Below are 47902 nucleotides of genomic sequence, written 5' to 3' on the forward strand. Positions count from 1 at the left end.
CACGGCCAGTGCCGGACCGTCGATGGCTGGCAGCGCGACGCCGTCCGGATGATCGTCGGCAGTCGCGAACAGCACCGCGTTGCCGGACGGCGGCAGGCTGCCGGTCCGCGCCGGGAACAGCGCACCGCGGTAGGCAGCCAGCGCGCCGAACCACGACGCGGCGATGCCCGCCGCCTCGAGCGTCTCGCGCGGCGGCCGGCCCGCGAACACGAACGGCAGCTCGAGCCGCCGCGCGTCCCGTCGATCGAAGAATGGCGCGGGCAGCGCGCCGAGATCCGGCCGGGTTTGCAGCGACGCATAGGTGAGATCGATCCGGCTCGCATTGCTCACGGTCGCCCACAGCGACGAGTTGGCCGGATCCTCGCAGCGGCGCGTGTAATGACCGATCAGCTGAAGGTTCAGATGGTTGTATTCGGTGATGAAGCGCGGATCGATCGGCACGTCGCGCGACAAGGTCATCCCTGCTTGCACTTGCGGCAACGGTAGCGTCGCGGCCACCTCGCCGTTGACGAGCACCTTGAGCTGCGACAGATCCGGCAACAGCGCGGGCGAATAGCTGTAGACGAGATGCAACACCGCGCCCGTAACGACCTCGTCGTCGCGGACCGAGAATGCGACGCCGTTCTGGCCGTCCGTGCCGCGCAGCTGGAGCGGATCGCGCGCGCCGAGATCGGCGAGCGTCAGCGCCTGGCGACGGCCGCCGGGCATCAGCGTGCCGGGGTTGGCCGTGGTCGGCGTGCTCACCGCAAGCAGGCGTTGCCCGCCGGCGGCCGGCGCCTTTTCCGCGAGCAGCGGCAGCCGCTCCGCAGCCGGGCCGAAGCCCATGGCCGGCGACGGCGGCGGCACGTCGCCCGACGACGTCGCACCATCCGCCGAGCGCACGACGCCCGGTGAAGCCGCTTCGGTTCCGCTTGCCCGCGCGATCTCGGCTACGCCGACCTGCACGGTCGTCCACAGTGCAAATGACAGCAGCATGCGCGGCAACCGCCCCCGCCACGCCGCACGGCGGGCGAGTGCGATCCCCGCAGGTTGCGATGCGCACGCGTCATCCTGCGCGCTGCCGCCCCGTCGCGGCATCCACGTTGTTCTATTGGCCATCATTTATTTTTCTGTCGTTACGCTGGCTGTATCGCCATTGCCGCGGCTCGTGCGCCGCTTGCCCCGTGTGCGCAAGTCGGCCCACAGGCGCGAGACGAGTCCCACGAAGCCTTGCACGCCGACCTGCAGCACATGCAGGAACGCACGCGTCGGCGAATCGGGGCGGCGCCCGGCCGCCCAGTCGGTCCATGCGTCCGCGCGCGCAAAGGTGGAACTGATTAGGTCGAACTCCTGCCGCTGCGACAGGTTCGCGAACTGCATGCCGACGCGCCCCGGCTCCGCATACTCGATCGTTCCCGGAAACGCGTATTCGTCGTCGCCGCGGAACAGCGACACGGTCACCTGTGCGCCGATCGGCACGTTGATGTCGGCCGGCACCGCCACGCCGATGCCGCCCTCCGAGTAGTCGCGCGTTTCACATGACAGCGTGCGGCCGTTCGCGAAACGAAGCATCACCGGAATCGTCATCGCGACGCGATGCGCGACACGCACCTGCCGGCGCTCGTTCGCCGCCGAAACGGCCACGCCGAGAATCAGCACGTTGTAGACCGTCCACGCGAGGTTGAACACGGTCGTCTGCACGACGCTGCGCACATGCCAGCTGAACCCGATGTGCGCGATGCCCGCGACAAGCCCGATCACGTTCAGGATCAGCAGGATCAGGTAGGGCTTCGAGATCGCCCAGTCGAAATAGCCCTCGTCGATTCGCCCGCCCTTTGCCGTGACGTTGAACTTGCCGAGCTTCGGATTGATCAGCGCGAGCAGCGTCGGCAGCATGATGTACGACGCGAGCACCGACTCGTACACCTCTGCCCAGAACGAATGCCTGAACCGGCTCTGCATCCGCGAGTTCGTGACGTTCGCGTGCAGCACGTGCGGCAGCGCGAACAGCGAGATCGACAACGCGGACGCCTGGATCACGTGTGCACCGAAGAACAGGAACGACAGCGGTGCCGTCAGGAACACGAGCCGCGGGATGCCGTAGAAGAAGTGCATCATCGCGTTCAGGTAGCACAGCCGCTGGCCGAAGGTCAGGCCGCGGCCGAGCAGCGGATTGTCGATCCGGAAGATCTGTGTCATCCCGCGCGCCCAGCGGATCCGCTGTCCGATGTGTCCCGTCAGGTTCTCGGTGGCGAGCCCGGCCGCTTGCGGAATCGCCAGATAGGCCGTCGTATAGCCGCGGCGATGCAGCTTCAGCGCGGTATGCGCGTCTTCCGTCACCGTCTCGACCGCGATCCCGCCGATCTCCTCGACCATCGAGCGCCGCAGCAGCGCACATGAGCCGCAGAAGAACGTCGCGTTCCACAGATCGTTGCCGTCCTGGACCAGCCCGTAGAACAGCTCGCCTTCGTTCGGCACCTTCCGGAACGTGCCGAGGTTGCGCTCGAACGGGTCCGGCGAGAAGAAGTGGTGTGGCGTCTGCAGCATCGACAGCTTCGGATCGCGAAGAAACCAGCCGAGGCCGATCTGCAAGAACGAGCGCGTCGGAATATGGTCGCAATCGAAGATCGCGAAATATTCGCCGTCGGTATGCTTCAGCGCCGCGTTGAGATTGCCGGCTTTCGCATGGTGATTGTGTGCGCGAGTCGTCCAGTACACGCCGACCGATTCGCAGAACGCCTCGAATTCGGGGCGACGTCCGTCGTCGAGCACGTGGATCGACAGCTTGTCGGCCGGATAGTCGAGCGCGAGCGCCGCATAGATGGTCGGCTTCACCACCGACAGCGGCTCGTTGTAGGTCGGGATGAACACGTCGACGGTCGGCCAGTCTGCCCGCGACGCAGGCATCGGGAGCGGCTTGCGCCCGAGCGGCCACGCGGTCTGGAAATAGCCGAGCACCAGCACCAGCGCCGAATACACCTCGGCCAGCACGAGCAGCGCACCCCACGCCGCATCGAGCGGATGCGACCACACGATCGTCTCGGTCAGGCGCCAGTATATGTAGCGCCCGGTCGCCGCAATCGACAGCACGATCATCACGAGGGTCGCGTAGTGTCCTTCGAAGCGCCGGATCATCAGCGCGAACGCGAAGCAACAGGCCGCGAACACGAGTTGCTGGACATTGTCGAGCGGCACCGTGCAGACGAAGAACAGCGACACGAGTGCGAACGGTACAAGCAGCAGCGCAACCGGCAGGCCGTGCCGCAGGTGCGTGTCGATGAACCGGTCGACGCGTGACGGTCGCATGGCATCCGCCCGCGCCGTCATGCAACACTCCGCATCGTGCCGGGTACGCCGATCGCACGAGTAAGCCACGCCCCGCACGCATTCAGGTCGGCAGCGGCCTGCGAGCGTGGATCGTAGCGATTCACGGTGGTCTGGTGCGCGAGCGATTCGGCCACCCCTTCGTCCGCGTGGATCACCCCGCCGAAGCGCTCCGCACCGAGGCGATCGCGCAGCACGCGGAGCACGTCCCGGCCCAGGTCGCGCGACTGATCGACCTGATTGATCACATAACCCTCGCCGGTGAAATCCGGACGGGGCGTCGCATACTCGTCGATCATCCGTCGCATCTGCGGAATCGCCGCATACGAAGCCGCATCGGCAAGGACGACCATCACCGCGAAATGCGCGGCCGTCAGCGCGGCGCGCATGTAGACCGAGGTGCCGGGCGGCGTGTCGACGATCACGATCGCGTCGTCATCGAGCCCAAGCGCCGCGAGCCCCTGCGTGAACCACGACGGGTTCCAGTCGAGCAGGCGCTCGAAGCGGCGCTGGTCCGCCTCGCTCACGACGCCGAACGGCAGCACGGTGATCCCGTCGACGATCTCGGCCGGCCAGCGCTGCTCGTCGAGCGCGGCGCACGCAAGCCCGTCGCTCGCATCGAGCGGCACGCCGAAATGCAGCCGCAGCCCGTTCTGCGGATCGAGGTCCACAACTGCGACACGCCGCCGTCCCGCCGCGGCAATCACCGAGGCCAGGTTCGCGGCCAGCATCGTCTTGCCGACACCGCCCTTTGCGGAAACGATCGTGACGACTTTCATGAACGGCCTGCCCGCCCCGAAAACCACGAGGTCGTATCCGACGAGCCGCCGCTCGTCGCGTCGCCGCGCAGCCGACTGAACAGCCGGTCGAGCGACTCCGACGGATCCGGCGCACATGCCGCTTCCGGCGCCGCCGGTTGGCCAAACATTTTTTTCAGCATGCCGAACGGTTCATCCGACGCGTCGGCACGGGAACCCGCGACTTGCGTCCCGGCGGCGACAGGCATCCGTTCGGACAGAATCGGCCGGGCAGGCGCGCGATCAGGCGCTTCGGCCTTGTCGCGCATCCGGTCGTCTTCGACCGTGAGCAGCCGGTACCTCGACGGTCCCGGAAACGTCTCCGCGGACGCAGCGGCGTCGCGATCGCGTTCTGCAGACGGGTGCGTCATGCGTATGGTCCCCATGACGGCGTTGCGCCGGCCCGGTCCGTCGCCCGGCGCGGCGTAACCCGGCTGCTCGTCACGCGCGTTCTCGCCCGGATCGACGAGGCCGAGCAACGGCCAGCGCGCACGTGCCCGTTCGGCATCCGCCTCGGCGCGGACTTCCTGATAATGTTCCGCGTTCCCGCCAAAACGCCTGAACAGCGATTCGATATCCCGTGAGGTCGACATAGCGTGCCTTTTAGTTATTGGGCGAATTTCCGCCAATCAAACGCGCTCAGTCCTTCGCACGTGACTTCTCGTGTGCCCTCTCGCGTACCTTCTCACGTGCAATGCGCAACTCGATCCTGGAATCGTCTTCGGGCGAAGCCTCCTGGGCCACACGCAGGCCGGCCGCGCCCAGCGAATCGAACCAGGTCTGGTAGGCCCCTTGCAGGAACGCAGGGGACCATGCCAGCGCGCCATCGCCGAACGCGCGCAACGGAGCCGCGTAGTGCGTGATGCGCAGAAAATCGCGCTCGTCAGCAAGCTCGACATAACCCCATTGCACTTCGCGCCACTGCGCGTTCAACGCGCTCGCGAGATCATTCGTCGATTCGCAATGGGGCAGTGGATGCGCTGCCGCGAATCGCGCACCGACGCGCGCCATCAACTGTCGCAACTCGTCATGATCGAGCTGATCGGCAAATTCGTTTGCCAGTGCTTCCAGGAATCCACGCCATTGCGGCGACACTCGATGCTCGAGAAGATGCTCCAAAATACCTTGCATGACAGGCGTACTCTCCCGGTGAGCGCCGAACGACACGGTAAGACAATCAAGCTGACGATGATCGGAGTGGACCGCATTGCGCTGCGGCGGGCGAGGCACTGTTAGCGTTTTCCCGAATCTTATCGAATCGGAATTTCCGAATGTCACCCGATATCTAGTCGAAAACCGCCAAACTGATTGACGCGAGTCAAACAGTTGTCATTGATCAGGCGCGGATGGGAAAATTCGCCTAACGCAATCTGGCTGATTGCGAAGGCGATCGTGAGCATCAGGGCACCCTTCTATGCGGCAGACGCGAGACGTTCCCGCCAAAAATCGCCGTCAGCCCCGAATACCTTGCTTTGCCACTTGGTGCCGTCCCAGTAGACCGGGAACCAGCATGGGTTACCGGGCCATCGGCCTTCACACCACATCGGTTCCGCAGGCGGATTGGTGCACGGGAGCCACGTTCCTTCCCGGATCGGACGCTGTTGCAGATTGGCTATGTTCATGGTCTCGGCTCGCTCTAATTATGTTGTCACATGAACACTATCCTACCGTTATTTTTCAATTCCATTTCAAATAAGAAATAATATAGATATCGTTGTTTTTGTCTGACAAGCGTGCATCCCTGCTTGCATCCCGATCCGGTTGTAGCGGATTTCCGGCCACGCGCGTTGCATTGGCATCGCATTGGCAGTTTCGTACAAGTGTTTGGCGGCAGCCGCAGTTCGGTGTGCCATAGAATCCACTCGACACCGCCATGCCCCAGGAACTATCCCAGATCCGGGGGCACCCCGATACGGCGGCTCTTGGCCCGGCACGAATGTGTGCCGGGCTTTCTTTTTTGACAAGCAGGCATACCGAACGATGTATCGTGCACACCGGGCGCCACTTCTGGCCGGCGCAGCTACATCGCAGTCCTATATAAGTAAATGCTACGTGCCGCCTGGCAATGCAGGCTGAAACCCGCTGCGGCCGGCAGTCTCTGTAGTAGGCCGAGCGGGCCGTATCGGATTCAGGCGCGCCCGGGAACGGCCTCGGCGCGCAGCTCACATACCACCTCGCTGCTGCTGGCCAGTTCTTCGATCTGGGCCGGCGTCAATGCGGCGATCCACGACGCGGTCTTATTGGAGATGCCCAACTGACGCATGGTCTCGTCGCGATCGATACGCAGCATCTTCTGCACGAGCCCAAGGTACGACAGATTGAATGCTTCAATCGCGTCGGATATATCGTCCTGTTCGGCCATGATCGTTCCTGATCGGACAGCGGTTGTGTTCGCCTCATCATGCACGAGGGCGCGTGTCCGCCGCGTGTCCGGAATTCGCAGTCGGCTTTTCGTTATTGGACTGTACTTCATACGAATGCACGCCCACCGACAAAACCTAGACGATATCCGCCACGTCACGCTGCATCCGCGGCACGCTTGATCGGGCTGGCTCGCAAACGATTCAACCCCCGTGCCGACCATCCATTCCGATGACCCGACGTTACGCGCCACCGATGCCGCTCGACCGGCGCGGATACGAACGGGCTGGCGGATTTGCACTAGATTCAGTCGCTGTCCGAATTTCGAACGCCCCTAGGATTTCCCGAATTGCAGTCGGGCCGACTGTGTAACTGCTCTCGTGCCGCGCCGAACGATTCGACGCACACGGACAGCCGCGCCGGATATCGACGTTGTCCGCCTTTCATTTCGAACAGATGGAACCCACCACTATGTTGAAAGTGACGAAAGCTGTATTTCCGGTAGCCGGCCTCGGCACCCGCTTCCTGCCGGCCACCAAGGCAAGCCCGAAGGAGATGCTGCCCGTCGTGGACAAGCCGTTGATCCAGTATGCGGTCGAGGAAGCGATCGAAGCGGGCATCACCGAGATGATCTTCGTGACCGGCCGCAGCAAGCGCGCGATCGAGGATCACTTCGACAAGTCGTACGAGATCGAGGCAGAACTCGAGGCACGCGGCAAGGAGAAACTGCTGTCGCTCGTGCGCAGCATCAAGCCGAGCCACGTCGATTGCTTCTACGTGCGCCAGGCCGAAGCGCTGGGGCTCGGTCACGCGGTGATGTGCGCCGAAAAGCTGGTCGGCGACCACCCGTTCGCGGTGATCCTCGCCGACGACCTGCTCGATGGCCCGACGCCCGTGCTGCGCCAGATGATCAACGTGTTCAACCACTATCACGCGTCGGTGATCGGCGTCGAGGAAATCGCGCCGGAAGCTTCGAAATCGTATGGCGTGATCGACGGCAAGCGCTGGGAGGACAACCTCTTCAAGCTGTCGGGGATCGTCGAGAAGCCCGAGCCGGCGAAGGCGCCGTCGAATTTCGGCGTGGTCGGCCGCTACGTGCTGAAGCCGAAGATCTTCGAGCATCTGCGCGGACTGAAGCCCGGCGCCGGTGGTGAATTGCAGCTGACCGACGCGATCCAGTCGCTGCTCTCCGACGAACAGGTGCTCGCGTACCGCTACGACGGCACGCGATACGACTGCGGCAGCAAGCTCGGGTACCTGAAGGCGACGGTCGAGTTCGCGCTGCGGCATCCGGAAGTCGCGGCGGACTTCGAGCAGTATCTGGTCACGCGCATGTCGGAGCTGCTCATCGCCTGACGCCGGGCGTGCATCCCGCCCCTGCACGAAGCGCGCGCGTTGCCGTATTTGCGCGCCGCGTGAATTTGACACGACCGTTTCGACCAGCGGGGATCCGGGATGTGGCTCGCCATCGGCAACCTGGGTGATGCGGCGCTGACGCTGCCGCTCGCTGCCGTCTGCTTCGCGTGGCTCACGCGCTCGCTGTATGGCTGGCGAATCGCGCTGTCGTGGCTCATGTTGCTTGCCGCAGGCATGCTGATCGTCGGACTGACGAAGATTCTTTATGCAGGCTGCGGGCTGGAGATTCGTTCGATCAACTTCCGCGTGATCAGCGGTCACACGATGCTTGCCGCCACCGTCTGGCCGATGGCGTGCCTGCTGATGCTGCACGACGGATGGAGCGTTCGCACCGGCCCTGCGTTGCTGCCGGGGCTTGCGCTCGCGGCAACGATCGGCATCGCGCGCGTATTCGATGACGCACATACGGTGTCCGAAGTGATTGCAGGCTGGATGCTCGGCGTGGCTGTGACGGTGCTGTTGCTGAAGCGGTGGAAGGACGCGCCGATTCTGCCGCCATGGCTGCGGCCGCTTGCGGCCGGCTCCGTGCTGGTGGTATCCGGTATCGCTTACGGACACCACACGCCGATTCAGGAAGCTATCGAGATGTATTCGCCGTTTCTTTGCGCGCGGTTTTTCTGAGCGGGTGTGCGTAGCGTGTGCATTCGGTCCGCATTCCGTAATGCGGCGAGCACCGCGTGATCTCGCTCAAATGCGCGCATTTGCAAAATGATGGTTGGCGGTACCGATCAATATTCTGTCGGCATCGTGCGATTTCCATTGCCCAAAATGCGCGTGTCATGCACCGCAACATTTTTTCAAATCTCGCTGGGAGCCGATGAAGATCCTCGTCTACGGCATCAACTATGCACCCGAGCTGACCGGCATCGGCAAGTACACCGCGGAGATGGCGGAAACGCTTGCTCAGAAGGGTCACTCGGTGCGCGTCGTCTGTGCACCGCCGTACTACCCTGAATGGCGCATCACCGGCGGATATTCGGCCCTGCGTTACTCGACCGAATACCGAAACAGCGTCGCGCTTTGGCGCGCACCGCTTTGGGTCCCGTCGCGGCCGAGCGGTGTGCGGCGCATTGCGCATCTCGCGAGCTTCGCGCTATCCAGCCTCCCCGTCATGTTGCGGCATGCGCTGTGGCGGCCGGACATCGTCATCTGCATCGCACCGAGCCTGCTGAATGCGCCCGCCGGATGGCTCGTCGCACGACTGACCGGCGCCCACGCGTGGATCCACATCCAGGACTACGAGGTCGATGCCGCGTTCAGCCTCGGCATGCTCAAGGGTTCGCTGCTGAAGCGCACCGTGCTTGCAATCGAGCGCACGCTGCTGAAGCGCTTCGACACCGTGTCGACGATCTCCGGAAAGATGATCGAGCATGCGATGCGCAAGGGCATTCACCCAAACAAGCTCGTGCATTTCGCGAACTGGGCCGACACCCACTCGATCTACCCGCTCAAGCGGCCGAGCGAGTTGCGAACCACGCTGTTCATCTCGCCGAGCGCAACCGTGGTGCTCTATTCCGGCAACATGGGCGCGAAGCAAGGCCTGGAGATATTGGCCGACGCCGCACAACGGCTCGAATCGCGCGACAACCTCGTGTTCGTGTTCTGCGGCAACGGGCCCGCACGCGACGATCTCATCGCGCGATGCGGCGGCCTCAGGAACTGCCGGTTCATGGACCTGCAGCCCGTCAGCCTCCTCAACGAGTTGCTGAATCTGGCCGATATTCACGTCCTCCCGCAACGCGCTGATGCTGCCGATCTCGTGATGCCGTCGAAGCTGACCGGCATGTTCGCGAGCGGGCGCGCGGTAATTGCGATGGCGAGCCCGGGGACGGAGCTGCATGACGTGGTGTCGCAGCGTGGGGTTGTGGTGCCGCCGGGTGATCCGGATGCGCTTGCTTCAGCGATCGATGCGCTGGCCGCCAACACGGGGGAGCGCATCCGTCTCGGACTGGCCGGGCGCAAATTCGCCGAGGCCGTGTTGTCGCGCGAGGCGGTGCTGAGCGAGTTCGACACCCGGCTGCGCGCGCTGCGCACCGCGCGATCCAGCACCAACGCGTCCGGTGCGCAGCATCCGGATTTCTGAAACTGCAATCGATCACTCTACACACGGCAACATGAAGATCACCATCATCGGTACCGGCTACGTAGGCCTCGTCACTGGCGCATGCCTTGCCGAGATCGGCAACGACGTGTTTTGCGTCGACGTCGATCAACGCAAGATCGACATCCTGAACGACGGCGGCGTGCCGATTCACGAGCCCGGCCTGAAGGAGCTGATCGACCGCAATCGCGCCAGCCGGCGGCTGCAGTTCTCGACCGACATCGAGGCCAGCGTCGCGCACGGCGACATCCAGTTCATCGCGGTCGGCACGCCGCCCGACGAGGACGGTTCCGCCGACCTGCAGTACGTGCTCGCTGCCGCGCGCAATATCGGGCTGTACATGGACAGCCCGAAGGTTGTCGTCGACAAATCCACTGTGCCGGTCGGCACCGCGCTGCACGTGCGCGATGCGATCGCCACGGAGCTGACGCGCCGCGGCCTGCGTCACGAGTTTTCGGTCGTGTCGAACCCCGAGTTCCTGAAGGAAGGCGCAGCCGTCGACGATTTCATGCGGCCGGACCGCATCGTGATCGGCACGGACGACGACGAGGCCGGCGAGCGCGCGCGCGAGCAGATGAAGCGCCTGTATGCGCCGTTCAACCGCAATCATGAACGCACGCGCTACATGGACGTGCGCTCGGCGGAGTTCACCAAGTATGCGGCGAACGCGATGCTGGCGACGCGGATCTCGTTCATGAACGAGCTCGCGAATCTCGCCGATCGCGTCGGGGCTGATATCGAGGCCGTGCGCCGTGGTATCGGTTCGGATCCGCGCATCGGTTATGACTTCCTGTATGCGGGTGTGGGTTACGGTGGATCGTGTTTCCCGAAGGATGTGCGCGCACTCGTGCAGACCGCTGCCGAGTATGGGCGGTCGCTGCGGATTCTGGAAGCGGTGGAAGAAGTCAACGACGCGCAGAAGAAGGTGCTGCTCGAGAAGATCACCGAGCGCTTTGGGGACGATCTGTCGGGGCTCACGTTCGGGTTGTGGGGGCTGGCGTTCAAGCCGAATACCGATGACATGCGTGAGGCGCCGAGCCGTGAGCTGGTGGCCGGGCTTTTGAAGCGCGGCGCGAGTGTGCGTGCTTATGATCCGGTTGCGACGGATGAAGCGCGGCGCGTGCTTGCGCACGACCTGGGCGACGATCCGGAAGCGCATTCGCGACTTGAGTTCGTGACGACATCGGAGGAAGCCGCAGCCGGCGCAGATGCGCTCGTGATCGTCACCGAATGGAAGGTGTTCAAGAGCCCGAATTTCGCGGCGCTGGTTGAGCTGCTGAGCGAGCCGGTGATCTTCGATGGGCGAAATCTGTATGAGCCGCAGACGATGGCTGAGCTGGGGATCGAGTATTACAGTATTGGGCGGCCGTTTGTGGCGGGGGCACAATCGGTGGAAAAGACATTGCGGGTCGTACAACGGTGAGGAATAGCAGTAGTTTGAAAACTATGGATAACGAAAGCGTCGTGGGCTCGATGACTTGAAGCGACAACCACCCCGAGCAGGCTACGCTTTCGCGCCCATTTAGCCAATTAACAGGTATTCGGGACACACGATCGGTGCGCACAAGCAGCCCTACTTCGCAGTCGGCTCGGCCTTCGTCTCCGAAGGCGGATACAGGCGCAGCATCGCACCGGGCGCGTCAATTTCTTCTTCGCGATGATGGGACGGCTGACTACCTAGTCGGCTACGCCGCGCTGGCGAACTGGACCTGGACATTGGCAATCCCATCCAGCTCCCGCTAGGTAGTAGCGCTAACCGACTCGACGCCGATGATACGCGAGGCGGCTCAAGATGCGTGGCGCGCCGGAAGTTACCGAATGACGGCATGGCGTCGCGCTCGCGGTTGCCCACATACTTGTACAGAATGTTGGCAATATTTGCCGGGCGCATTGTCCGATCGAGACTAGATTGCCAACGTACTATTCGAGAATTGTAGAACCGGCGGCCGACGTACTATGTACAAATCTCTTCAGGCGGCCCGCGCAGCGGCTGCGGTGCTTGTCGTATTATTCCATCTCGGTGCCCAGTTTGCCCTTGACAAGATTTTCGGTGTTAAGTGGATTGGACATATATTCGAATTCGGAAAAGCTGGCGTCGAATTTTTTTTCGTGCTGAGCGGATTCATTATCATCACCGCGCACCGCCATGACCTCTTCAATCCACGCCGGTTTGCGTCATACATCCGCAAACGGGTGATACGGATTTATCCGACATATTGGATCGTGTTCGCGGCAGTCAGTCTTACACTTGCCGCATCCCCTGTGCTCCGCGAAGCAATACCAGATGGTGACACGCTAGTCCGATCGATACTCCTGATCCCTCAAGATCCCGCTGTCGTCGGCGGCACTGGCGCTCCGGTTTTAATCGTCGCGTGGAGCTTACAATGGGAGATCGTCTTCTATGCACTGATCGGCTGCTTCATTCTTGGTCGGATATTTGCGTCCATTGCCATTGCATTTTTGCTCATGAGTGTTGCGACGTGTTTCAACTACGAGTGTGGTTTCCCCGCCTCGTTTTTCAGCAAGCACTATATTGTATTGTTCGCTCTCGGAGCGGGAACTGCGCTTCTGTGCAGATCGAAAATTAGGACGAGATACCCCGCATTAATTTTAGCATTCGGTGTTATTACATTCCTTGCTATGGGGGTAGCTAACGATTTCCATGTATTCGTTTATGGTCCGACTAGCTCAATCGGGTACGGATTGGCGAGCAGCGCGATTATCTATGGCCTGGTCAAGCTCGAAGACACCGGAATACCATTGGGCGTACATCGCTGGATTCAAACGCTTGGAGACGCGTCGTATGCTCTGTACCTTCTACACTTTCCGATAATTAGTGTGATGTGCAAGATTGCGATCAAGATTGGGTTGACCGGGACAGCTGGCGCGGTGATCTCATATCTCCCTATTCTGGCAAGCTGCATTGCTGCTTCCGTGGTATTTCATCTATGGATTGAGAAGCCGGTGATGCGATATCTGTCCGCTGCCCCCAAGGCAGCACTTTTCAATCGGGGTTAGGTATCGGTGCGCCGCCGATCTCTCCAATCAGAGGCACCCTGTGGAGTCGAGGCAAACTCATCATCGCCGGTGGTGCGGTCAACTCCGCCCACAGTCACCAACGGCTGATCAGCCGCGAACGGCGATGCGCACCTGTTGCCAAGTGCCTTGCCGTGCGACACGACCCTTCTGTGCTGAAGGTTGGATGTGCGCCCGGCCTCCCCGACAGGTAATAAACGGTTAGCGCACGGCACCAAGACCCACAAAGAAGTCAGCCACCTTCCGCACTTCGACTGCAATGCCGGATTTGATCAGCGAGTCCAGGCGATCTTCATCGGCTACGCGAATCTGCTCGTCAAAAAAGAGCTTGGCCACGTCTTTCGGCGCTTCGCACGAGATCATCCCCAGCTGGTAGCGGGTATAGAAGACCTTCCGATGCATATTGGACGGACGCTGGCCGAATTTGCAGAGAAAGTATTCTGCATCCGGAAGGTCGTAGTGCAGTACTTGACCTCCAACCACAGTCTTTGGCCGACGATCGATTTTGATCCATTTATGAATATTGAAATTGAAGGATCTTGCGCGACTCGCGCGCATGAACGCCTTGTGGTTGTTATATCCCAGATATAAACCTCTATACACTTTCTCACCAGTTATCGGATTGACCGGTGTCGATGGGAAGCGCCCAAACAAGGCGGCTTTATAGAAGTAGTGCTCCACCAGCGATAATTTTTTCGGGTCAACTCGCAACTTTACCAACAACGCGTTCACGACACGCCAAAAATTCTGCAATCGATCTTTTCGCTGAATAAAAACGGTCTGCGATTTGAAGATATTCTCTCCCGTCGAAGGCGTTGGCAATAATTCCAAATTTGGCATCAATATCTGATCAACATCAGCTCCGACTGACGCCAATAATTCCGAAATACTCGAGAATCCGCCACCTGGAACGATCATTTCATCGGCGTCGATGCTGCACACCCACTCGATTCCATCGTCATTGGCCAACGATGCGGCGTAAAGCATATTTATACGTTTGCGAAAATCCATCTGTTCCGTCTCGTGAAGTTCGACTTGCTTGATCCACGCCGGAGGATTCTCGATAGCTGACGCCCGAACAGTTGTCTGCGCCGTCACCTTTTCATACTTTGTTAATTCTGATATGGCCTCGTCAGTCGTGCCATCGAAGAACACATATATCTTCGCGGCCCCAGCCGCAAGCAGGTACGGGATCGAATATTTGAGCAAACGCCATTCGTTCTTTACCGTATAAACCACAGCGAAGCTGCTCGGAATAGGTTTTTTCATGCTCGATCGATGCAATTGTGGTCGGCGACATTGTCCAACTACTTGCGCGCGGACTTCTCCCGGCTTAGCTCACCGCGCACGGCTACGACTGGAGAGTATGCTCGCGTCGCTTTGGCGAAATCGGCCAAAAGATTGGAGGGAAGCGACGAGACCTGCGGTCGTTGTGGCCAAGCATTCAGTAACGGCAGCCGTAAGGACGCGGCGCCGTTTCTCTCTACAAACAACGTCAGGTACACGAGTCACGCATGTGGCCGTGGTTTGATGAGTCATTCGAGCAGAATGCCAAGGTGTTTCAGGCAGCTGACTCGGGACGGTGACGAATACGTCGACCAACGCGCAAGCCCTGGATCGCCGGCCCATGGCACCAAGACCACAATATCGAAAACGGTCGACACTCACTATAGGATTGCCAGGCGCCGGCGGATACTCGACATCCTCACCACGGCGCCGTCTAGCGCGGCAATTGTGACAATGCCCCCACTTCGACTAATCGATTTGATGCCGAGCGCTGGACGTTATTTAGGCGCCTCAGCGAGCCAAACCGCGAATAAGCAGCGATCAATATTCCCAACGCGACTCCATAAATCAAACCGCTATAGCGCGGACCCAAGGGATTTCCGCCGATGGTTGTCGCGGCCATTCCAGCGGTAATCATCAAGTATTTTCCAATGTCTCGAAAGTGCGGCGACTGCTTTTCGTCCAGTTTTGCGCGTCGATACATAGTGGCGCATCGATACAATGCATATAAAAGTGAAGCGGGTAGCGCAATCCCAAAAAATATTCCACCAGCAAAGAACTGGTAAACCCAAAAGTTGTGCCCTGCCGACCAGCCCTCCTGCGACTCAAGGGCATCGCGTGGCGCGAAAGCGAGCAACTGCTGGATATATTTTTCGGCATAGTGGAATTTGTGGCCGTACCCTTTTCCAAAGAGCAAGGATGGCACGTCGGATGTCACTTGATCATATTGATTTTGAAGTTCAGCAAGTCTTGATAACGTTGTAGGGTCTTTCCCGTTCCCGGCAGTCTGAGCGTAGAAGATACGCTGGGACCAATGGTCGAGAACAGATGGGAATAGCGATGCCGAAACACCGCCGATTAATACGGCCGACGCGATAGCGACAGCCGACGTGCGAATAGTCGACGAAACGAACCTTGCAGCATCCGACGCTGAAATCCACGCTGCAAGAAAGAATAGAAGGATCGTGCCAATAAGTAAGCTACGTGTGACACTGAATAGCTCAATACCAAGCGTTAAAGCGAAAAACGCAAGAATCAAGGGGGTGCGATGACGCAGCACAACTATCATGTAGAGCAGATATCCCTGAAATCCAAGCAGAGTTGGGGATACGATATGATATCTCACATCGTCAATCGGACCGCCGGTCGCCAAACCGGAGATGAAGCTTCCAATGCTCGAAAGTGCCATGCTATAAAATAACCACTTCTCGAATGCACGTGCTCTTTTCTCGCTCCACGGATGGCATCCGGCAGCGTATCCAATCGCAAACAACAGAGAAGGGAATACTGCGCGCAAGTACTTGTCAGCTTCATTTCCCTGGATAATGTACGGCACAATGCTTCCTACTATCGTTAACATTATCGATAGAGACACAATTTGCCTGAGTTTTGAACGGAACCTGAATCGCGGCCCGATAAGCGCCAATAAAATACCGCTTAGGAGAGCCGGCGCGACAAGTGCATACTGGACCGCATGGCTCTGACTGTCCACGTCAGCTTTGTAGTCGAATGCCATTGGCACGACAAGAAGTACTATCAGAAGCGATATATATCTCGCTTGCATCTTTTCCTCGGCGATATTGCAATTCGATCGTATAAATTAATCCATCGCTTCAACTTTTTGTGCTACGGGAGCGGCTCGTATGCCGTCATTATCCAGCTGGTCGCTGGTGTCGATGCCCTACGCCAAGAAAATCGGATCGCCACCTTGTCAGTCTTTGCTACGAACTTCGTCATTCCGGCACACTGGATCGTGAGCGTATTCTCCCCATTCACCGCACCATAAAGACGTATTTCATAATAGAGACCACTAAACATGGCATTATTGTCCGCTGGCAAATCGAGAACGCGAGGCTTCGAAAATTTACTTTCAAACGACACGATATTTGGCGCCCCCAATTGAACTATGTAATTTGCATCACCAACATTATTTGAAACGCGATCATTCTTATATTGATCGATGACAAGAGTATCGCCGGTCGCTGTTGAGCCGTTATCGCATATTTGCCAAGGATTTTTGTCGAAAACAAGGTTGCGTATTCTCAATGCTCCTCGCAAGCCGCTTATTACAAACACATTCCCGCCGAACTCGGTTGCGCTCGCAACAAGCGTATCGATCCCAAAAGAACCGGTTGGGCCACCTACGCTTGTCGCAAAGAGCGTTAGAGCGCCCGTGGTCGGGTGGAGCACCATCGCGTTTCCACTGATGCTGAATTGCGATATTTGAACGTGCGCTCCTGGCCCAATGCTTACTAGCTTGGTCGGATTTCGGTATATGCCATTTTCGAGTTTTATAGCGCCTATTGTGCACACGCTACCAGGATCTATTGAAATCAGGGTGGCACCTTGTTGCGCAGCAATGAATTCGATTGTGTCTATTACCCAGTTGTAACCCCGGATATTCATGAATATCGGGCCAACCATATTCTTACAATCAACAAAAAAACGGCCCCATTTGTTGTTTGGAACGCCATTTAAACAGCCTGCCCACTTCATCGCGCCGCCAGTTAATCCACTTCCGAAAACGAGTTCATCCCACACGCCTCCCCAGGGGCCGCCGACACGAGGCTTTACCTTGATTGCATATGAGCCTTTGATAAAACGCAGGCGCGTTAGCGAGAACTCGAAAACCATCTGAGAAAATACAATTGGATTTGCATTTTCATTCGATGCGGGCTGGATGTTCGCGTAATCGAACTCGATGTCCGAAATTCGCCAGCTGTGTATAAGGGGCGTGCTTCCGGTTGATCCGATGTTCAATATCGGTACGTTGTCAGCGATTTGAACGATGCGGGTGCTACCAGCGTTGTCCCCAATGATTGCCCATTGATAGCCCGAGGGCACGTTTAGCGGACCTGATATCAGATACGTACCCGCGACAAGCGTGCCACGCTTTTGGTTCTCAACGAGAAAGTTGATCCAATTCTGAAGGGCGACGGTATCGTCAGTGCTACCATCACCTCGCGCGCCGAAACTCTTTGCATTGAAGTGATCGGCTGCGAGCAATTCGATGTCAGGATGACCACTTGTGCTTTGGGGCGTCGCCAATGCGGTGGGAATGCGATTCAGATACGTCAATCCGACCGAGCTTGCGATCATCTTGGCGAGTGCTGTACGACGCTCCTGATCCACTGATATGCCTCCTGCAGTTCTCGATAGCTCTTGCATGACGCTTGGAGCGGCAATTATGGAGCCGGGTTGAGTATCGCGCACATCAGCATGCTCGAATTTGTAAATATCCGCCAAATCATCGTCCTAATCCGCCGCCCCCCCCCCCAACTGGGGCAACTCACGGATGCAACCGACGCGACAGATATACGCCCATCGCGGTCCATCACAGATAGCCAACAGCGATGGCGTGCAGCATGTCGGAGGCCCGACATTCGAAATACATTGGCCGCCGTCGCGTTAGGCCAGAATCTCGGAGATCCGCCTCATCGCGACAGCCTCCTCTCGTAAAGCGCGCGTTTCTCTGCACGCCTTGTCACCAGGCCGGGCAGTACGCGGCCACCGGCTGTCACCCATTGCGGCCGGCCGCTGTCCGAATCGTTGATCGACCGACACGCGCTGCGCCATTCGCCGGCATTGAACCGGCGCGCGGTCGTGCTCGCACAATGCGCGCCAGGCCCGATGTAATGGGTGAAGCGCACTGCCACCGCGAGTATGTGCCCCCCCTGCATTGCCGGCTCTGCGTGCCCGATCATCTGCTGCTTGAGCGGCGCACGGCTCGGAGTACTTATGCCCGACGGCGACGTCCGTCGAGTCGACCATGCATTTCGTCGGGATACCGATCGGGGCGCGATACCCGACGTACTGGATCCCCTGGAATTGCGGGACGACAGAAAGGAGTTGGGCCGCTTTCGCGGCCCCCACTACTCCCACCGGAGTCTTCTTCAGCGCAGTAGTCATCTGCCCCGCGCTGGCGATGAAGGAAATGTAAGCAAAGCCCGTGCTCCCTCCCGGCCGTGCATTGACAATCTGGCTGGCAACTCCCTTCCCGTCTCGATCGGCCCCCGACGGAAGCCGCCTGTCTACTTTTCACCAAGGGGATCGATAGACCTGCCCCGCTGAATCCAGACTTCCTGGTCCATTAGACGATTTATAAAGCGGTGAAGCCGAGGATTCCGTGCGCGTCGACAGTACTCCCAAGCTGCCGGAACCACGGCCTGGCGTGGATTGCTTCCTGGCCAATGACTTAGTGCTTGTCCCTCTTGAAACACTCGTCCCCGGTGATGCGTTATCTGCGCGGCTACCGTTTCCGGGCAATACGAGCCGCTCTTCCGGCGTGAACTCGTAGCTTTCACCCGCTCCCCCACCACTTTCGAGACTCGCTTGATAGCTATCTTCGTACGTATTCGGCCCACCGAGCAGGCGGCCCAAAATTGCGTCTTGCGAACGCCCTACGCTCCGCCCTTGACTACCATTCGCCAATGCTCCCGAACCATCCGAAGCCACAGCACCGGCAGATATACCCAAGTCCTGTGAATTTTCCAACATCCGGCGCGAAAACGACCGTGAATTCGATTGCGACGAATGCCATTGACCGGCAGCGGGCTGAGCGTTACCCGATGCGCCTGCTGCGTTGGCCGAGACGCTGACGAAGACGGCAACTACCGGCGCTATCAATACGAGAGAGGAATTTGTCTTCACGCGCGGAGCATCCATAAGACGATCGGACATCAAAAGCTACCAATATATCTATCGGCAATAGTTAAATCATGCGGACCAACGTCCCACAGGAAATCAAATTTTTGCCATTACCTACGGCACAAATCCGCCATTGGCAAGATCCCACCGCAGAGAATGGATCACCCCTACGCATACATCATGAGTGAATTAACCCCCATCGATCCGCCACGATATCGGCCATATCCGCCAACCGTCGCGTTACACCATGTATGGCGACGACCATCGCCCACCACCCCGCAATAGATTGGAAAGCAGTCAACCGAATGCAGTCAACGTCACGCGACGCACAGATTCGGCGTATCGGTGGCGATACAGGTTAGACGCGGGTCTTACTCGCGACGAACCGGATCAGCAAGTGATACCGGAACTAATCGGCGACTGACGCCTGGAACGCAGGCTCGCGTCCGCGCGGACCTCGAGTGCGCTCGCGCTTGTGATCGGATCTCCACCTTTCAGTGCTCGGTCGTCCGAGCCGCCCGAATTCTATCTCAGCCGTTTCCGACTCTATTTTTCCCATCTTGCTTACCCAACTGATCCGTTTTCAACGCAATAAAATATTCATATATTGACTGGAGAGTTGCATATGTAAACCCCGCCCTTCCATCCAAAAACCCTCGCTTTCCAAAATAAAGAATAATGAATTTAACAAGCGGCCGCATCGGCAACCTATAAAATATTTCCTTCTGATGGAAGCGACGTTCATGGAAATCGCTCGCCGAAATGGCCTTGATAACGCTAAATTCGGCATAACCCCGTCGATTCTCGACAATCTGCTCTGCCTCTAGGTCGCTGTAATTATTGTGCCTCGCGACCCAATGATGCAAGCCTTTCGAGAATGGAAAATGGTCGAGATAACCTTGGATACGCGCAGTCGGCCCATCCGGAATCGAAACAGGGTTCACCAACCTCTCGTAACGCATCTTTTCCGGCCGAAACAGCCTCAAATAGTAAGGCGAGGTCTGCACATGTTTCAGCCATGTATCCATAAAAAAATCCCGCCGCTGAACGCTGTACGCGACCTCGTCCGTTGCTGCCTCGACTGCTCGCGACGCACTCTCGATCAATGAAGGCGTCATTCGCTCGTCAGCATCTATATAAAAGACCCACCGGTGCTTGAACGGAATGTTGGCCAGTCCCCAGTTCTGGTGACTGGCCCAGTTATCAAAGGGACGCTGAATCACCTTGGCGCCAAACGCTTTCGCAATCTCTACAGTCGCGTCCGTACTCATCGAGTCGTAGACGTGAATATCGTCCGACCACGCAACGCTTTCCAAGCAACCGGGCAGATCCTGCTCCTCGTTCTTGGTAAGAATGAGTATAGAAATACCCACTGAACTATTATTCATGTTTGGTCCGTTCACCGATTTTTCTGGCCGGCATGCCGGCATAGACTGCCCACGTATCCGGAAGACTCCGCGTCACTACCGAGCGCGCGCCGATCACGGCACCTCGTGGAATCGTCACACCGGGCGCTATAAAGGCTTCCGCACACACCCAGACGCGGGGCTGCAGGACAATCGGCGCGGCTACAAGCTGAAAGTTCGCCGAGTTGTAGTCGTGGGAGCCTCCACAGAGGTGCGCACCCTGCGAAACCACGCAAAAGTCACCTATTCGGATCGCGTCCATGTTGTATATCGTGACCCCGTCGGCAATTCCTACGTGACTACCAATCTCCAGATTCCATGGCGCCCAGATACGCGCATTCGGATAGACATGCACGTGCTGCCCCAGTTTTGCGCCGAACATTCTTAATAAAAATGCTCGCCAGCCGTGGCAGGGTCGAGGGCTCAATCTAAACAAGATCGCGTATGTGATATTCCAGATTTGACGCCGCAATCTGTTCCCGAAACTGAAGGAAGGCTCGGTAAATGGATCAGTACCGTTAATAATCATAGATGCACTCCCCGACGCGCTAATATTACTTCTCTTCGTGTAAATAAATGGGTACTCGCGGATGTCTGCGCGAATCGTCCTGTAGAAAGAGATGCGCGACGCATCTATGCACCACGCACGGCCTGGCGCGTACCCGATTACTTCTGCCCGCGGCGCATCAATATGAACTGTCCCATCGCCCCCCCCAAAAAACCTATTCCATTACCCTTCCTGCAACACGGCCACCAGATCGTTCACCATCGCTTGTACCGCGAATCGCTTCCTGAACGTCTCGGCAGCTTGCCTTCGTATTTTTTCGCGTGACGATGGATCTAGATCGAGCCAAATGCGGAGCATTTGCTCAGTTCCCGCAATCGTGTCGCTTCCGACCAACCCGGCTCCGTCGTTGTGGACCTCGCGCCAGATATTGACCTTGTCGGTAATCAATACCGGAAGGCCACAACCGAGCGCCTCGGCAACAGCGATGCCGAAATTCTCCTGGTGAGAAGGCAAAATGAACGCATCACTGGCATAAAATGCACCCCATTTCAAATTCCCGTTCAGCATTCCGGGCCAAGTGATCCGACTACCGACTTTCAACTCATCAGCGAGCTGTTTTAGTGCAGCCATCCATCCGCTGGAATCGGGACCGGCGACGACCACATGAGCATTCGCATCGACGCCTGCAACTTTTGCGAAGGCATTGATGAGCAAGTCACATCCCTTTTTCGTGTGGATGCGTCCAAGAAACAAGATGATTCGTTTGTCCTGAAGCTCCGGGTACGCCTGCAAAAAAGCTTCCCGCAGACCTGTCTCATCTGTCGGAGGCGCACTGGTTCCAAACGACACAACCCGTTCATTGGCGCGATACAGCCAGAACGACTCGCGCGCGAGACGCCGCTCCTCCTCCGCGGTGAACAATACGGCCCGCGCGTCGCGTAGTACGCGGTATTCAGCCCCCGCCCAATACAGCCATTTTTTCAGATGCTTGAGCGGATAGGTACGCTTGAACCATGGATCGAGCATCCCGTGAGGAAAAACGTAATACGGTACTTTGAGTTCACGCAACACCTTCCACGCGCCCAAGCCGTGGTACTGCCATAACCCGTTAATAAAGACCGCATCGAACTGTTGCGCATGCTTTCTTAGCCATGGGACAAAGCGTGGAGTGTAGGAGAATGTGTGGCGCGCCGGACCCAGCGCATGCGTAGGCAACGGAAATGCCGAAAGAAATGGCGCATCGGGCGCATCGAAACACACGACCTCGACTTGATGGCCGCGGGACACCATTTCAATACCGCTCTGACGCACACTTTCAATTGGCCCGCCCGATTTCGGGTCAACAGTCGTGAGAATATGCAGGATTTTCATGAGTGTGCGCGATCTGCAGTAAAAATAGGTGACAAATATGGATTTCGATGCGGATCAAAAATACCACACCGCCAAAATGAGTTCCGAGTTTTATCGACGAGCCACCTGATCAACGATATGCGCCAAACGCCTTCCCAGAGACGGTGCATTCAGATGCTGGTATTTTATAAATGCACGCGATGCGATTTCACGCAACTCCTCCGGCGACAAGCTCCAGATATATTTCAGTGTGGCGGACAACGCGTCGGCACCACCACTCTGTGAGTAGAGAAAGCCTGTCTTGAGGTGCTCGACATATTCGGGCTCAGGTCCCATATGCTTCGAAAGCTGATCATGTACAAGCGGAGGCAAACTCAACCCGAACATATGTACGACGCTCAATCCCGCAGCACCGGGATAACAACCGATTCGGCATTTCCTGCTAACCATCGCGATATCTTCATCATCGAAAATCGGGCCGTGCCATATGATGTGAGATCTTGTTGCATAAGCCTGCTTCAGTCTTTCGAGGTGTTCGCCACCGCCCACAACATGTAGCGTAATCGCATCGCCCTCGCGCCTCACTGCCTCGACAGCTTCTATCAAGCTTTCGATATTGGAACCGTCGCGAAGTCGTCCGATGAATAATACGCCGCTCTCCGTACCGGTTTTCATTTCCGGACGTATTACTTTCGCAATCGAAAGAGAGTTGGAAGCAACCGCTAATTTTGATGGCGCGCAACCAATTTTCTCGAGCGAACGTTTCGAAGCTTCCGTATAGCAGATATATTTCGCGGACAAGGCCGTTGCGACCCGGTAGCACAGCGCCCGAGCCAAGCCGGGCTTTTGGTAGCGATAAAGCCCCTGGCCATGGATCAAGATCGGCACGCGAAGTATGCGTCCGGCGAGCAATGTGAGCCACAACGAGAAATAAGTCACGTCTGCAAACATGAGGACTGCTGCAGGACGCTCGCGTATGATTCTCCCGCAGACCTTCTCTTGCATACTGACCCGGTTTCCGAAAATCCGCGAAATCGGCGTTTCGATAAATTCGCTGCAAGCCGGACGCTCCCGCGAAAACCCAAGCGACTCGATGCCACGCGTATTGGCAAAAATTTTCACGTCGAAAATCTCACCAAGCGAAGAAACCACTTCCAGCCGATATCGCGCGATTAGTGGCTGTACGTAGAAGACGGAAGCCTTTGATTTAAATGCACTAGCCGCCTGCCCGTTTGCACCGCTCGGCGTGGACTTGTCGCGGTTACTCATCGAATCACCCAAATATCAAAACAACCCAAGAGGCACCTACTTGCGCTTAAGCACGGCATCCGTTCCTTGCGGCGACGATTGCATCGACAACGTTCCGTCCGAATGCTTGTGGCGTGTGCTGCTCCGCAAATCCGCGTAGCCGAGCTGTACCGCTTATCGTGCTGACCGATTCGAGCAGGTAGGTCCAGTTGAAGCGCATACTGTCACCGCTCGCATCGACGAAATCTCGCCAACGTATACCAAGCACATGCTTCTCCCGATATCGTTCGATCAAGCCGTTGCCGGCCGTAACGACTGGCACACCAGCCTGTGCAGACTGAATGAGGACGCCGCTCATGCCGCTAAAGTTTTCGTAGCAAAGCCAGACAATGTCCGCACATGCGAACGACTGCCCTTCCTCCAGGTCTGTCACGAAGCGATCGACGATATGCAATTGCTTTCGCCGTTCCGGATGCTGCACAAGAAACGCTTCTATCATTCGCTTAGCCGCCTCTTCTTGCGAGCCGACCAATAACAAGCGAAAGTTCGCTGGCAAATCCGTAGCCGAAAACAGGCTCAGGATTTTCCCGAGCCCCTTACGTGGAGCGATCGACCCGTATAACAAAACGACAAAATCGGAAGCTAAAAAACCATAGGCCGAACGCGCGCTGCTTCGTTCGGCCGGTTGGCGGATGGTCGACACGTCCGGCACATAGCACACCTTTTCGACATGTCGCTTCATCGAATTGTTGACGAAGTCGGTCAGTGGCTCATCAATTGAAGTAAGCAGCGCGAGATTGCGGACCCGCAGCGCGAGGCGGAAAAACAACTCGTTGATCGTGTCCTGCTTCCCCCTCACACCGACAATCCCGCATCGGGCGTGATGAAACTTCGCGGCCACCACCATGCCGCCAAATGGAACGCCATCGAAGGGCGATCCGTAGCAGCCGATAACCTTGTCTATGTAGTTGAAGTACGGGATGTAAACGAAATCGATTCGTTCGTGCCGCGACACCGCGCGAAAGCCCGCCTGAAACGCGCGAATCCAACGATATTGCGAACGGAACAACTCGAAGCGGCTCCTTCCGCTGTGCGGTAGATCCGGCATCGTCGCGACCTTCAAGCGGTCGCCGAACTCGGCCAGCACCGACTTGCATGCGTCATGACTAGTAGCTTCGGCGGTGGTCAGCAATATAACCTTCAGCCCACGACTGAGCGCCTCAGCAACGATCAAACGCACGTACAGCACCATGCGATGACCGGTAGCTACCGGTTCGACGATCATCAACGTCGTCATTCCGTTCCCCTACGTGCGTTCCGTCTTGAGGCTGTCACGCACCAAGATTTGCTTGAAAAGATTGAGATACCGTTCGGCCACACGTTTGACGGAAAAGGCGCTCAGGTCCCGCGTGCACCGAATCCGCTGTGTAACGAACATTTCGATCGCCGCAGCATAGCGAGCACTTTGCGACACGGGAACGCACACGACGCCTTCAAATCCGCTCACCTTTGCAAACACATCGATATCCGACGCCACGACTGGCACGCTGCTTGCAAGCGCCTCGATCATCGCGACACTATGCGCTTCGCGCAGCGATGGCATCAGATAGACGTCCGCCGCCGACAGAAGCGACGGAACGTCGGACCTGCCGCCCAACCACACGACATGCCGTTCGAGATTCAATTCGGAAATCTTGTCGACTACGTCTTGGCGATACTGCTCGCTCTCCGTCAGGCCTGCGAACCACAGCTTGACGTCGTGGCCAGCGTCGACGAGCAACTTCAGCGCCAGCACGCTCGACAGTTGCCCCTTTGCCGGCACAATGCGGCCGACCTGGAGCAAGATGGTCTGTGTTTCGCGCACGCCAAACGTCTGACGCAGTCGGTCCCGCTCGATCGGATCGAAACAAAAGCGATCGATCTGCGTTCCGTTCGGAATGGTTTCGAGCCTGCGCACGCTGCCGAAGTGCTTCCTGTAATTGTCTCGGGCTATCTCGGTCACGGTCACGACTGCGGACGCGGAAAAACGTAACAGATACTCTGCCGCACGAAACACGCCGGCCCCATAGTCGTCGTTGTTCGCGGAATGCAGCACGCTGACGACAGGCACGGAAACGCCCAGCAATTTCGCCACCACGCGTGCATACGCAGCCGGGATGACTGAGTGGGCTACAACGATATCCGGCGCGAACTCCCTGTACGCACGGCGAATCAAGCGCAGTCGCTCAATGCGACCGGTCAGCCGCTCAGGGCTCGAGATCCAGACGCCTTGATTCGAAAGAAGCCAAATTATGTGCTCGAACTCCTGATCGCAAGGATTCAACGCGGCAATGCCGGTGACCTCCCCCGTCCCGGCATGCGCCTCGGCGAGGCTGCACGCAAGCACTTCCGCTCCGGAATGTCGTGGCGTCAGGACGATATGAAGAATGCGCATGACCATTCCCTCAAGCCGGTAGCGAAAAGCCGGCGCGCAGCTTTTTCAGGGGCAGGATAATGGCGACGGCGCTCAACACGCCAAGCAGGACAGCGTGGTACGGGATCTCCGAAAGCAGATGCCCGATTATCACGATCAACGCGGACACCGGAACACCGACGGTGGCGAGCGGCATCAACTGCCCCCACTCGCCCCTCGCGTCGGAAAGCACCGCGCTAAGCATGGTTGCGCCGCAAACAAACACCCCCGTTGCCGAAGCTACAGCCACACCAAGCGCACCGAAAAGCGGTGCGGCAATCGCCGATAACGCAATCAACACCACCAGCTGGACCGACGTGGCGAATGTCACGCGGCTCGGCCTGCCGGTTCCGCGCAGATATGCGGTAAGCAATCCAACCAACACGCCCGCCGCCATTAAGTAAACGAAAACACGGAAAAACGGCACAGCACCGCTCCACTTGCTGCCAAGCGCTATGTCAATAATTTCCGGTGCTGCCATACAGAGAAATGTCGCGAGCACGAGCGCGATCGTCCCGAGGTGACTGAACAGTGCCATTGCATATCGGACGGCGTGAGCCTTATCCTTCCGCGCGAGTTCAGCGAAGTTCGGAAACAGATATTGACTGAGTGCCATGCCGAAATCGGCCACACCAAACTGCGCCAGCCGGCTCGCGGTCTGGTATAGGCCCAGGGTCTGCACGCCGAATACCTTTACAGTGATCAGTCGGTCGAGTTGATTGACGATCATGGACAACAAGCTGCTCGCCCAGACCCAGCGGCCGAATCCCATAACCTCGCGGAGCGGTTCTGTGTCGAAGTTCAGTCGCGGTCGGGTAGAAAACACGATATGCGACGCTATCGCCTTGAGCATCTCGGCAAGCGGTAACGCGGCGAGCACCCAAAACACGTCGTGGTAAACGAATGCCGATACACAGGACATCACAAAGTCGACGCCGACGAAGGTCGTCGTCAACAGTGCAACCGTGCGAAACCTTCTCTCACGTTGGGCGATCGCGACACGCATGCTCGCCATGCACCTCGCGAAAGGCACCAGTGCAACGAGTTGCAACAGCGTCGTGCTCTCCGGGATGCTCATCAATCGCGCAGTCGGTTCCGAAGTCACGAACAATACAACCGAAAGGATCGTGCCTCGCACTGCGTTTGCAGTCCACAGCGCGTCAAGGCCGCGCTGATCCAGTAACTCACGTTGCTGGATCAGCGCATGGCTCAACCCCATTTCAGTCAGCGATTCCGCAATCGACAGGGCCATCAGGGCCGCAGCGATCAGCCCGATCGACTCCGGTCCCAACAGTCGTGCCAGCAGGAAGAACTTGAACGCCACAAGCAGGCGCGACACCCCTTGTTGCGCGAACACCCAGGTCGCGCTGCTCTCGTCAAATCGCATCATTGTGGTTTGCCGTCACTACCCACTTAAGCCCGTTCCGTCATCTGCTCTTCATGACGCTGCAAAAAATCCCGGTAGGTCGAAGCCAACCCTTCGTCCAGACCGATCTTCGAGGTCCATCCCAGCTCGGCGAGCTTGCTGACGTCGAGCAGCTTCTGTGGCGTGCCATCCGGCTTCGTCGAATCGAACTCGATGCGGCCGTCGAAGCCCACCGCGCGCATCGCGGCGCCCGCCAGTTCTTCGATCGTGACGTCAGATCCACATCCGACGTTGTACACGCCCGAATCGATGCCCTTCTCGAGAACAAAGACGGTCGCGTCAGCCATGTCGTCGACGTGCAGAAACTCACGGCGCACGCGGCCGGTTCCCCAAACCTGGAGGCTAGCCTTACCATCCAGCTTCGCCTCGTGAGCCTTGCGCAGCAGCGCCGGCAGCACGTGGCTGGTCTGAAGGTCGTAGTTGTCGTTCGGACCGTAAAGGTTCGTCGGCATCAGCGACACGTACTTCGTCCCGTACTGCCGGTTGTACGATTCGCATAGCTTGATGCCCGCGATCTTCGCGATCGCGTACGGCTCGTTCGTCTTCTCGAGTGGACCGGTCAGCAGATACTCTTCCTTGATCGGTTGCGGGCATTCACGGGGATAGATGCACGACGAACCGAGGAATACCATCCGCTCGACACCTGCCCGATAGGCAGCATCGATCACGTTCGCCTCGATCATCACGTTCAGGTAAAGAAAGTCGGCCGGATATGTGTCGTTGGCCAGAATACCGCCCACCTTGGCGGCAGCAAGCACGACGACGTCGATCGCGTTGTCGCGGAAAAACGCTTCCACGGCGGCCTGATCGGTCAGATCGAGCTCGGAGCGGCCACGTGTCACTACGTTGCGATAGCCCTTCGCTTCGAGGCTGCGCACAACAGCCGAGCCGACCATGCCCCGATGTCCAGCCACAAAAATTCGAGTTTCCCTATTCATGGCGTTCACTCGTTGTATTCGAACGTCTTGAAACCCGCGAGCGTTACCAGCGCATCGCGCTTCGCGACCTGATAGTCCGATCGCACCATCTCAGTGACAAGCGACTCGAATGACGTGGTCGGCTTCCAGCCCAATTTCTCGTGCGCTTTGGTCGGATCACCCAGCAACGTTTCGACTTCAGTCGGACGGAAGTAACGCGGATCGACGCGCACGATCACAGTGCCAGGCGCCACTTTCGCTTCCGAACCCTCGACCTTTTCGACGATACCGATCTCGTCGACACCTTCACCCTCGAATCGCACGGTAATGCCGAGCTCCGCAGCAGCCTGCTGTACGAAATCTCGCACGCTGTACTGCACGCCCGTCGCGATCACGAAGTCTTCCGGTTGCTCCTGTTGCAGCATCAGCCACTGCATTTCGACGTAGTCGCGTGCGTGACCCCAGTCACGCAGCGCGGATAGGTTGCCGAGGTACAGGCAATCCTGCAGACCGGTTGCGATACGCGCGATCGCGCGCGTGATCTTGCGCGTTACGAAGGTCTCACCGCGCACCGGCGATTCGTGGTTGAACAGGATGCCGTTGCACGCATAGATACCGTACGCCTCGCGGTAGTTGACGGTGATCCAGTATGCGTACATCTTGGCGACTGCATAGGGGCTGCGCGGATAGAACGGCGTCGTCTCCTTCTGCGGAATTTCCTGCACGAGACCGTAGAGTTCCGACGTCGACGCCTGGTAGAAACGAGTCTTCTTCTCGAGCCCGAGGATCCGGATCGCTTCGAGAATCCGCAGCGCGCCAATACCATCAGCGTTCGCCGTATATTCCGGTTCCTCGAACGAAACCGCAACGTGGCTCTGGGCGGCGAGGTTGTAGATCTCGTCAGGCTGCACGCGCTGGATGATGCGCACGAGGCTCGTTGAATCCGTCAAATCACCATGATGCAGCACGAAGCGCCGGTCGGAAACATGCGGGTCCTGATAGAGATGGTCGATCCGGTCGGTGTTGAACAGCGAAGCGCGGCGCTTGATACCGTGCACTTCGTAACCCTTGTTCAGAAGCAGCTCTGCGAGATACGAGCCGTCCTGCCCCGTGACGCCGGTAATCAAAGCAACTTTACGATTCATTATTCGATACTCCAAATTGGACGTGCCGCATGTGTCGATGTTTCACACACAATCCGCGATGTTGTTCACTCTGAAACGCTTTCGTATCCGTAGTAACCGGAGTAGTAACTGCCGTAGCCGAAGCGATGCCGTGGCACGTCGGTCAACAGCGCCCCCTTCAGCGCCACGCCACCACCGCGCAGGCGGTTCGAGCATTCGATGAGTTCCGCGCGCGGGTGCTGGCCATGGCGCACCACGAGCAGCGTGGCGCCGGCATACCGGCCGATCACCGTCGAGTCGGTCACCGCTAGCACCGGCGGGGTATCGACGATGACAAGGTCGTAGCGTCGCGATACTTCGTCGATGAGTGCCTTGAACCGGTCGCTCAACAACAGTTCGGCCGGATTGGGCGGCAACGATCCTTTCGGAAGCAGATCCACGCCCGTCACGACGTCCCGCTGAAGTGCCTCGTCGAGGTTGAAGCCCGTGATGACGTCCGATAAACCAGGCTGCTTGGATACCCCGAGATACGAGTGAATGTTGCCGCGCCGCATGTCCGCATCGATCAGCAGCACGCGCGTGCCGCCGCTCGCGAGCACGGCTGACAAGTTCACCGAGACGAACGATTTACCAACGTCCGGACGGGGGCCAGTAATCACGATCACGTTATTGGACGCATCGAGCAATCCGAACTGCAATGCTGTGCGCAGACTGCGGATGCCTTCGATTGCCAAATCTTCGTTCTCGAGCGATGCCAGCACGTGTGGCCCAGGCAGACCGCGATCCATTTCCTGCTGCAGGTTGATCTGTGCCTGGCTGTGCGGGATCGTCGCGTAGACTGGCAAGTCGATTGCTTTTTCAATTTCGTCGCTATGCTTCACACCACCGAACAGCGCATGCTTCGTGAACGCCGTTACGGTGCCGAAAACGAGCCCGAGCAACGCGGCCAGAGTGATGATGAGCGGCCGCTTCGGTTTCACCGGGTCTTCGGTCACCACGGCATAGTCGACGACGCGAACGTTACCGACCTGACCAGCCTTGACGATTCGCAATTGCTGCGCACTGTTCAGCAAGTTCGTGTAAAGCTCGGTGTTCACGCGCACGTCGCGCAACAACCGCAATGCCGACTGTTCGGTGTCCGGCAGGGTCAGCACACGCTTATTCAGTTGTTCCTGCTGCGCGTTGAGGGCTGCGATCTGTGCCGTCAGCGCAGCGAGGGCGGGGTGCTCGCCCGTGAAGCGCTGCGACATTTCAACGCGTTGTTGCTCCAAATCGAGGAGTTTTGTCTTGCCATCGACGATTTGCTGCAGAAGCAGTCTGCTCTCTTCGGTCAGATCAACGGTGCCCTTCTGGTTGCGAAACGCGTTGTATCTGTCCTCGGACTGATCGAGCTGCTTGCGCAATTGCGGCAGTTGTTGATCGAGGAACGCAAGCGTGTGCTCTGCTTCGGCCGATTTCCGGTCGATGTTCTGTTGCACGTACGCGGATGCGAGCGTATTGAGAATTTCGGCAGTTCGCGCACTATCGGCACCATCCAGCGACGCGCCGATCACACCGGATTGCTTGGTCTTCTCGGCAATGACGAGAGCATCCTGCAGCCCCTTTATCGTTGCCTGTGTCGATACGCGAACGAGGACAAATTCAGTATCCGGTCGGGCACGGAGACGCGCGACCGTCAGTTCTACTGGGCCGAACTGGTCCATACCTCGTGCGGTCTTACCGACCACCCCCTTCAGGATGACATCACCCTCCGGGCTAACCAATTCATAGTTGCTTCCGTCTCGGGCGACTAGCTCGAACTTCGCGTCGTGACGTTCCTTCGGCACCTTGAACCGCGTGACTTCGATCTTCTCGCCACCCCATGCGAAGCGCGTCATCCCGAACCAGGGTGAAGCCAGTTTCTTGTTTCCGGCCATGCGCGCCAGCATGGAGCCGACCGCGGGGAAATAGCGTGGCTGCGCTGAAATATCGAGATGCAACGCATCGACCGTGTGACCGACCACGAGTCGCGAGCGAATCAGTTCGATTTCTGCATCGGCGGTCTGCTTCGTATCGAAGATCGACGCCAGCTCGCCCAGTGCATTCTGCGTCGAATTAGAACTGTCTTCGACCTGAATCATCACGTCCGCACGATAGGCCGGTCTCGCGACGAACGCATAAGTCGTTCCGAGCAGTAAGACGAGCGCGGCAATCGCAACAATGAGTTTCCAGCTTTCGGCAACCACAGCGATATAGTCTGACAGGTGAATCTCGTCACCGTCATGCATATCGATGATTTTGGATTTATTTACGGATTCCATAGTCAATTCTTGATCCGATTCATTTTGTCGACCCATCGCTCCATACCTTGGTCGATCTGAGACAGTGCCAATTCGAATATCGACCGCCCTTGCCGATACGGATCGATAACGTCGATCTTTTCGAACTCACCAATACGGAATACCCGGCCTTTCGAAAACGGATAACCAGCTTCGATTCTTTTTCGCTGGCTCTGCGTCATCGTGAGAATCAGGTCCGCTGAACGCATGTGCTGCAGGTTCAGGTCGACAGCGATGTGTTCTCCAAGGTCAATGCCGCGCTCGGCCATCAATTCGACGGCCAGCGGATCCGCACCGTGCCCGGCGAGCGCCGAACATCCCGCCGATCTCACGTTCGCCAACGGCAGCGCCCGTGCAAGCAGCGCCTGTGCCATCGGGCTCCGACAGATGTTTCCTTCACACACGACGAGGATGTTGTCGATCATTTCGCCAACACTGCGCCGGTCAGACCTGCGTTGATCGCGGGCAGCAGCAGGCTCAGCACGCGACTGATACGCACCAACCCATTGCCGTCGACATACACAACATCCTTCGGCTGCAGCACGAACTGGTTCGCGAGCACCATAGACACCGGCGAACGCGCGTTGAGATGGAATACCTGGGGTTTCGCCTCAGATGCGCCGCGAATCACATACATCTGGGCAGCATCCGCACTAGCGCTATTCACGCTGCCGGCCTGGGAAAGCGCATCGCTCAGCGTGAGTCGCCCGTTTCTCAATGGCAACGCCGTGATCGGCTTGTTGACTTCGCCCATGACGTAGACGCCGTTGTCCTCACGCGACACGATGCGAAGCAGATCGCCGTTCCTCAGCAATATTTCCGAAGGATTCACGTTTCGGCCGAGCATCTCCGTGAGGTCCAGCCTATACGACGTCCCGTTCCTCACGACGACCATCCGACTCTGGTCAGCCGTTGGGCTGAATCCGCCTGCACGGTTGACCGCCTCATTCAGCGTCATCGGTACGTCATTGATCGGTACGATGCCGGGTGTGTGCACTTCCCCGTCCACGTAAACTTGCTTCGCGCGGAACGAAGTGACCCGCACAGTGACCTGCGGCTTCACGAACACGCGCTGCAACGAGGCCTGGACAGCACGCTGGACCTGGTCGATGCGCATGCCGGCGACATGAACGTTGCCGGCATACGGCACTTGCACGTTGCCGTTGTCGTCGATGGTAAAGCCCGGAACTGGGTCGTAAGGTCGCGAGTTCGGCGATGACGTTCCGCCCTGCGCAGCAGTAAGTTCCGGGTGATCCCAGACGGTGATCTGCAGCACGTCGCCGACGCCAAGCGTGTACGGCTGCGGCTTTCCGATCAGCACGTTAAACTGGGTCTCGTCCGCCTTCCTTCCTTCCTCGTGGATCTGCTGAATCAACGCCATGTTGATATCAGTGATGGGAACCTGGAGTTCCTGCTGAGGTGTTTGCTCACCGCCGCTCGTCACCGGCAACGTTGCAGGTGTCGACATGCGCATGCCCGGTGCAACGGTGCACGCTGACAGCAGCGTACTCACCGTCGCACCAATCACGATCCGGGCGCCGTGACGGCGAAATGCCCCCGTCACGCTCTCGCGCCGTTCCCAAAGACATCTCATCTAATCTTCCCCGGTTTATGTTTAGTGATGCGAAAACTCACGGTTTTGATGACCACTCAATAAGCGTTCGTATTCACCAACCCCTTCGCCACCGTCGCCAGCACGATCCGCATATCCAGCGCGAACGACCAATTCCGTAGGTAATAAAGGTCATACTCAACCCGCTTCTGCATCTTCTCGAGCCGGTCGGTTTCACCGCGATACCCGTTCACCTGCGCCCACCCGGTAATGCCTGGCTTGATCCGATAGCGATGGATGTATCCATCGACGACCTTCTGATACAGCCGATCATGCTCGATCGCATGCGGCCGCGGCCCGACAACCGACATCTCGCCACGCAGCACGTTCAGGAACTGCGGCAGCTCGTCGAGACTCGTCCGCCGGAGGAAGCGCCCGACGCGGGTAATACGGGAATCGGTCTTCGTCGCCTGCGTCACCACGCCGGCTTCTTCGACGTGCACCCGCATCGTCCGGAACTTGAGGATCTTGAACTCTCGCCCGTCCGCACCTTTGCGGTATTGCTTGAAGAAAACGGGCCCGCGCGACGACAGCTTCACCGCGATCGCGATCATCACCATCAACGGCATCAGCGACAGCAGCGCCATCGCGGCGAACAGGCGATCGAAGATTTCCTTCTGAAGCATCGCGTGGCGCGGCAGCGGCGACGCGACAAGGTTGATTGCCGGTGCGCCCACCAGATCGATCATCGCGCCATCGAACAACGCGACACTGCGCACGTCCGGAATGAAGCGAATATTCACGAGTTCGTCGCCGAATTCGTTGACGAAGCGAAGGATTGTCGCCTCTTCCGACAACGGCAGCGCCAGCCAGATCTCCTGCACGCCACTGTCGCGCACGTGCTTCGCGAACGTGTCGAAATCGCTGAACGTCGGCACGCCCGGATGCGCGCCCTCCACGACCGGACGCAGATCAAAGATCGCGTTTGCGCGGAATCCGCTGGCCGGGGAGTCATCCAGTTTCCGCACTACGTGATGGCAATGCTGCCCATAGCCGACTACCGCGACGCTACGCAGGTTGAGGCCTGCTTGACGCACGCCCCGCAGCGCCAGATGCGTGGCGATGCGTGACGCAATCAGTGCGCCGCCCGTGATCGCGGTCCAGTAGACGAACCAAAGCCGCGAGACGACATCCGCACGATGCAGCGAAAACATCAGGATGATTCCGCACGCCTGCACGATGAGCCATGCGAGCGAGATCGTTCCGATCAGCCGCAACATCGAACGGCCGCGCCAGGACTCGTACACGCCGAATGCCGGAAACAGCACGAGCGAAAACGCAATGCCGAACGTAACGACGGCGCTGTCGAAATGGTTTTCGGCCACCGACAGAAAGCGGAACTGCGAAGCCACGAGCGAACCCGCGACAATCAGCACGACATCGAGCAGACGTGCCAGCAACCCTTGTAGCCCGAGCATTTTTCAATCCTCCGTCTTGATCCGAGTCACGCAATTCGCCAATGCTTCACCGACGCCCGTAGGTGTCCTCAAAGCGCACGATGTCGTCTTCGCCGAGATACGATCCCGATTGCACTTCAATGATTTCGAGCGGCAACTTGCCGGGGTTCTCGAGCCGGTGCGTAATGCCCAGCGGGATGAACGTCGACTGGTTCTCGCTGAGCATGAATTGCTCGTCGCCACGCGTCACGAGCGCGGTGCCGCTCACAACGATCCAGTGCTCCGCGCGATGGTGATGCAACTGCAGCGACAGGCGTCCGCCCGGCTGCACGACGATGCGCTTGACCTGGAAGCGATCGCCTTGATCGATCGAGTCGTAGTAGCCCCACGGGCGTCGCACCTTCCGGTGCGCATCCGCTTCCGGCGCCTGCTGCGCACGGATGCGGCTGACGAGCCCCTTCACGTCCTGCACGCGCGACCTGTCCGCCACCAGCACTGCGTCGTCGGTTTCGACGACGACCACGTTGGTCACACCGACACACGCGACGAGGCGCCCTTCCGAATGCGCGAAGCTCGACGTGGCGCCCTCGAACACGACCTTGCCGCGGCCGACGTTGCCGTCCGTATCCTTGTCGAGCGCTTCCCACACGGCATCCCACGAACCCAGGTCAGACCAGCCAGCGTCGAGCGGCACGACCACACCCTCGGCCAGGCCCGCCTGCGAAGCGAGGCGCTCCATCACTGCGTAGTCGATCGAATCCGACGGTGACTCCTGGAACGCATCCGCGTGAGGCCGGAAGAACGGACCGTCGTCAGTGCCGTGCTGGTAAGCCGCGACGCATGCGGCGTGCATGTCGGGTCGCAGCGCACGCAACGTGTCGAGCCAGACGCTTGCGCGCACGACGAAGATGCCGCTGTTCCACCAGTACAAGCCTGATTCGAGATATTGCTCGGCCAGCTCGGCAGCCGGTTTCTCGACGAATCGTTCGATGCGGTACGCATCCGAGCCGAGCTCGTCGCCGAGGCGGATGTAGCCGAAGCCGGTGTCAGGCCGCGTCGGCGGAACGCCAAGCGTCGCGATCGCACCTCGCCGCGCATGCTCGATCGCAAGCACGAGCGCACGATGAAATCCGGCGGTATCGGCAATCGCGTGATCGGCGGGCATCGCGACGACGATCGCGTCTTCGCCATCGGCGAACGCAGCCGCCGCCGCAAGCGTCAGTGCCGGCGCCGTGTCCCGGCGGGCCGGTTCGACGACGATGCGCGCGTCGATCCGGCTCGCACGCAGCTGTTCCGCCGTCACGAATCGATGCTCTTCGCCGCAGACGACGATCGGCGCCCCCAACGTGCTCGCATCTGACGCGAATCCCTTCATGCGCTGGACAGTCGCCTGCAGCAACGAATCGGTGCCGAGCACGCCAATCAGCTGCTTCGGATATTGCTCGCGCGACATCGGCCACAAGCGCGATCCCGATCCGCCTGCGAGAACGACGGGGGCGACACGAACGCGCGCATTGACAGCGGCCCCGGCAACCGGTGCGGCCGAGTCAATATCACCCTTCGCTGATTCGATGGACTCCGTCATGATTTGCACTCCTATTCGTTCTATAAACGATTCAAACGTTTTGCCGAGGTAATGCGAGCCCATCTTTCCGCCGAAACCGTCCTACGCTTCGTCTTCCGTCGTGTTCGCTCGCGCACGCATCCGGTATTCGGACGGTGTCGCGTCCATCCGCTTGCGGAAAATCTTCGCAAGTCGATCACCGTTGCCCCACCCGCATCGCCGCGCAATCGTGCCGATCGGCAGATCGGTTCCGGTCAGCAACTGCATCGTCCGCACCAGCCGGACCTCCCGAAGAAACTCGGACGGTGTCGTACCGATTTCCTGCTTGAAGCAACGCAAAAAATTCCTTTCGCTCATCGCTGCGACACGCACTGCGTCGCTGACCGATATCGCTCTTTCACAATTCTGCTGCAACCAGCGTGCCGTCGCCCGAGCCCGTTCCGCTGACGTCGTCCTGCGCGTATCAGGCAGCTGCTCGATCGGCTCGGCGTCGCCATTCAATGCCAGGCGTGCTGCAATCCCGCGTGCCGCTTCGCTGCCGAGGTCGCGCTCAACGAGCGCCAGCGCTGCCCTTGCCGGCGGCCCTCTGTCATCCGCGCCAGGCGTCGCTTCGATCGCGCCGCCCACACTCCGCTTTGCCCACGCCGCGTCGAGCAGCATCCTGCCCTCGCCGATCGTCTGAACGATGCCGGTTTGCGGCACGACGGTCCGCAACCAGTCGATCACTCGCGTGTCCCGCGCCGCGCGCCGCGCGCCTTCTCCGCCGGCAACGAACAATGCATCGAATGCACGCGCCGAGCCTGCATCGCACGCATATGTCCAGACGCTGATCGCCAACGACCACGCCACACTGCCACCTTCCGACGAATAGAAGCGAACGTCGTACAGCGGTCGACCATTCGAGCGTGGCGCATAGATCTCGTTGGCCATCTCGAACACTTCAGTTACTACGCCTGCCGCGAGCAGCGAGAATCCGTCGAACACGACAACACCAATGTCCCGAGTCTCGCGCCGCCCTTTCTTTCCCGCACCGGCTACTACTCCGTCTTCCGAATAGTCGAGACCTGTTTGCCCCATAGAGTGCTCTCGGACGTTGAACCGTATCGCCATCTCGCGTTCGTGAAGGACATTGCTGTCCCGTTGCGTCGCATCATACCGAGACCGCCGAATGGCGAAATATCGCTGGCCGATTCGAACAGAAAGTCGTCCGATTAGTCTGCGGGATTTCCCGGACCGCTCATGCGCGACGCTTTCGCACTCGCTCCATTCGATCGGACGACAAACGAAGCCGGCATAAGGGCACGAGCAGTCGCATTGAACGTGGCTGACATACGCTGGGAATGGCGCCGGATGCGGCAGCGCTTTGATCCGCGCACCACCGCTTGCTCATCGCAAAGAATGCACAGCGTGATGAGGGCACATGTCGGGCGCCTCGTTGGCGACTCGACTGGCCACGCGTTCGTTCGGGAAGATGGCCGGTTCGGCCAGATGTCTTGCACGCGTACGGCTAGCGTCGATCCGCCAAATGTCCGGTCGGCGAATGGTGCAAACGATGCGATGCAGCAAATCGATGCGGCCGGTTGCCTGAGGATTCAGGGTTTGCGCGAGATACGTGCGCCGGCCGGCCACGTCCCGCGCTCATGCTTCGTTGCGATCGCTTACGACAGCACTGCGCTCGCGATGAACGATGCGATTCCCACCGGCAACGCCAGAATCGCCAGCAGCGCCATGCGCTTCAACGTCCGCGCACGCGCCGTCTCCCGCGAACCGCGCGCGCGATGCGACTGGAGCTCGAGCAGCAGCATCCCCTGGTTATGCCGCGCGCCCGCCCAGAGACCCGAGGCGACGCTGGTGATCGCATAAACGGCGATCCATACGAAACAGATCCTCGAGAGAATCAGAAGTGCGGTGTTCATGTCGGTCGTGCTCCGCGTTGTCAGCAACACAGGCCACAACGGGCGGCGGCCAGATCAATCCCGCTAGCGTACATTGCATCGCAGCATGGTGGACAGGACAACATTTCCGCTGAATCCGCCATATAAATTACCGATTGCTTCCTGTCAGTGTTCAAACGGATTATCGGTATCGCCACATATCACGTCGGCGCGATCACGCGCGGACGATTGCCGATAACGGACCGTCCATGCGACGGACGCGCTTCACGACTGGATGGAGGTGCGATGTGACCGGCTTCGGGTCGCCGGCTTGACGGAATGAACAGGCATTGCCCGACAGGCATATGCTCTGCAGTCCTTCTTGACTGCGTTGCCGACCGAAACCGAACGGAACGCGATGCAACGAGCCGAGCAACGAAACCAGCTACGCGGCTTCGTTCATGTTCGACCCGGACGGAATAAAAAGGCCTGCGCGCAAGGCTGCGCGCAGGCAAAGTTCCGAGGAGGTTCCGGGGATGATTCTTCTCCTCGAAAGGCCAGTTGAGAGCTTAGCGTCGCTGAAATCGTCGTGCGCACACATGGCGGACGGAACCACGATCATGGCCGATTGGAAATGCTTCCTCTCGAGAATGAATGCGAAACGCGCGACGCGTTGGCACACGCCGGCACACGCCGGCACACGCACTTCGCATCTTCGGCCCGCTATTGGCGGAATGCTTCGATGTTTTGGCCGACGTGCTTCGTGACGGTACGCCACGATGTAGCGCATGTGTGCAGCGGCATGTAGCGTGACATCACGCGAAGCATGGGCGTGATGCATTCGGACTACGTCATGCTCCGATCGCCGCTCGCCCGCACGCATTCGCTGAACCGTCCGGAGCCGATCGATCGACCATGCTGCCACTCGACACCTTCCTGCGCGTTATCGACGCGACGCCGCTCATCGCGATCGATCTGATCGTCCGGAACGACGAGGGTAGCTACCTGCTCGGCCATCGCGTCAATCGTCCTGCGCAGGGCTTCTGGTTCGTGCCTGGCGGACGCATCCGCAAGAATGAACGCCTCGACGACGCGTTCCGCCGCATCACACGCGACGAGCTCGGGTGCAGCGATCTCGAGCGGTCCGACGCCGAACTCATCGGCGTGTACGAACACCTGTACGACGACAATTTCGGCGGCGAGCCGGGCGTATCGACGCATTACGTGGTGCTGGGATACAAGCTGCGCGAAAAAGTCGATCTGGCGGCGCTGCCGAATGCGCAGCACACCGCCTATCGATGGGCAGCCGTCGGCGAGATCGTCGTCGACGACACCGTTCATCCGAACACGCAAGCGTATTTCAGCACGGCATCATCAGAAGATTGATAGTTGCTCACGCAACCGAATAACAGGAGGAGACACATGCCGGCGCCCGGCACACTGCGCACACGCCCCATCAGGCCACGGGTCGATCGATCCGGGTCGGGCATCGCACCGCGCGTGCCCGACCCTGCAATTCCGTCAGGATGTCGAACCGGTCATCCATTCCGGCGCGTTCGTGGCGGATCCATCCTCCGCCAGTGCGTACATGCCGTTGCGCGCGGCCGTGCGATATTCGGTCGGCGACATCGACAGGTGCTGGCGGAACAGCTTCGCGAGCCGGTCGCCGCTGCCAAGACCGGTGCGGCGTGCAACCTTGTCCGCAGGCAGATCCGTCTCGACGAGCATCGAGCATGCCTTCTCGAGCCGGACCCGCAATACGAACTCGGTGGGCGTCACACCGATTTCGTTCTTGAAGCGCCGCAGGAAATTCCGCTCGCTCATCGCGGCGGCCTGGGCCGCGTCCGCGATCGAGATGCGGTTCGCGCTGTTGACGCGCAGATGGTGCGCGGCAGCACGAATCAGTTCGCTCGCCCGTGCCTCGCGCGGTCCGAACGCGGCGCCCGTCAGCTTTCGGTTCGCGCCCGGCATCATGCTGCCGACGATTTCCTGTGCGATCTCGTAACCCATGTCGTGCGCGACGATCGACAGCGCTGCCGCGAGCATGCCTTCGTCCTCGTCGCCGGACGCGTCGGATCGCTGATTCGCACCGGGTGCGGCACTCATCGTGGACGGCATCAACGGCGCCGTGCCCAGATCCTTCTGATTCAGACGGATTCGCGCCAGGAGCTTTCCGCCTCCGCTCGCCCCCTTGACCACACGCGCACGCTGATGCGCGCTGTGCAGCCAGGTAACCAACCGGTCGTCGTGATCGCTCGCCTGATCTTCGCCACCAAGGACGAACATCGCGTGAACCGCACTCGCATCGAGCATGCGCGGCGCATCCGTCCAGATCTGCACGCCGGACGACGAGCGAACCGGGCCGCCATGCGCGGAATACAGGCGCAGCTCGTAACGATCCGCGAATGCGGATTTGATGCGACTCAGCTGATTCGCGTGTTCGAATACCGCAGCCAGCTTGCCCATCTGCATAACGGAAAATCCATCAAGCAAAAGCACGATTACGCTTTCTCGCTGACGGCCGACGCCCATCCCGCGACCACGGCTCACGTTCAACCCCGTTCTCGATATGTTCGACATTGATTGCATCATCTCTGCCTTTTAACGTTTTTTTACATTTTCTGCAGCGCATCATATTCGTCCAAATAGGTGCCTGCCGTGTCGGCGTCGGATTTCGCCTTGCTGTTGACGGAATCAGTCAAGGACGTGACCCGGCACCAATTTTGTGAAATTCGGTATGAAACCGCACATTCGTTCTAATCGTGCACGCCAATCATTGATCTAGATCATTGATTTTCTTACTTCTAGTTACCCCCGACGTAACGAGCTCGCCCCGCACGGTGCGACAAGCATAATGTGTGCCAAGGTAGATCTGATAAGACGGTGACGGAATTTCCCACCGAATACGGAAGAAGTATGGAGAAACGCGCGGTAATTGTTCGTAACGTCGTAGGAATACCCGCGTTAAGCGCTTCCTGAAGAGAGCCAATAGGGTGAATCGGTCAGCGGATGCACACGAGAGAATCTCATGCGACTGCGTCGCGTGATTTCCTCAACGAAATCCTGTTTAGCGTTTGCGCGGATGCAAAAGCAGAGAGCCGTCACACTATTTGATATCGAGCCTTCAGCATGAAGTATGTGCATTTGTCTGAGTAATAATTATGTAATATTCGGCTTTGGCAGGCCGTCGCTATAGCGGATAAAGCAGACACGTCGCGCGCCAGCGATTCGATTATTTATCGGCGAATGTTCAGCCAGCGTTGATGCGCGGTGACGAACGCGATGAACTCAGACGGGAGACACACACCTTGCCGCCCGAATCTCTACGGGCGTGGCTTTGGCAATTGCATCGCGTCGTCGCGGTTCGATGTCCGTCATGTTTCGCCGCCCGTCCGTCGTGCCCCATTTAATTGATGAGGATGACGATGTATTTGCCGATCATTTCGACTACGATGCGTGTGGTCGACATTCGCGCGTGGCGTCACCCGGCGCTATAGCGTCGTCGAGCCCCGACTCATCATCAAAGTGCACGGGTTGCCGCAATCGCTGCCAGCGCTGAGCGCGCGGTGATCGATCAAAGGGGGAAAGACTCGACGAAATCGAACTCAAACATTCTTGGTCGCCTTGATCAGGCACTCGGACAGCTTGTCGAAATGCCGTAACGCGGCCGGAGTGAGTTCGATCTGTTTGCGCCGAGCGTCTTCGGTATCGCTGAGCATGATCCACCCCTTTTCGCGCATCGACGTAATGCGCGCGTGAAGCGTGGCTGGGGACCCGAGTTCGGCATGCGCGATCATTTCGCGCACGGACAGCCGTTCCTTGTTCTGCGTCGAGCGGGCGACAAACTCCAGGATGCGCTCCTCCAGCGGATCGAGCGAAGGAAGCGACGGCAGGCCGCGCAATGCTTCGGCGAGTTGCAGGAATCGGAGGTAGATGTCGGCTGGGCGTGTCATGGCGTTCGCTCCATGCGCCGCGATTTTCGCCGAGGTGGACCGCAGGCTATCATGCGAAATGGTGAATTCAGAACTGTCGCAATCTTACACCGATGCCGAGCCTTCGTTTGCCTTTCACATCGATCGTCGGCACGGCTGCCGCGTTCATCCTGTCGCTGTGGTTCAACGAAGCGATCTTCACGCACAGCGAATTCGTACGCGGTGTGAACTGGGTCTACCTGCCGTCCGGCATCCGGCTGCTGAGCACGCTCCTGCTAGGCGGCTATGGCGCAATCGGCCTGCTGATCGCCAGCTGGCTGGTCGATTTCTTTTACTTCTTTCCGCACGACCCGGTCCGCTCGTTCGTCGGCGGGATCCTCGCGACCGTCGCCCCCTATGCGGTCTATCGACTGGCGCTTGAACACTACGGCCTGCGCGCGTCGCTGACCAATCTCACACCGAGGCGGTTGCTCCTCCTTGCGGTCGCCTACTCGATCGCGAATCCTTTGCTTCACTGCGTCTGGTTCGCATTGCAGGGTGACACGCAGCGCATTGGAGAGAGGTTCTTCGCGATGATGGTTGGCGATCTCAGCGGCGCATTGATCGTGCTTTACGCGGTCAAGGGCGTGCTGGCCTTGCTGCCGGCCGGTGCGACGAGCCAGCCGAGACGCGGTTAGTCAGTATGATTCCCTGTGGGGCAGAGGGGCTGGCCTGCAGCGAAGAATCAGCCGCGGATTAACATCGCAGCCAGAGCCGCACGATGTGGACACGCCACACCCGGCGATTTGCGAGCAGAGGCGGCATGGAACACGCTCAACATGTGTCTTGACATTCATAAGGACTCGATCACCGTTGCCTACGCCTTTGGCACGGGAGCGTCGAACTCCCTGGCAAAGTCGATGCGGCGTAGATTGACATCGAACCCCGGTGTAAGCGCCCGCAGTTGAAGGGGCACATCCGCAGCGCTACGAGGCCTGTACGCGTGCCAATGGACTCTATCGGCAACTCGCGCAGAGCGGATTTGATTAAATTGTGTACACACCGTCGCTGATTCATAGGATGCCTGATGAATTCATCAAGACCGATTGACGTGACTCCGTGAAGCTTGTGCGATCGCTGCGCGCCGCCGACCTGTCAGCGGTGTATGTGCCCAGCGTCGAAGACGATGCGTTTCCCGATCTGGCACGCATGTCGGTCGACGCCAGGGACAATCTGAAGCGTGCGCGACAACGGATGAAGGCCTTTCTGCTCTCGCACGGGGTGCGCCACACAGGCAGTTCCGACTGGGGACTGGCACATCGACGCTAGCTGACCACGTTTCCGTTCTGCAACGCCTGGCAGCAACTGATATTCGAGGAACTGCGCGCGTTACATGAGCGCTTCGCGTTCCAGCAGAGTGATGTGCATCTGTTTCCACTTATCTGGTGCCCGGCCGAGACCGCGCAAGCGAGCCGGTAAAACGGCGTGTGAACCGGGTCTGGTATCGTCGCCTCGCGGAAGACCACCGGCTGTCGCTGCTTCTTGTACGGAACAGCACCCAACGCGAAGGCTCGAAGCGCTTTGGCCCATTACCATACTACAACCCGCCCAAGGTACAGGAGATCCGGTTCTAGTTGACTTATCCGATCTACTGCATCGGAAAGCAAGCACAGACGTTGCTCTAGGCGGTTGCACGCCTCAGGCGCGATTTCAAGCGGAAGGCATGAATCGTGGCCCGAGAAGGCGACGGGCGCGCCACCCAACGCACGCCACCATGCCAAGCTTACGATCGGCGCCGCGGCTTCGCGGAATGGCATGCTGCATGCCAATTGCCGCCAGCCGAACCGCGTAAGCCATTTCTATCATTGCAATGTCAGTTCGCTGTCACGTTCATGCCTGTCAGATCGATTGGTCCAGCCGGATGGACTGCTGCGCGACTGGCCGTCGACTGTCATGCGGTTTAACTTGTGCCTCCGGGACGCCCAAAAACTTCCCCCGAACCCACCGCGCGACCGGCTTTTCAATCAGGCGTTCCGATGCTGAGGCAAAGAGAAAGGCAAGAATCACGATAAAGACCATTGCCATGACAAACAACAGAACGACAGGGACCTTCGACAAATGAGTGCCACTGATCTTTAGAATGACCCGAAAGCAGAAAATGGCAAGGAAGTGCCACATGTATAACCCATAGCTCTTCTCGCCAAGTCTCAACAGAAACCCAAATTGGATCGCAAGCCCGTCGAATGCTGACAGCAGGATAAGGAGAGCCCCGCCTGCGGTTGCAGCGATCACCGGGGCAAAAGCATGGGATCGTTCCATCCCGACACCCGTGACCAGCAAAGCGATGTACCCTACACCCAAAGCAGCAGAGGCGGAAATTGATGCGGCGGCGCTAGGTCGCCCGCTTCGGATTGTGTCGCGCAGGTACTCCCACATCAAGAACCCCAAGACAAAGCACGGGAATTGGGTCGGCGGCCAATAGTACAGAAACGTATTGTTCGACACACTGTCTATGCGAAACATCAGCAATCCGGCCAGAAGCAGGCCATAGCTCGCGAACAAGACGCATGCCGCCGTAATCCACAGTCCGCGTCGAGTTCGGGATGCGAGAAATAGGAGCGGAGCCACGACATAGAAGGCCATCTCCACGCCGATGGACCACCCCCCCGGCACCACGCTGTTGACTGCGCTCGGCACGAATTCGTGAAGGAATGCAACATTCAGGAGGACGTCGGCCGTGCCATGCGAGGCCGTTAAGTGCGTATGCATCCGCGCGGCATACACATCGAGAATGCCGTAGACGACGATGCCCACATAGTACAGCGGTGCGATCCTGACAATTCGTTTCACATAAAAACGGCGAAGCAACATCCCCGTCTTGCCCACCTTCTGGCGGTCATCCTCGAGCGCCATACAGATCGTGAAAGCGCTGATCACGAAGAACAACTGGACACCATACTGGCCGCTTCGAGCGATCGTTGCAAGCCATCCGGGTAGACCCGGAACCCATTCAGAAAGATGGACTGCCACTACCCCGAGTATTGCAAGTGCTCTACCAACGTCCAATGCATGGAGTCGATTGTCATGATTCACTGGTACACCTCGTTCATCAATGTGAGGCATTAAGGCGCAGCAGCAAACATCATTAGAGCCTGCCACCAGCCTCGACGACTCACGCCAGTTTAGCGATGTGAGATAGACCGGAAGCGCCAAAATACTTTATCGTCACGCCGTCCTCAGGGAAGGTCCGTTTACGTGCCCCTTCGTGCAATCCGGCCACGAGATCCGACAAACAGGCCGAAATTTTCCGGGTGGATTCCGGTTCGCCACCGCGGTCGTGCCTGACTGCAGACGGCTATGTTTTGGCGTTCCCGGACAGTTCCCAAACGCTACTCAGTCGCGAACAGTAGAGTCACAGTGCTTGGCGTTCGCCCCTTCAAACGAGCAAACTAGCCCGCAGCACAATCGATTCCGTGGTACCTCAAGCGCTGATTCGCGCGGTACTCGGTCGGCGTGATCTCAAGGTGGGCGCGAAACAACTTGGCCAGCTTTCCGCCGCCACCAATGCCGCTGCGGTAAGCAATCTTGTCGACCGGCAGGTCGGTATCGACGAGGAGCCGGCAGCACTTGTCGAGTCGTACGAAGGTCAGGTAATGCGAAGGTGTGACGCCCACCTCGCTCTTGAAGCGCCGCAGAAGATTTCGCTCGCTCATCGTCGCGATCCTGGCGGCTTCGTCGATTGCGATCGACAGATGGCCGTTCGCCGCGATCCAGCGTGCCGATGCCTGGATCGGTGCGCTGACGCCGGCATTCTCGGACAAGCGAACGATCGGTGTGAAAGGCGTGTCGACGGAGGGTGCGACAGCCACCTCGATTTGCTTCGCAATGACGGCGCCCATATCCCTGTTGATCAGGTTCAGCGCAGCGTAAAACGAGCTCGCTGTATCTGGGTAGGGGCTCGCCGCGGAAAAGCCACAGGCGGCATCAGAGCCGACCGCCGCGCGCATATGGCCACGCCCGGAACATCGAGGTTCGGTGGTCGGCTTCCGCGCACGTGCCGTCGTGATCGGAAATAATGCAACGCAATCCGGGATCGCGTGATCGAGCCATTCAATGACGCGATCGTCGTGCAACCCGCCGCGCGCGCCTGCTCCTCCTAGAAGAAAGAGTGCATGGAAGTCTTCCGGCTGGCGATGTGCATTGATTCCGTTGGTCCAAACGCACGCCGACGCGGTACTCACGACCATGCCGCCGGACGCTGACAACAGGCAGACGTCGTAATGGACTGCCGTGCGCGCGCACGACTCCGACAACGCATTCGCCGAGTTGAACACCTGCGCGACGGAAACCAGTTCGTCGAGTTCGAAGTGGGCGGAAAGCACGATGCCAACCGATTTCGATGCCCGACGACGATGCGCGATCGCACTCGGAGCGCGGTCTTCCCGATCGATGGGGGCTACGAATCCTGAGCCTGATACTCCCGCGTGTTGCTGCTGCATCTGTTCATCCTGGCGAATCGTTATAAAAATAATAACGATTCATGCGCGGGCTTGCAAGACAAGCATGCAACCGGCGCTACGCGAGCCACGCCCGCAACGCCGCCCGGCCAATCCGCCCCGTCAGCGGATCGACATGAAGTGCGAACGCAAACAGCGCAACGCACCCGCAGGCCAGACCAATCAGCAGAATCATCATGATCCAGCTCCGTGCGTCGCGGCGTACCACGCCGTCAGGAACCGGGCTTGGCCGCCCCTTCAGCATCCGGATTCGGCGTCAGCCTCAATCGCACGCGCAGCGGCTGCCGCATGTCGGGCGGCGGCGGCTCCGTCAGCGGGCCGGCAGCCGTCAGCAGTTTCCGCAACGCGGCATCCGCGCTCGCATTGCCGAGCGTGTCGAATTCGACGCGCGTGACCGTGCCGTCCGCGCCGATCCACGCACGCACGACAATCGCCGGCGGCGGCGCGTCGGCTGTCGCGTGCACCACGCGATCCTCGAGATACGCGTGCAGCGAGTCGGCCGCGTCCCCGTCGACCTCCAGCCATCCCTGGAACTGCCGCCCGACCAGCTGCGCGTAGCTGACCCATGTCTGCGGCACGTCGGCCGTTTGCGCGCTCGCCGGCGTGCCCGTGACGAGCGCCCACGCGACGACGAACGCCGCCGCCGCGCCACCTGCACGATTCATCTGGTTTCGCTGCTTCCGCTGCATGACCACCCTCGATTGCCTCACAGTCCGCGCGTCGCGCAATCCGCCGCCGCGCCCGTAACCCCGCATTGCCAAACCATTGCACGCGCCGTCCGCCGTCCCGCGATCATCCCGAGATCACCCCGGTTCAACCGGCACGTACAGCCGCGCGCCGCCGCGCTGCACGAGCAGCGCGACCGTGCCATGCGCGCGGTCGATCTCGCCCGCCAGCGCACCGGCGGTCGCGACCGGCGCGCCGTTGACCGACAGCACCACGTCGCCGGCCATCAACCCCGCGCGCGCCGCCTCGCCGCTCGCCTGCTCGATCACGAGGGCCTGGTTCACGCCGAGCTGCCGCCGTTCCTGTTCGTTCGCCGGGCGCAGCGCGAGCCCGATCCGTGTAAGCCCCTGCCGGTTGCCGTTCAACGCTGTACCGCTCTCGAACC

Annotated in this window: 40 protein-coding genes and 2 pseudogenes; 9 read left to right on the top strand and 33 right to left on the bottom strand. The window is 59.1% G+C overall.

Annotated elements, in window-relative coordinates; genetic code table 11:
• From G3N94_RS17970 to G3N94_RS17995, 7 genes are all read right to left on the bottom strand, one after another.
• A partial coding sequence (locus G3N94_RS17970) for a cellulose biosynthesis cyclic di-GMP-binding regulatory protein BcsB (RefSeq protein ID WP_346778709.1) occupies positions 1–975 on the bottom strand: 975 nt, incomplete at its 3' end.
• 126 nt (positions 976–1101) lie between these two features.
• Positions 1102–3306, bottom strand: coding sequence for a UDP-forming cellulose synthase catalytic subunit (bcsA, locus tag G3N94_RS17975; protein WP_205793964.1), 2205 nt, complete (start codon positions 3304–3306; stop codon positions 1102–1104).
• Positions 3303–4082 (bottom strand): cellulose biosynthesis protein BcsQ, encoded by a 780-nt coding sequence (gene bcsQ, locus G3N94_RS17980; RefSeq protein WP_205793965.1) that lies wholly within the window; start codon positions 4080–4082, stop codon positions 3303–3305. Before bcsQ ends, bcsA begins: the two co-directional genes overlap by 4 nt.
• Complete coding sequence (gene bcsP / locus G3N94_RS17985) at positions 4079–4693, bottom strand: cellulose biosynthesis protein BcsP (RefSeq protein ID WP_205793966.1); 615 nt, start codon at positions 4691–4693, stop codon at positions 4079–4081. Before bcsP ends, bcsQ begins: the two co-directional genes overlap by 4 nt.
• Before the next feature lie 46 nt (positions 4694–4739).
• Positions 4740–5231 (bottom strand): cellulose biosynthesis protein BcsD, encoded by a 492-nt coding sequence (gene bcsD, locus G3N94_RS17990; RefSeq protein WP_205793999.1) that lies wholly within the window; start codon positions 5229–5231, stop codon positions 4740–4742.
• 143 nt (positions 5232–5374) lie between these two features.
• A complete protein-coding gene (locus tag G3N94_RS42995) occupies positions 5375–5500 on the bottom strand; it encodes a hypothetical protein (RefSeq protein ID WP_277398554.1) in 126 nt (41 codons plus the stop codon).
• A 728-nt stretch (positions 5501–6228) separates the two neighbouring features.
• Complete coding sequence (locus G3N94_RS17995) at positions 6229–6462, bottom strand: flagellar transcriptional regulator FlhD (RefSeq protein WP_205793967.1); 234 nt, start codon at positions 6460–6462, stop codon at positions 6229–6231.
• Positions 6463–6932: 470 nt separating this feature from the next.
• On the opposite strand from G3N94_RS17995, the gene galU reads away from it, so the two are divergent.
• The 5 genes from galU to G3N94_RS18020 all read left to right on the top strand — a co-directional run bounded on the left by galU (position 6933) and on the right by G3N94_RS18020 (position 12996).
• The gene (gene galU / locus G3N94_RS18000) at positions 6933–7817 is read left to right on the top strand and encodes a UTP--glucose-1-phosphate uridylyltransferase GalU (protein WP_205794000.1); all 885 of its coding nucleotides are present in this window, start codon (positions 6933–6935) and stop codon (positions 7815–7817) included.
• A 99-nt stretch (positions 7818–7916) separates the two neighbouring features.
• Positions 7917–8498 (top strand): phosphatase PAP2 family protein, encoded by a 582-nt coding sequence (locus G3N94_RS18005; RefSeq protein ID WP_205793968.1) that lies wholly within the window; start codon positions 7917–7919, stop codon positions 8496–8498.
• Between the two features lie 196 nt (positions 8499–8694).
• Positions 8695–9960, top strand: coding sequence for a glycosyltransferase WbuB (locus tag G3N94_RS18010; RefSeq protein ID WP_205793969.1), 1266 nt, complete (start codon positions 8695–8697; stop codon positions 9958–9960).
• Between the two features lie 31 nt (positions 9961–9991).
• The gene (locus G3N94_RS18015; RefSeq protein ID WP_205793970.1) at positions 9992–11401 is read left to right on the top strand and encodes a UDP-glucose/GDP-mannose dehydrogenase family protein; all 1410 of its coding nucleotides are present in this window, start codon (positions 9992–9994) and stop codon (positions 11399–11401) included.
• A gap of 533 nt (positions 11402–11934) precedes the next feature.
• The gene (locus G3N94_RS18020; RefSeq protein ID WP_205793971.1) at positions 11935–12996 is read left to right on the top strand and encodes an acyltransferase; all 1062 of its coding nucleotides are present in this window, start codon (positions 11935–11937) and stop codon (positions 12994–12996) included.
• A gap of 219 nt (positions 12997–13215) precedes the next feature.
• Here the strand turns inward: G3N94_RS18020 and G3N94_RS18025 are convergent, their stop codons facing one another.
• From G3N94_RS18025 to G3N94_RS18115, 20 genes and pseudogenes are all read right to left on the bottom strand, one after another.
• A complete protein-coding gene (locus G3N94_RS18025) occupies positions 13216–14283 on the bottom strand; it encodes a glycosyltransferase family 2 protein (protein WP_205793972.1) in 1068 nt (355 codons plus the stop codon).
• Positions 14284–14734: 451 nt separating this feature from the next.
• Positions 14735–16036: a hypothetical protein gene (locus G3N94_RS18030; protein WP_205793973.1), complete on the bottom strand. Its 1302-nt coding sequence runs from the start codon at positions 16034–16036 to the stop codon at positions 14735–14737.
• Positions 16037–16146: 110 nt separating this feature from the next.
• The gene (locus G3N94_RS18035; protein ID WP_205793974.1) at positions 16147–17766 is read right to left on the bottom strand and encodes a glycosyl hydrolase family 28-related protein; all 1620 of its coding nucleotides are present in this window, start codon (positions 17764–17766) and stop codon (positions 16147–16149) included.
• A gap of 188 nt (positions 17767–17954) precedes the next feature.
• Positions 17955–18429: pseudogene (locus G3N94_RS42425) on the bottom strand (lysozyme).
• 1268 nt (positions 18430–19697) lie between these two features.
• Positions 19698–20555 carry a glycosyltransferase family 2 protein gene (locus tag G3N94_RS18040; protein ID WP_205793975.1) on the bottom strand — a complete coding sequence of 286 codons (858 nt, stop codon included), beginning with the start codon at positions 20553–20555 and terminating at the stop codon, positions 19698–19700.
• Positions 20548–21102: a WcaF family extracellular polysaccharide biosynthesis acetyltransferase gene (locus G3N94_RS18045; protein WP_205793976.1), complete on the bottom strand. Its 555-nt coding sequence runs from the start codon at positions 21100–21102 to the stop codon at positions 20548–20550. Before G3N94_RS18045 ends, G3N94_RS18040 begins: the two co-directional genes overlap by 8 nt.
• Positions 21103–21303: 201 nt before the next feature.
• The gene (locus G3N94_RS18050) at positions 21304–22452 is read right to left on the bottom strand and encodes a glycosyltransferase (protein WP_205793977.1); all 1149 of its coding nucleotides are present in this window, start codon (positions 22450–22452) and stop codon (positions 21304–21306) included.
• A 90-nt stretch (positions 22453–22542) separates the two neighbouring features.
• Positions 22543–23700 (bottom strand): glycosyltransferase family 4 protein, encoded by a 1158-nt coding sequence (locus G3N94_RS18055; protein WP_205793978.1) that lies wholly within the window; start codon positions 23698–23700, stop codon positions 22543–22545.
• 46 nt (positions 23701–23746) lie between these two features.
• On the bottom strand, positions 23747–24976 hold the full coding sequence (locus G3N94_RS18060) for a hypothetical protein (RefSeq protein ID WP_205793979.1): 1230 nt from the start codon (positions 24974–24976) through the stop codon (positions 23747–23749).
• Positions 24977–24985: 9 nt separating this feature from the next.
• Positions 24986–26113, bottom strand: a complete 1128-nt coding sequence (locus G3N94_RS18065) for a glycosyltransferase family 4 protein (protein WP_205793980.1) — start codon at positions 26111–26113, stop codon at positions 24986–24988.
• Positions 26114–26123: 10 nt separating this feature from the next.
• Positions 26124–27521, bottom strand: a complete 1398-nt coding sequence (locus G3N94_RS18070; protein WP_241021919.1) for an oligosaccharide flippase family protein — start codon at positions 27519–27521, stop codon at positions 26124–26126.
• A 23-nt stretch (positions 27522–27544) separates the two neighbouring features.
• Positions 27545–28495: a GDP-L-fucose synthase gene (locus G3N94_RS18075; RefSeq protein WP_205793981.1), complete on the bottom strand. Its 951-nt coding sequence runs from the start codon at positions 28493–28495 to the stop codon at positions 27545–27547.
• A 5-nt stretch (positions 28496–28500) separates the two neighbouring features.
• Positions 28501–29619 (bottom strand): GDP-mannose 4,6-dehydratase, encoded by a 1119-nt coding sequence (gene gmd, locus G3N94_RS18080; protein ID WP_205793982.1) that lies wholly within the window; start codon positions 29617–29619, stop codon positions 28501–28503.
• A gap of 65 nt (positions 29620–29684) precedes the next feature.
• The gene (locus G3N94_RS18085; RefSeq protein ID WP_205793983.1) at positions 29685–31898 is read right to left on the bottom strand and encodes a polysaccharide biosynthesis tyrosine autokinase; all 2214 of its coding nucleotides are present in this window, start codon (positions 31896–31898) and stop codon (positions 29685–29687) included.
• A 2-nt stretch (positions 31899–31900) separates the two neighbouring features.
• Entirely contained in the window at positions 31901–32341 is a 441-nt protein-coding gene (locus G3N94_RS18090) for a low molecular weight protein-tyrosine-phosphatase (RefSeq protein WP_205793984.1), read from the bottom strand.
• Positions 32338–33384, bottom strand: a complete 1047-nt coding sequence (locus tag G3N94_RS18095; RefSeq protein WP_205794002.1) for a polysaccharide biosynthesis/export family protein — start codon at positions 33382–33384, stop codon at positions 32338–32340. Before G3N94_RS18095 ends, G3N94_RS18090 begins: the two co-directional genes overlap by 4 nt.
• A 182-nt stretch (positions 33385–33566) precedes the next feature.
• Positions 33567–34946, bottom strand: a complete 1380-nt coding sequence (locus G3N94_RS18100) for an undecaprenyl-phosphate glucose phosphotransferase (RefSeq protein ID WP_205793985.1) — start codon at positions 34944–34946, stop codon at positions 33567–33569.
• Between the two features lie 46 nt (positions 34947–34992).
• Positions 34993–36510 carry a mannose-1-phosphate guanylyltransferase/mannose-6-phosphate isomerase gene (locus tag G3N94_RS18105; protein ID WP_205793986.1) on the bottom strand — a complete coding sequence of 506 codons (1518 nt, stop codon included), beginning with the start codon at positions 36508–36510 and terminating at the stop codon, positions 34993–34995.
• Positions 36511–36591: 81 nt separating this feature from the next.
• Positions 36592–37149: a helix-turn-helix domain-containing protein gene (locus G3N94_RS42430; RefSeq protein WP_241021920.1), complete on the bottom strand. Its 558-nt coding sequence runs from the start codon at positions 37147–37149 to the stop codon at positions 36592–36594.
• 998 nt (positions 37150–38147) lie between these two features.
• Positions 38148–38405 (bottom strand): hypothetical protein, encoded by a 258-nt coding sequence (locus G3N94_RS18115; RefSeq protein WP_205793988.1) that lies wholly within the window; start codon positions 38403–38405, stop codon positions 38148–38150.
• 873 nt (positions 38406–39278) lie between these two features.
• Between G3N94_RS18115 and G3N94_RS18120 the strand changes: the two genes are divergently transcribed.
• Complete coding sequence (locus G3N94_RS18120; RefSeq protein WP_205793989.1) at positions 39279–39749, top strand: GDP-mannose mannosyl hydrolase; 471 nt, start codon at positions 39279–39281, stop codon at positions 39747–39749.
• A gap of 135 nt (positions 39750–39884) precedes the next feature.
• Here the strand turns inward: G3N94_RS18120 and G3N94_RS42435 are convergent, their stop codons facing one another.
• On the bottom strand, positions 39885–40469 hold the full coding sequence (locus G3N94_RS42435; RefSeq protein ID WP_241021921.1) for a helix-turn-helix domain-containing protein: 585 nt from the start codon (positions 40467–40469) through the stop codon (positions 39885–39887).
• A 105-nt stretch (positions 40470–40574) separates the two neighbouring features.
• On the opposite strand from G3N94_RS42435, the gene G3N94_RS42440 reads away from it, so the two are divergent.
• Positions 40575–40946, top strand: a complete 372-nt coding sequence (locus G3N94_RS42440) for a hypothetical protein (RefSeq protein WP_241021922.1) — start codon at positions 40575–40577, stop codon at positions 40944–40946.
• A 1022-nt stretch (positions 40947–41968) separates the two neighbouring features.
• Here the strand turns inward: G3N94_RS42440 and G3N94_RS18130 are convergent.
• The gene (locus G3N94_RS18130) at positions 41969–42316 is read right to left on the bottom strand and encodes a winged helix-turn-helix domain-containing protein (RefSeq protein ID WP_205793991.1); all 348 of its coding nucleotides are present in this window, start codon (positions 42314–42316) and stop codon (positions 41969–41971) included.
• 92 nt (positions 42317–42408) lie between these two features.
• Between G3N94_RS18130 and G3N94_RS18135 the strand changes: the two genes are divergently transcribed.
• Positions 42409–42972, top strand: a complete 564-nt coding sequence (locus G3N94_RS18135) for a hypothetical protein (protein WP_205793992.1) — start codon at positions 42409–42411, stop codon at positions 42970–42972.
• Between the two features lie 141 nt (positions 42973–43113).
• Positions 43114–43848 (top strand): annotated as a pseudogene (locus tag G3N94_RS42445) (hypothetical protein); the annotation flags it as partial.
• A gap of 325 nt (positions 43849–44173) precedes the next feature.
• Here the strand turns inward: G3N94_RS42445 and G3N94_RS18145 are convergent.
• The 4 genes from G3N94_RS18145 to G3N94_RS18160 form a co-directional block, all read right to left on the bottom strand.
• A complete protein-coding gene (locus tag G3N94_RS18145; RefSeq protein WP_241021923.1) occupies positions 44174–45397 on the bottom strand; it encodes an acyltransferase in 1224 nt (407 codons plus the stop codon).
• Between the two features lie 326 nt (positions 45398–45723).
• On the bottom strand, positions 45724–46773 hold the full coding sequence (locus G3N94_RS18150) for a helix-turn-helix domain-containing protein (protein ID WP_205793995.1): 1050 nt from the start codon (positions 46771–46773) through the stop codon (positions 45724–45726).
• A gap of 230 nt (positions 46774–47003) precedes the next feature.
• Positions 47004–47456, bottom strand: a complete 453-nt coding sequence (locus G3N94_RS18155) for a YbaB/EbfC family DNA-binding protein (protein ID WP_205793996.1) — start codon at positions 47454–47456, stop codon at positions 47004–47006.
• A 138-nt stretch (positions 47457–47594) separates the two neighbouring features.
• A partial coding sequence (locus G3N94_RS18160; protein WP_205793997.1) for a PDZ domain-containing protein occupies positions 47595–47902 on the bottom strand: 308 nt, incomplete at its 5' end.

This window comes from Burkholderia sp. Ac-20353 (genome assembly GCF_017104785.1).
Lineage (GTDB): Bacteria > Pseudomonadota > Gammaproteobacteria > Burkholderiales > Burkholderiaceae > Burkholderia.

Bases quoted from the DNA above. Each gene is read 5' to 3' on its own strand.
- bcsA (WP_205793964.1), bottom strand. From the start codon at position 3,306: ATGACGGCGCGGGCGGATGCCATGCGACCGTCACGCGTCGACCGGTTC.
- bcsQ (WP_205793965.1), bottom strand. From the start codon at position 4,082: ATGAAAGTCGTCACGATCGTTTCCGCAAAGGGCGGTGTCGGCAAGACG.
- bcsP (WP_205793966.1), bottom strand. From the start codon at position 4,693: ATGTCGACCTCACGGGATATCGAATCGCTGTTCAGGCGTTTTGGCGGG.
- bcsD (WP_205793999.1), bottom strand. From the start codon at position 5,231: ATGCAAGGTATTTTGGAGCATCTTCTCGAGCATCGAGTGTCGCCGCAA.
- G3N94_RS42995 (WP_277398554.1), bottom strand. From the start codon at position 5,500: ATGCTCACGATCGCCTTCGCAATCAGCCAGATTGCGTTAGGCGAATTT.
- G3N94_RS17995 (WP_205793967.1), bottom strand. From the start codon at position 6,462: ATGGCCGAACAGGACGATATATCCGACGCGATTGAAGCATTCAATCTG.
- galU (WP_205794000.1), top strand. From the start codon at position 6,933: ATGTTGAAAGTGACGAAAGCTGTATTTCCGGTAGCCGGCCTCGGCACC.
- G3N94_RS18005 (WP_205793968.1), top strand. From the start codon at position 7,917: ATGTGGCTCGCCATCGGCAACCTGGGTGATGCGGCGCTGACGCTGCCG.
- G3N94_RS18010 (WP_205793969.1), top strand. From the start codon at position 8,695: ATGAAGATCCTCGTCTACGGCATCAACTATGCACCCGAGCTGACCGGC.
- G3N94_RS18015 (WP_205793970.1), top strand. From the start codon at position 9,992: ATGAAGATCACCATCATCGGTACCGGCTACGTAGGCCTCGTCACTGGC.
- G3N94_RS18020 (WP_205793971.1), top strand. From the start codon at position 11,935: ATGTACAAATCTCTTCAGGCGGCCCGCGCAGCGGCTGCGGTGCTTGTC.
- G3N94_RS18025 (WP_205793972.1), bottom strand. From the start codon at position 14,283: ATGAAAAAACCTATTCCGAGCAGCTTCGCTGTGGTTTATACGGTAAAG.
- G3N94_RS18030 (WP_205793973.1), bottom strand. From the start codon at position 16,036: ATGGCATTCGACTACAAAGCTGACGTGGACAGTCAGAGCCATGCGGTC.
- G3N94_RS18040 (WP_205793975.1), bottom strand. From the start codon at position 20,555: ATGAATAATAGTTCAGTGGGTATTTCTATACTCATTCTTACCAAGAAC.
- G3N94_RS18045 (WP_205793976.1), bottom strand. From the start codon at position 21,102: ATGATTATTAACGGTACTGATCCATTTACCGAGCCTTCCTTCAGTTTC.
- G3N94_RS18050 (WP_205793977.1), bottom strand. From the start codon at position 22,452: ATGAAAATCCTGCATATTCTCACGACTGTTGACCCGAAATCGGGCGGG.
- G3N94_RS18055 (WP_205793978.1), bottom strand. From the start codon at position 23,700: ATGAGTAACCGCGACAAGTCCACGCCGAGCGGTGCAAACGGGCAGGCG.
- G3N94_RS18060 (WP_205793979.1), bottom strand. From the start codon at position 24,976: ATGACGACGTTGATGATCGTCGAACCGGTAGCTACCGGTCATCGCATG.
- G3N94_RS18065 (WP_205793980.1), bottom strand. From the start codon at position 26,113: ATGCGCATTCTTCATATCGTCCTGACGCCACGACATTCCGGAGCGGAA.
- G3N94_RS18070 (WP_241021919.1), bottom strand. From the start codon at position 27,521: ATGATGCGATTTGACGAGAGCAGCGCGACCTGGGTGTTCGCGCAACAA.
- G3N94_RS18075 (WP_205793981.1), bottom strand. From the start codon at position 28,495: ATGAATAGGGAAACTCGAATTTTTGTGGCTGGACATCGGGGCATGGTC.
- gmd (WP_205793982.1), bottom strand. From the start codon at position 29,619: ATGAATCGTAAAGTTGCTTTGATTACCGGCGTCACGGGGCAGGACGGC.
- G3N94_RS18085 (WP_205793983.1), bottom strand. From the start codon at position 31,898: ATGGAATCCGTAAATAAATCCAAAATCATCGATATGCATGACGGTGAC.
- G3N94_RS18090 (WP_205793984.1), bottom strand. From the start codon at position 32,341: ATGATCGACAACATCCTCGTCGTGTGTGAAGGAAACATCTGTCGGAGC.
- G3N94_RS18095 (WP_205794002.1), bottom strand. From the start codon at position 33,384: ATGTCGACACCTGCAACGTTGCCGGTGACGAGCGGCGGTGAGCAAACA.
- G3N94_RS18100 (WP_205793985.1), bottom strand. From the start codon at position 34,946: ATGCTCGGGCTACAAGGGTTGCTGGCACGTCTGCTCGATGTCGTGCTG.
- G3N94_RS18105 (WP_205793986.1), bottom strand. From the start codon at position 36,510: ATGACGGAGTCCATCGAATCAGCGAAGGGTGATATTGACTCGGCCGCA.
- G3N94_RS42430 (WP_241021920.1), bottom strand. From the start codon at position 37,149: ATGCTGCTCGACGCGGCGTGGGCAAAGCGGAGTGTGGGCGGCGCGATC.
- G3N94_RS18115 (WP_205793988.1), bottom strand. From the start codon at position 38,405: ATGAACACCGCACTTCTGATTCTCTCGAGGATCTGTTTCGTATGGATC.
- G3N94_RS18120 (WP_205793989.1), top strand. From the start codon at position 39,279: ATGCTGCCACTCGACACCTTCCTGCGCGTTATCGACGCGACGCCGCTC.
- G3N94_RS42435 (WP_241021921.1), bottom strand. From the start codon at position 40,469: ATGAGTGCCGCACCCGGTGCGAATCAGCGATCCGACGCGTCCGGCGAC.
- G3N94_RS42440 (WP_241021922.1), top strand. From the start codon at position 40,575: ATGCGCGCTGTGCAGCCAGGTAACCAACCGGTCGTCGTGATCGCTCGC.
- G3N94_RS18130 (WP_205793991.1), bottom strand. From the start codon at position 42,316: ATGACACGCCCAGCCGACATCTACCTCCGATTCCTGCAACTCGCCGAA.
- G3N94_RS18135 (WP_205793992.1), top strand. From the start codon at position 42,409: ATGCCGAGCCTTCGTTTGCCTTTCACATCGATCGTCGGCACGGCTGCC.
- G3N94_RS18145 (WP_241021923.1), bottom strand. From the start codon at position 45,397: ATGCCTCACATTGATGAACGAGGTGTACCAGTGAATCATGACAATCGA.
- G3N94_RS18150 (WP_205793995.1), bottom strand. From the start codon at position 46,773: ATGCAGCAGCAACACGCGGGAGTATCAGGCTCAGGATTCGTAGCCCCC.
- G3N94_RS18155 (WP_205793996.1), bottom strand. From the start codon at position 47,456: ATGAATCGTGCAGGTGGCGCGGCGGCGGCGTTCGTCGTCGCGTGGGCG.